Here is a 57,671-nt window from a genome sequence, read left to right on the forward strand (position 1 = left end):
GAAATCACCGAACGCCTCCTGGAACCACGACGGTTACGATCCAACCCCCGCGTCATCAAACGCAAAATGTCCAACTGGGCACTCAAACGAACCGACCACAACAACCCGCCCCGCCCGGACACCCCCGTCGTCACCCTCGTCGAACCCACTAAACCAGCTCCGACCCGCCGCAAAGACCCCTAAAACACCGGTATTGCGGCTAGCCGCTGTTGTCAGTGGCATCAGGGAGGATCTCGGGCATGACTGCTACTGCTGCCGACTACTCGTGGTTCGAGGAATGCTTCCCCGAGCTTGCGGAGGCGTACTGCTTCACCCTGGTGCACGGCCTGCCGCCTGCGGAGGTTCTTCGCCGCCTCCAGGGACGTGAAGAACCTGCGCGAACAGGGACGGAGGAGACAGTCGAGGCCGCCTTTGATCTCCTGGACTCCGACGACACCCGGCAGCTGATCGCCATGACGGTCATCGGGGACTGGACGCTGTTGATCGAGCCCAACGGCTACCTCGGCGTCACCGAAGAAAAAGCCTTGCCTGCATCCGTCGGCACCAGCTGGATCGCGCACTTCGTCAACATCAACGCCGTCGACTCGTTTCTCTGGGTCGAGAACGGGACCAAGCGTCTGGCCTTCGAACCCGGAGTCCCTGACCACCGATGGGGAGCGACCCCCGACGAACCCCTGGAGGCCATGCACCGCATCGGCTTTCAGTTCTGGGCAGAGACCTCCGACAGCGACGAGAACCTTTCCACAGCTGCCGCGTTCGCGTTGGCCGAGCACCTGACCGGTGTTCGCGTCACACCAGAACTCCTTCACGAAACGACCTTCACCTGCGGCAGCGCAAGGATCAGGTGACCCGACCGTGTCCTCCCGGCTCGACGACATACTCACCAGCGCTGCCTGGATCGCCACCGCCCTCGACAGCTCCGGCTACCAGGCGGACTTCACACCCGAAAGCCTGCGGAACGTCGAGCGCTTCATGACCGAGCACAGCGACCACGGGATCGCGGTGGCCGACGGTCTTCTCGCAACGGACCTGGGGCCGCGCCTGTTCGCCCTCGGTGCCTACCTCGGTGAAACAGTCCGGCACAGTCTCGGCGGAACCTGGGAGGCCGGTGACGAAGACCCGTACAGCGAGGTGAACGTCGCTTTCCGTCTGCCCGACGGCTCGTTCATCTGGCCCGTCCAGCGTGTGATCAAACGCTTCCAGAACGGCCTCGAAGACTGCATCGTCAGTTATGCAATCGGACTCGGCCTGCACCTACCAGCCCACATCCCGGCCGCGCCAGCTCGTCGACGATCGTGGTTTCGACGCGACTGACTGGCATATGCCCAAGAGACAGATGCCTGCACTTATCCGGAACAGAACCCGAATCAGCGGCCCGCGCGACTCTGGGCACCGCAGGTCAGGGTCTTTTGCCTTGCCCACACTTACCTGGAACAGGACATCAGGGCCCTTGCCTGCAGCGGTTCGTGACGCTGAAGAGGCCCCACCCGCCTCCAACACGTCCGGACTTTTGCCCGTCCACCTCTGACAGACGATCTACACCGCAGACTGCCGCCCACGACCAGCACGAACATCCTGAAACACCCGCACACCAGGATCCCCACCACCAACTTCAGGTTGGTGACCTCTCAGGGTCTCCTGACGCTCGAGGAGTCGACACCCAACGAGCTGTGCAGGAGGCCCTGCGGCTATGCGCGATCCACCCGGAGATCATTCAGCCGGGAAACCGATTCTCAACTGCCCTTGTTTCTGCCGACAAACGTCAGGGTCGACAGCGCAACAACTACTCAGGAAGCCGACCGGGCCGGAGTAAAGAGGAACTTCCCGTGGCGCCCGGTCTGCTGCGCATGCGCCAAGGCAGCACGCAACTGGCCCAGTGTGTAGGTGGGCTCCACGGCAGCGCCGATGACGCCCTGCTCGACGAGTTCGGCGTAGATTCTTTCGAGCCGCTCGCGCGGGGTGTCCCGGATCCAGTTTAGGTTGAAGAAGGCTCGCAACGAGATGCTCCGGTAGACGAGGTCTGCGAGCAGGCAGGGCGGGCGCCTGGCCCGTGACCGCAGCGAAGACGATGACGCTGCCGCCGTCCTCGACGGAACCCACCAACGCGGCGATCTGGCCGGGATCGCTGGTGCCTTCGAGCAACAGGCGCAACCGCGTGCCGGTGAGAGCCTCGGCGACCCGGTCGCTGTCGACAAACACGCGATCCGGATCCAGCTTCCGCACCTGCTCGGCGGACTCCTTCTTGCGGACGACGGCGAGCGTCCTGATACCGGTCCTCTTGGCCAGCGAGCCGAGACGGCGCCTCAGCCGTGCTTGCGCAGGCCGGCGAAGAGCAGGTCGAGCATGCGCCCCGCCTGCTCCCTTTGCTCCGGTTTGCCTGCGGCCATCGCGATGCCGCTCAGAGTCATGAGCACGTCGTCGACGTTGATGCCTGTCCGGGTGCAGCCCGCCTCGGTCGTCGCGCCGACCAGGATGTCGAGCGCGGCGTCGAGGCGGTCCCGGCTTTGGGCGTACGGTTCGCCGCCGGCGGAGACGACTGCGCTGATGGCGTCGCTCATGCCGATCTTGGTCGTCATGTAGTCGATGAAGCGGTCCATCCACGTGCGCAGCGCACGCTCCGGGGGGAGCGTGCGCGCCAGCTCGGATGCGGCGTCGCACACCGCGTCGAGCTCGCTGCGGTAGGCGGCCTCGATGAGCGCCTCCCGGGTCGGGAAGTGCCGGTAGATCGTGCCGACGCCCACTCCGGCGTCCTTTGCGATCTCGGTGTACGGCACCTCGGGGCCGCGCTCGACGAACAGCCGCGACGCGGAGGCGAGGAGCCGTTCCCGGTTGCGCCGCGCGTCCGCGCGGCGGCCGCGCACCGCCTGTTCACGGACCGCCTGTTCGCTCACCACGCCACCTCCTCCCACCGGCACTCGCCGCATCCGGAACATATTCCGAATGTATCGTAGCGCGGGCCGGGACGGGGGCCCCGGCCGGGCCTGCGCGTCCACCGTCAGAGCGGGATGCGGTACCCCGCGTCGAGCCGCGGTGCCGCGGCGTTGAAGTAGCCGTTCTCGACGATGTGGGCCGCGAACGCCGCGAACTCCTCGGGCCTGCCGAGTCGGCGGGGGTTGACGAAAAGCGTGACCTGCTCGGCGATGGCGTCGTCGGTCGTGTAGCCGTCGAAGATCGGCGTGTCGAAGCCTCCGGCGACGATGGTGTTGACGCGGATGCCGCGTCCGGCGAACTCGCGCGCCGCCGGCAGGGTCATGCCGACGAGGGCCGCCTTGGTGGCGGAGTACCAGGCCATGCCAGTGGTGCCGTCGTAGGCGGCGTCGGACGAGGTGTTGACGATGACGCCGCGCTCGCCGTCCGCGTCGGGTTCGTTGCGCAGCATCACGGCGGCGGACTGGCTCATGACGTTGAACGTGCCCACGAGGTTGGTGTCGACCACCCGTATGAACGCTGCGACGTCGGTGGGCTCGCCGTTGTCGGCGACGAGCCGGACCGTGTCGATGACGCCCGCGGTGTTGACGTTGATGTGGATGCCGCCGAACCGCTCGACGGCCGCCTCGATCGCGGCCGCCTCGCTGTCCGCGATGTCGGCGCCGACGCCGATGGCGTTCCCGAGGTCCGCGGCGATCTGTGCGGCCAGTTCGGCGCGGCGGCCGAGGACCATCACGTTGGCGCCGCGCGCCGCGAGGTCGCGGACGACACCGAGACCGAGCCCGGAGGTGCCGCCCGCGACCAGGGCGGTCTTGCCTTGGATGTCCATTGACTGACTATCGGTTGAGTGCGGGGTCAGGAGCGGATCAGGTCGAGCGAGACGTCCCACAGGCGGGCGGCGGCGTCCGGGTCGAGGGCGTGCGGGCGGACGCCGGAGTCGGTGTTCGGGTCGGTGGTGAGCTCGGCCTCGTTGCAGTCCTCGAAGTAGCGGCCGGTGACCCCTGCCACGAGGGGAGACACGGCCAGCAGCACGGACGTGGCCGCGCCCTGTTCGAGGGTCTTCCACGGGTAGTTGTCGAAGATCTCCAGAATCTCCGGGGTGGCGTTCTCCAGCTGATGGCGCTGGAGACCGCTGCGGATGCCGCCCGGCATCAGGGCGTTGGCGGTGATGCCGTCGTCCGCCCAGCGGGTGGAGATCTCGACGGCCAGCAGAACGTTGCCGGTCTTCGACTGTCCGTAGCCGAGCCACGGGTCGTAGGCGCGGCGCTCGAAGTGGATGTCGTCGAAGACGATCGGCGAGGTGCGGTGGCCGTTGGAGCTGACCGAGACGACGCGCGCGCCGCCGGCCTCGGCGAGGGCCCGGTGCAGGCCGGTCGTCAGGTGGAAGTGGCCCAGGTGGTTGGTGGCGAACTGGCGCTCCCAGCCCTCGGCGGTCCGGTGCAGCTCGGGCAGCGCCATGATCCCGGCGTTGTTCACCAGGATGTGGAGCGGGCCGCTCCATGCGTCGGTGAACGCGGTGACCGACCGGCGGTCGGTGAGTTCGAGCGGCGCAGCGGTGACCTTCGTGTTGCCGCTCTTGGCGGTGATCTCAGCGGCGACCTGCCAGCCCGTGTCGATGTTGCGCACGGCGAGCGTGACCTCGGCGCCGGCGCCGGCGAGGGCGCGCGCGGTCTCGACGCCGATACCCGAGGCGGCACCGGTGACGATGGCGCGCTTGCCGGTGAGGTCGACGCCGGCGATGACCTCGTTGCTGGTGGTCTCGAAGCTGTAGGGGGTGATGAAACGAGTGTGGCTGCTCATGGTGATCCCTCGAGTAAGCGGAATCGATTCCGATACTGTCGGCGCAAGGTAACCGGAAAAAATTCCGGTTGTCAAACCTTGACGTTCACTGCCCGCGGGGAGCGCGTCACCCTCGACACGGCCTGCGGGTTGACGCCTCCGATCTGCACCCCCGGCTCCGAGAAGGTGTCGGTGCGAAGAGGGTCGACGGTGGCGGCGGCCTGCGGCGGCAGCGGGGTGCGATGGGCCACGGAGTCGGCGATGGCCACCCGGCCGGAGGCCACCAGGGCGATGCGCGGGCCGACAGCGCCGTACGGTTCCAGGGACGCCGGGCCAGTCGGGGTGCGTGGCGGTGTATCCGCTCAACCGGCATAGGATCTCGTTGTCGTCGGCGAGCGCCTGTCCCTGTGTCTTCGGGAGAACGGGCTCGGAGACCATCACCAGCAGGATCTGGTGCTCGCCGGAGGTCCACGGGCTCGTCCTTTCCACGGCACCTGGTGCCACGGGATCGACGGAGATGCCCGCCGCCCGCCCGACGCACTGAGCCTCGGCCCTCTGACTGCCGCTGCGCCGCAGCTCGGTGCGGATGTGGGCCATCAGTTCGCGAGCCCACGGCTCGGTCGTGCAGTCGTCCGCGCCGAGTTCGGGGCCCAGCAGGACATCGTCCTCGGTGGAGCGGGCAGTGATCATCAGGACTGTGGTGTCACCTCGCGCCACAGCACCCGCAGCGTGTCCCGCTCCATCGCCTACGAGCAGCGCGACGGCCGATGGATCAGCGTCAGCAGCAAGATGAACACCTTCATGCCGCTGCGAAGGGGTATCGCCGACGACGACCGTCACGTCATCCCGCTCAGCACGGACGGCTCCGTACGGCTCCAGGCCCCCGCCGGGCAGCCCATCGACGCCGAGGCCCTGGCCGGAGTGCTTGAGCAGCCGCGCACCGAGGAGTGGACCGGGATGATGGTCCGCGCCATGGAGTCGCCGGAGTGGATGGAGTTGTTCGTCTCCTGCTCCCTGCCCAGCGGCCTGATCCGGATGCTGTTCCCGAAGAACGCCACGGGCACGCTGCTCACGGAGGCCCCTACCCGTCCTCAACCGCGGCCGTCGACGAGGGCGCTGTTACCCACCTCGGCCGCCGACTGTCGGAGGAGATGACCCCCGAGGGCGGCAAGTTGTGGGAGTTCGGCGTCATCGGGCACGGCCCCGGCAGTGACGAGCTTGCCGCGCGGGTCGCGTTCCTCGAGAACTTCAGAACTGGGCCGCCAGCCGAGGTGGGATGCAATCCGGGCCGATACCGAGCGGTCAGCCACTGCCGTAATCTGCCTGGCAGGCCAGGCAGAGTCCGCTCGCCCACGCCCGACGGATGATCTCGGAGCGCCGCACCCGGCCGGGAGGGTCGGAGCGGCGCTCCGTCGCGTCGGGGGTGCTACTTGGTGGCGTCGTTGATCACGGATCCTGATCCTCGTCACTTGGAGGGGCGGCCAGGTCGGTCGTGTTGTCTGATGGCGGGCGGCGTAGGCCGCGGAAGGGGCGAATGGTGGTGGAACCGTCCGCCCTGCGGATGGCTACGTTCCGGGGCCCGGCTGCCGGTGGTCGGCCGGGCCAGCGGAAGTCCAGCCAGTCGCCGGTGATCTCCGGGGCCCGGTGGGTACAGAACGCGGTGATCACGGTGACGGGTTCGCCGCGTTCGAGGTACACGCGGCCGGTCATGCCGGTCATCGGCGGGTGGTGGACGGGTCAGCCACGGATGTCCTCGCCTGCTGGTACGGGGTGGGTGTAACGGACGGGTTTGCCGAGGCTGCGGGCGTATTCGATCTCGCTGCGGGTGCTGTCGCCGATGTAGCCGCCGGGGTTGACGATGAGGACTTCGTCGGCGAGGTCGATCTTCTGGCGGTGCAGAGCGTCCAGCATCAGCTTGAGACGGTCGGCCTGGACGGGGTCCGCCCACAGCGCGTGGGGCCGCTTGAGGTTGCAGCCGGGCGCGAGGACGATGCGGCCGGCCGCTGTCTCGTACAGGTTGGCTTCGGCGAACTGCTCCCAGAACCTGGTCGACCCGCACAGCGCGACGATCGTCGGGCGGGCAGCGGAGTTGTGGGTGGTCTGGTGGTGCATGGGCATCCCTTTGTGAGCGGGTGACGGGGCAGCCGGAACCGAGGTCGGAGGCGCTGCCTGCTGATCCGATCGAGTGGGCGGCGGGCCTCGGCCTATCTCTGTGCAGGAGCCGGACGATTCCGGCCTGCTCGCCGCGCGTCGTTGGCACGGGCCTGCGAGCGGACGGCCCGCGTGCCGCGCTCCGGGGAGTAGGCGATCCCGGTCGGGGGCGCCGTCTCGGCTTCCACCAATGCACCGCCGACGACTGGGACCGCGCACGCGGAGGCTTCAGCGCTGAGTACGCCGCAGAGGTCAGGCGCCGTGAACGACCGGGTGCTGTCAGCCGACGATATCCAGTATTCGCAGAATACGTGCACGTGGAGCCCTGTCTCTCATGAGCGAGACGACACTCTATGACGACGACCGAGCTGTCTACTCCCGCCAAGGGCCGGCCCGTCTCATGCTCTCTGATCAGGCCAAGGACGTGGCTGACAGCGCCGTCGGGCTCGTGGGGACCCGGCACGATGCGGACACCGGAATCGCGGGTCGCGTCAGCCAGGCTCAGCAACTCATCGAACTTGCGGAGCAGACTCTGACCTCGGCCGTCATCTACGAAGTCGAACGCGGCAGCTCCTGGGAACAGGTCGCGGCCACCTCGGAGTCACCGCGGCCGAAGCCCGAGAACGGTACACCCCTGCTTTCCAGAAGTGGATCAACGCATTCGAGAAACCCTACCGACTGGACGAGACGGGCCGCAAGCGCATACCGCGGCTTCCCACCGCGGCATACGACCCCGCCTGGGCAAGCGACCGACTCGATACCTGGGCCTTGATCCATCACATCGGGATCGACGACAGACAGGCCGTCAGTGCCGGCCTTGTCATGGCCAGTGCCGCAGATGAGCACCCTGCGTCTGAGGAGAACTGAACAATGGCACTCACTGGACTCGATCCCGAGAGAGCAGCACGGCTCTCGGCTCTGACTGCCGAGCTCCGGCCTCTGTTGGCAACGGGCTCCGGTCTCTGTTGGCAACGGGCACGGAGATGCCGGCCATCCAGGAGATGCTGAGCGCTCGTGGAATCGGCGTGATGGAGTCCATCATCGTCACTCGCGAACTGCTGGGTGCCGAACCAGGGTCCCTCGGCCTGGCAAAGACGCTGGTCCTGGGCAGCCCAGCACGGCAGGTCGAGCGAAAGTAGCACCAAGGGTTGGTCGAGGGTCTTTTCGAGGCTCTCGATCAGACTGGCACCCAGACCTGACCGTCGTCCCGAAGCGGAGGGGCCGGCATGCCATAGGAATTCCCTATGGCACCTGCTGATATTTCGTCTTTGCCTCTCGTTCTTTTCCGGCCGTACCGTGAAACAGCTCGACGAGGTGCTCACCGCGATTTCTCCGAGGATTCGCGCTCTGCGCACTTCGATCCTTCTTCTGTCGAGCGGACTAACACGCGATCGAGAGGACCGGTGGCATGACCACAATCGAGAACGGATCGGGAACGCGAGAACTCGCGGGAAAGCGGGCCCTGGTCACGGGTGGTTCTCGCGGAATCGGAGCGGCCGTCGTGCGCCAACTCCTGGACGCGGGCGCCGAGGTGCTCACGACTGCCAGGTCGGCGACGAGCACGGTGCCGGAGGGGGCCACCTTCGTGGCGGCCGACGTACGGACACGGGCCGGAGCGGAGGTGCTCGCCGCGGCCGCGCAGGACGTGCTCGGCGGGGTGGACATCCTGGTCCACAACGTGGGTGGCGCGCGACCTCACGAAGGCGCCTTGGCCATCCCGGACGAGGAGTGGCAGGACGCGCTGGACCTGAACTACCTGGCGTCGGTGCGGCTGGACTCGCTGCTGGTACCGGGGATGCGGGAACGGGGTTCGGGGATGATCGTGCACGTCTCCTCGGCCGCGGTTCTCACCCCGGTAGGACCGTTCCTGCACTACGTGGCGGCGAAGGCGGCGCTGGAGACCTACAGCCGGGGACTGTCCCTGGAGCTGGCCCCGTTCGGAATCCGGGTCAACACCGTGACTCCCGGCAGAGTAGCCACCCCCGGCGGCGAAGCAACGCGGGAGCAGTGGGCGCGCCTGGACCCGGCGCCGGGCCAGACCGATGCCAACGCCACCGTGCCGTTGGGGCGCGATGGTCAGCCCGACGACATCGCCCACGCGGTGCTGTTCCTCGTGTCCGACCGGGCGAGCTGGCTGACCGGGAGCAATCTCGTCGTAGACGGCGGCGAATTCCCCAGGGGTTGACGGCGACGGCATTCCGGAACGCCGGTTTCGACCAAAAGCATTCATTGACTTGTGCCGGCGCACAGCACCGAGTTTTGAGAGAAAGAACGAAGGAATCATGACATGGGTAAGTACAGCGACAAGAATGTAGTGATCACGGGGGGCGGCAGCGGCATGGGGTTCGCGATGGCGAAGCTGCTGGTGGACGGCGGAGCCCGCGTGGTGATCACCGGTCGTTCTCAGGCAACGCTCGACGCCGCGCGCGAGCGGCTCGGCAAGAACGCGGTGGCCGTTCGAGGCGATGTGTCCTCACTGCCCGACCTGGATGCTCTGGCTGACCGTGTGAAGGGTGAACTCGGCACGATCGAGGCCCTGTTCGTCAACGCCGGCATCGCAACCCTCACGCCCTTCGAGTCGACGACCGAGGAGGTGTACGACGAGCTGTTCGCGATCAACGTCAAGGGCGCCTACTTCACGGTGCAGAAGCTCGCCCCGCTGCTGAGCACGGGCGCCGGCATCGTCCTCACCACGTCGGTCGCGAACGTCGTCGGCATGCTGGAGGCCAGTGTCTACGCGGCCGGCAAAGCGGCGCTGCGCTCGATGGCCCGCAGCCTCTCCCGCGAGCTGCTTCCGCGCGGAATTCGTGTCAACGCGGTAAGCCCCGGTCCCATCGACACGGGAATTCTGGACAGTATGATGACCGAAGAGGCAGCCGAGCAGTTTAAGGCGCAGCGGGTCTCGGACAATCCCATGCAGCGTTTCGGCACCCCCGACGAGATCGCCAGGGCGGCCGCGTTCCTCGCCTTCGATGCCACTTACACCACCGGCGCCGAGTTCGCCGTGGACGGAGGCGCCACTCAGCTCTGAGCGTGTCCCTCCGTTCCGCCACGTGCTCGCACGGCATTCCGGAACGCCAGTTTCGACAAAAAGAATTCAGCGGCGCCCGCTTCCTTCTCGGCCGTCAGGACACCGGTGAGAAGGAAGCGGAGTCGGACCAGGTCTCCTGACGCAGGAGTTCGAGCAGGGCCGTCTCCGCCGGGCCCGCGCCGTGCCGGACCACGGCGATGACGGGCTGGGACACGACCGGGAACACCGGGCGAACGAGGTGCTCGTGACCGTGGGGCACCGCGGAGGCCGGGACGAGCGTCACCCCCAGCCCGTGGGCGGCCCAGCGCACGGCCGTCGCCGTCTGTGACACGCGGGCGGCCGTGGTCGGGGCCAGATCGTTGTCCCGCAGCACGTTCAGCAGCACGCCGTCGAGCGCGCTGTCGCGGTCGAACCTCACCCACGGCTCCCCCTCCAGCTCGCGCAGCTCGACCCGGTCCGCGGCGAGATGCCGGTGCCCGGCGCCCAGCACCACGACGAACTCCTCGTCGCCGAGGTGGTGGGCGTCGTCGGGGCTCTGCTCGCACGCCGCCATCAGGGCGAGGTCCAGCACACCCCGGCGCCCCAGCCGCTCCAGCTCGGCGGAGCTCGGCTCCTCGAAGACGGTGACCTCCAGCCGCGGGAAGCGGCGACGCAGCGCGCCCAGTGCGCCCGGCAGCTGCCGCGTGCCAAAGCCCATCTGCACCGCGACCACCAGCTCGCCCACCAGCTCATCGGCACCGGCCCGCGCCGTCGCCCTCGCCCGCCGCGACGCGCTCACCGCGACCTCCGCCTCCCGCAGGAACGCGCGGCCGACCACGGTGGGCACCAGTCCGGTCGGCGTGCGGGCGAACAGTTCCACGCCGAGTTCCCGCTCCAGGCCGCGGATCTGCTGGGACACCGACGGTTGAGCGACATGCAGCAGCTCCGCCGCCGCCGTCACCGAGCCTTCCTCGGCAACGGCCAGGGCGTACTCGAACTGACGAAGGCTCATCGGCTCCCGTCCCCTCCCTGCGATGGACCGCGGTCCACCCTCGCTGTAATCGTTGTGATCGTAAGTAACTCAGTTCCGCCGGCGGAGATTCCCCCTCCCACGCCCTTGAGGCTGTGGGGAGTAGGCGACTGACGACAACGCGGCGAGGCACGGTGCCAGGGCTCGCGAGCCCGGCCGGTTCCACGGAGCGGCTTCGGTGGTCCGCGGCTCGGCGAGGGGCGGATCGAACAGGGGCCGTGTGCGGTATCGCCCCAGGTTTCGCGGGCGGACGGTCACACCGTACGGCTCCCGTCCCGGTCCTGGAAGACCCGCAGGGGAGACGGGGAAAGGCAGCGGAGGAGCCGTGGCGGAGCGCGGAGGAGCCGTAGCGGAGCCGCGGGAGAGCCATGGCGGAGTGCGAAGGAAGTATCGGGCGATCTCTTGACCGGCGCGCGCCGGAGGTCCACAGTACTCGTTAATGCGCATTACTAATACGCATTAACGATCCGGAGGAACACGGTGGAGGAACCCAGGAAGCGGGCCCGGCCAGGCCGGACCCCCGCACCCACGGGCCGTACGTCGCGACCACGCCAGGCCGAGGTCGCCAGGCTCGCCGGGGTCTCGCAGGCCACGGTGTCGCTGGTGCTCGGGGCCCGGAAGCAGGGGGCGACGATCTCCGAGGAGACCCGGCAGAAGGTGCTCGACGCCGTACGCAGCCTCGGCTACGTCCCCGACCCGGCGGCCAGTCGGCTCGCCGCCGCGCGAAACAACCTGCTCGGGGTCTTCAGCTTCACGTCCACCTTCCCGACCGACGTGCAGCACTCGTACTACCCGTTCCTCGTCGGTGTCGAGCAGGAAGCCGCGGCACGCGGCTACGACCTGGTGCTCTTCACCGGCTCCAGCAAGGGCGGCGCGGGGGCCGCCGGACCGCACGCCCTCAGCCGGGTACGGCTCGCCGACGGCTGCCTCTTCCTCGGCCGCAACGCGCCCGCCGACGAACTGCTGCGCCTGGTCGCCGACGGCTTCCCCGTGGTCCACCTCGGACGCAGGGACGAGCTGGAGGGACTGGCGTGGGTCGGCGCCGACTACGTCAGTGCCAGCAAGGAGGTCGTCGCGCACCTCGCCGGGCTCGGTCACCGGCGGATCGTGCTGGTACGGGAGGACGACGAGGCCGCCGCGTCCACCGACCGTGAGCACGGCTTCCTCAAAGGTCTGGAGGAGGCAGGGCTGCCCGGCGGCCCGGCCGCCGTCTTCCGTTCCGCCGACCCGGAGCACGACCTCACCGCCGAGCGGCTGCGCGGCTGGCTCGACGACGGCGTCACCGCGTTCGTCGCCGAGGAGACCGACACCGGGGACGCCTGGCGCGCGCTGCACGGCGCCGCGCACTTCGTGGGCATCGACTGTCCGCGCGACGCGTCGCTCGCGCTGCTCGGCAGCCCGCCGCCGGACCTGTCGGACGGACCGACGCCCACCGGATTCGACATCCCCCGCCCGCAGTTGGGCGCCGCCGCAGTGCGGATGCTCGCCGCGCTGGTGGCGGGGGAGCAGGCCATGGAACCGCTGGTGGCCTGTGCCTTCCGGCCCGGCACGACGGCGGGCACGCCACCCGCCCACCACTGACCCGTCCAACCGTCCAACACCGCCCCGCACCGCCCGACGCCGGCCGCCCACCCACCCGCACCGCCGGCCGCGGACCAAGCGCCAATCGCAGACCAAGCGCCAACCGCACCAAGCACACACAGCACTTCAAGGAGATCCGTGATATCCGCACCCGACATCCTCATCGTGGGCTCAGGGCTCGGCGGCGTCGCCGCCGCCCTCGCCGCCTGCCGGGCCGGACGCACCGTCGTCCTCACCGAGGAGACGGACTGGATCGGCGGCCAGCTCACCTCCCAGGCCGTCCCGCCGGACGAGCATCCGTGGGTCGAGCAGTTCGGCACCACCGCCTCGTACCGCACGCTGCGCGAGTCCATCAGGGACCACTACCGCCAGTGGTACCCGCTGCGCTCCGAGGCGCTGGCCCTCACCGATCTCAACCCGGGCGCGGGCCGCGTCAGCAAGCTCTGCCACGAGCCACGCGTCGCCCTCGCCGTCCTGGAGGCGATGCTCGCTCCGCACCGTTCCTCGGGGCGGCTCACTCTCCTGACCGAACACCGCCCGGTCGCGGCCGAGTCGGGCGACGACGACACCGTACGGTCCGTCACGCTCACCGACCTGCGGGACGGCAGCCGCCGTACGATCAGCGCCCGTTACGTCATCGACGCGACCGAGACCGGCGAACTGCTCGAACTCGCCGGGGTCGAGCACACGATCGGCGCCGAGGCGCGGAGCGAGTTCGACGAGCCGCACGCCCCCGAGGAGGCACAGCCCCTCAACCAGCAGGGGATCACAGTGTGTTTCGCGCTCTCCCACCACGAGGGCGAGGACCACACCATCGACCGGCCGGCCGACTACGACTTCTGGCGCACCTACCAGCCGGACTTCTGGCCCGGACCGCTGCTCGGTTTCCTCGCGCCCGACCCCCGCACCCTGGAGGCCGTACCGCGCACCTTCGTGCCCAACCCGGACCTCGACCCGCTCGACGTCACCGCCGACCAGTCGGCCGACGCGGGTGACAAGGAACTGTTCGGCTTCCGCCGGATCCTGGCCCGCAAGCTGCACCGGCCCGGCGCCTTCGACTCCGACATCACCCTCGTCAACTGGCCCCTCAACGATTACTGGTTGAAGCCACTGATCGGCGCCGGCGTGGAGACGTCGGCCGCCGCGCTCGCCGAGGCGCGCCAGCTGTCGCTCTCGGTCCTGTACTGGCTCCAGACCGAGGCGCCGCGCGCCGACGGCGGCACGGGATTCCCCGGACTCCGGCTGCGTCCCGATGTCACCGGCACGGCCGACGGGCTCGCCAAGGCGCCGTACGTACGCGAGTCACGCCGTATCAAGGCCGTCACCACCATCACCGAGCACGACGTCGCGATCGACATCGTCGGCCCCTACGGCGGCACCCGCTACCGGGACTCCGTCGGCGTCGGCAACTACCGCATCGACCTGCACCCCTCGACCGGCGGCGACAACTACATCGACATCGGATCTGTGCCCTTCGAGATCCCCCTCGGCGCCCTCGTACCGCGCCGCGTCCGCAATCTGCTGCCCGCCGGAAAGAACATCGGCACCACCCACATCACCAACGGCTGCTACCGGCTCCACCCGGTGGAATGGAACATCGGCGAGGTCGCGGGCGCGCTGGCGGCGCACTGCGTCGCCGAGGGCGTCGAACCGCGCCAGGTCCAGGCCGAGGACAAGCGGTTCGACCAATTCGCCCGGCTGCTCGACCGCGAAGGAGTTCAGCGCCACTGGCCCGACGTACGGGGCTACTGACACCGCTCGACAGAACAACAAGAACAACAGAACAACGGCGGCGGACAGCCGGGCAGGAGCAGCTCCACCTGCCCCGCCCGGCCTACCGCCCGCACCATGCCAACTGTGCACAAGGAGGTGCCCAAGCCATGAACACCCACCGCATCCGCGTCGGCATCGACGTGGGCGGAACCTTCACCGACGCCGTGGCCGTAGACGCCACGACCCTGCGACTCCTGGGGCAGGTGAAGGTCCCCACCAGCCACCATCACGAGGACGGCGTCGCCCACGGCATCGTGGAAGCTCTCGACCGTCTGCTGGAGCAGACCGGACACGCCCCGAAGGACGTGGCCTTCCTGGCCCACGGCACTACCCAGGCTACCAATGCCCTGCTGGAGGGCGACGTCGCCACCGTCGGTCTGATCGGTGTCGGCGCCGGTCCGAGCGCCGGGTTCACCCGCAGGCTCGCCGCTTTCCGGAAGCTCGAACTCACCCCCGGCAAGCGCCTTCCGCTCGCCTATGCCCATGTCGCCGACCCGGACGACGCGCCCGCCGTACGCGCCGCCGTCGACGCGGTCGTCCAGGAGGGCGCCCAAGTCGTCGTCGCCAGCCAGCCGTTCAGCGTCGACCGCCCCGAAGGCGAGGACACGGTCGTCGCGGTGGCCAAGGAGCGCGGTCTGCCGACGACCGCCGCGCACGAGATCACCTCGCTGTACGGGCTCCACAAACGGACCCGGACCGCCGTCGTGAACGCCGCGATCCTGCCGCGCATGCTCGCCACGGCCGACCTGGTCGACGCGTCCATCACCAAGGCGGGCGTGAGCGCGCCACTGATGGTGATGCGTTGCGACGGGGGAGTGATGTCGCTGGACGAGATGCGGCGCAGGCCGCTGCTCACCGTGCTGTCCGGACCGGCGGCGGGTGTCGCCGGGGCGCTCATGCAGGAGCGCATCAGCGAGGGCCTGTTCCTGGAGACCGGCGGCACGTCCACCGACATCAGCGTCGTACGGCGCGGCAAGGTCGCCGTCCGGCACGCCACCATCCTCGGCAAGACGTCATACCTGTCGGCGCTCGACGTCAGGACCGTCGGTGTCGGCGGCGGCTCGATGGTCCGTATCGGCGGCGGCAAGGTCACCGGCGCCGGACCACGCAGCGCGCACATCGCGGGGCTGCCGTACGCCTGCTTCGCGACCCTGGACGACCTGCGGGACGCGAAGGTCAGCACGATCCGGCCGATGGACGACGATCCGGCCGACTACGCGGTGCTCGACGCCGCCGGCGGACGTTTCGCGATCACCATGACCTGCGCGGCCAACGCGCTGGGCCGGGTCCCCGAAGGGGACTTCGCCCACTGCGACCCGGCCGTGGCCAAGGCCGCGATCGCGCCCCTGGCCGCCGCGCTCGGCACGGACGTCGCCACGGCGGCGGCCCGTGTCCTGGACGCCGGCACCGACCAGGTGAAGTCCGTGGTCGACGCGATGATCCGTGACTACCGCCTGGACAAGGACACCGCCGTGCTCGTCGGCGGTGGCGGAGGCGCGGCCTCCGTCACCCCGCACCTCGCGGCTGTCACCGGACAGGAGGGCAGGATCGCGCGCCACAACGAGGTCATCAGCCCCATCGGCGTCGCCCTCGCCCTCATCCGCGAGCAGGTCGAACGCATCATCCCCGGCGCCGGCCAGGAACAGATCCTCGCCGTACGGGCCGAGGCCGAGGCCGCCGTCGTCGCCCAGGGCGCGGCCGCGGACGGCGTCGAGGTGGAGGTCACCGTCGACCCGCAGACCAACACCGTGCGGGCCGTCGCGACCGGCGCCACCGAGCTGCGTACGCAGGACCGCGCCCACCCGGCGGACGAGGCCGACCGGCTGCGCGCCGCCGCCGCCAGCCTCAAGGCCGACCCGGCGTCGGTGCGCGTGCTCGCGGGCACCTCCGCGCACACCGTGTACGGCACCGACGTGCACCGCCGGTTCCGCCCGGACCGCCACCCGGTGCGCGTCGTGGACGCCGACGGGGTCGTACGGCTCCACGCGCCGGACGCCCGGGTCGAGACCACCACCGTCCGCCGCGCGCCCGAAGTCCTCGCCGGGCTGGTGCGGGAGGCCACGTCGTACGGCGACGGCGGCATCCGTGCCCCTGCGCTGCGGCTGCTCCTCGGCTCCCGGATCGCCGACCTCTCCGGCGTGCTCGACCCGCAGCCGCTGCTGGCACTCGCCCGCAGCGAACTGCGGGCACGCGCCGCCGACGAGCCGGTCATCGCCGTGCTGGAGGTGCGCTCATGACAGTCGCCCTGCTCGACCGCGCCGCGCTCGGGGCGATCGAGGCACTGGAAGCGACGGACGACATCGAGTTCGGCGTCCGGCTGCTCGCGAACACTCCCACGCACGAGAGCCGCGACCCTGCCCTGCTGCGTCAATGGGCGTGTGCCGCCGACGAGTTCGGCGCCGCACTCGCCCCCGTCGCCCGCACGGCCCACGTCGTGGAGAGCGGCGACGGCCTGGCGAAGGGCCTCCTCGCCCGCTACACCTCCCGGCCGGTCCCGACCGTCGAGCTGTACACCGACACCCTGGCCCTCGCCGAGGAGCTGATCGACCGGCTCGGCTGGCGCCACTGGTATCCGGCCGGGTCGGTACGGGCGGCGGCGATCGCCCACGAGGCCGTGCACGAACAGCTCCACCACGGACCGGCGAAGACGGCCCTGAAGCGCTCCCTCGGCCACATCGTGCTGCGCGCGGGACGCCACCGCCTGTACGGCCATGTCGCGGGCGCCGACGAGATCGCCGCCCACGCATACGCCCGCACGGTCTGCGGCCTCGGCCGCAGCCCGCTCCTGCTGACGGCCGCCCTGGCCACGGCCCTCGCGGCCGAACCGCCGCACGGGTCCCCGCAGGGATCCCCGCACGGAAGAAAGAAGTAGCCCCATGGGCGTCGTCATCCTTCTTGTCATGGCGGCCGGTGTCGCCGCGATGCTCACGCGCAGACTCCCCACCGCCTTCGCCCTCGTCATCCTGGCCGTCGTCATCGCTTTCCTCGCCGGCGCCCCGCTGACCGGCGAGAACAGCGTCCTGGACACGGTCGTCCAGGAGGGTGCACCAGCCCTCGCCGCCACGATGATCGCGATCCTGCTGGGCTCCTGGCTCGGCAGGCTCCTCGACGAGACCGGCATCGCGGGAACCCTCGTGCGCAAGATCGTCGAGTTCGGCGGCGACCGACCGGTCGTGGTCGCCCTTGGCGTCCTCGCCGTCTCCACCCTCGTCGGTACGGTCACGGGCTCGGCGCCCGCCGCGATGCTGGCCGGCATCATCGGCATCCCCGCCATGATCGCCGTGGGTATCCCCAAGGTCACCGCGGCCGGCACGATCCTGATGGGCATCGCCGCCGGTATGCCCTTCGAGCTGCCCATCTGGCAGTTCTTCTCCACCGCGCTCGAACTGCCCGTGGACACCGTGCGCGGCTTCATGATGAAGCTGTTCCCGTTCGCGCTGGCCGCCGCCGTCCTCTTCGTCCTCATCGAGACGCGACGACGCGGGGTCGAACACGCGTGGTCCCTCAAGTCCGCCTCCGCGAAGCCCACTGCGCGCCGTAAGCAACTCGGCGACGCCCCGTGGTACGCGCTGCTCACCCCGCTCGTACCGCTGATCCTCGCCCTCGGGTTCGATGTCGCGATCCTGCCGTCGATGCTGGCCGGCGTCCTGTACGCGCTGGTCACCACCACCCGGCCGGGCGAGATGAACAAGCGGCTGCTGCGCACCCTGTACGGCGCCTTCGAGATCGCGGCGGCGCCGATCGTGCTCTTCATCGCGATCGGTATCCTGCTCGCCGCGGTGAAGCTGCCCGGCGCCGTGGAGGCGCTGGAGCCGCTGATCAAGGCGGTCAGCCCGCAGAACCCGGTGCTGTTCGTCGTGGTCTTCACCCTGCTCGTGCCGCTCTGCCTCTACCGGGGTCCGCTGAACGTCTACGGCCTCGGCGCGGGCATCGCCGGTGTCCTCATCGCCGCCGGCATCTATCCGGCCGTCGCGGTGCTGGGCCTCGCCACCTCGTACAACCAGGTCTTCGGTGTGGCGGACCCGACCAGTACCCAGACCGTGTGGAGCGCGCAGTACGCGGGAGTCACACCGCAGCAGGTGATGCTGCGGACCCTGCCGTACGTCTGGGCCGTCGCCCTCGGCGGATTCTGCGTCACCGCCGCCAGCTATCTGTGATTTCTCACTACCGGGACGGAGCACGACATGACACAGCGCGACAGCGACCCCCAGCAGCACGACGCACGTGAGCCGCGGAACCCCGGCCGGCGCATATTCCTGCGCGCCGCGGCCGCGACCGCCGCGGTGGCGTCCGGTGTGACGGCCACCGGCGTGACGGCGGGCAGCGCGACCGCCGCCCCTGCCCCGGCGGGGGCACCCGCCGTCGCCGCGGCGCCCGGTGGGTTCCCCGACTACCGTTACCTCAAAACGCTTCTGACGCCCTCTCAGCTCAAGTACAACCCCACCGGGGAGATCATCTTCCCGTGTATCCGGGGCGTCTACGACAAGTTGGCGAACCCGCTGGGCCGTTACTACCTCTACTACGGCCCGCATGACGCGCCCGGCGGTATCTGCCTTGCCTACGGCGACTCGCTGGAGGGGCCGTTCACCGAGTACACCGCGAACCCGATCGTCTCCAACAACTGGCAGCCGCACTACAAGGTCAGCCATGTCGCCTCGCCGCACGTCCTGTGGAACGAGGACGTCAGGGAGCTGTGGCTCTACTTCCACGGCGAGAACGGCACGACCCGCCTCGCCCGTTCCAAGGACGGCATCACCTTCACGTACGACAAGGTGGTGCTCACCAAGGAGATGATGCCCACGGGCAGCAGTGAGACCTCGTACGCGCGCGTCTTCCGGCACGACCTGCCCTCGCGCGGCGCGCGCTACGTGATGCTCTTCATGCTCAACAACCAGTCCAACCACCGTGACATCGCCTGGGGTTGGTCGAAGGACGGCCGTGACTGGACGTTCGACCAGCAGCCGCTCGTCCGTCACTCGGACGTCGGTGCGAACAACATCGGCGGCCCGCACCTGCTGAGCCGGAACGGCAGCACGTACGTCGTCTACAACACCAGCAAGGAGAATGGCGGCAATCTGCTGATCACCGAGGTCGGCAACGACTTCAGCCGCCGTAATCATCTCGGCCTCTTCTACGACTCGGCCAACAGCGCGCCGGACAACGGGCGCAGTGCCTCGCCGAGCTTCGGAACCGACCGAGGGGTGCCGTACATGATCTACGAGGCGGGCGAGCGACTCCAGGGTTCGATCGCGGTGGCCCGCGGCTGACCCAACGTCGCCGGACGGTCGTCTCCGGCGTGGGCCCCGCCGGTAGTCGATGAGGGGCGACACGACGGCGCTGGTCAGGTGCCCTGTCCGGCCGATCTTCGAAGATCGGCCGGACAGGACCTGGCCGTGATGTGTTACACCGGCTCCGCCCCCCGGCGGACCGAGCACCGACGGTATGAGCCGCCGCGAACACGACACGAGCAGCGTGCGGATTACCCCGCCTGCTCCTTGGCGAGTTTCTTCGAGTCCGCGATGCGCTTGGGGTCTTCGATGTTCCGGGTCCCAGCGCCCTTGCTCGGGGTGATCTGCCATTCCCTGAGCGCCGCCGTGAACTGCTTGAGCCCCTTTGAATCAGGCGGGACGTCAAGGAAGTTCTGACGCCCCGTTCCGCGCGAATGAGGCGATGCGGAGGGCCACGCGGCCGACGGTGACTCCATGAAGTGAGGGGGGATCGTCGCAGGTCGCGGCCTGTGGCGGCGACAACGGTGGCGTTCGGAGCGGAAGTGCGCTGCGGACGCGACCGTGCAGCGAGGCTCTTCCCAGCCCTCGACAGCCAATTGGAAATAAACCTAACTAGCCCTTGACGGCTAACTGGAAGCAAACCTAACTTTCAATCACCACCCCCCGTGGAGCGCACCACGTCCATGGACCCCCCACCCCGGATTGTCATGTCCGCCTCATGAAGGGTCTGCCATGCCCTCATCGCTCCTCAAGAGACTGCGTCCCACCGCGGTCCTCGCCCTGGCCGGAGCTCTGTTCCTGGGCCTCGGTGTCACCGCCCAGGCCGGTGCCTCCGCTCCGGCCGTCGGCCAGGACCGCATCCCGCAGGCCGCCCGCGCGGCCGACACCCCGGTCAGCGTCAACGGCAAGGTCCGCGTCTGCGGCACCAAGCTCTGCAACGCCTCCGGTGTCCCGATCCAACTGCGTGGGATGAGCACCCACGGTACCCAGTGGTACGCCCAGTGCGTGACCGACGGCTCGCTGGACGCCCTCGCCAACGACTGGAACGGCGACATCCTCCGCGTTTCCACCTATGTGCAGGAGGGCGGCTACGAGACCGACCCGGCCAGGTTCACCGACCTCGCGAGCCGCATCGTCGACCAGGCCACCGCACGTGGCCTGTATGTGATCGTCGACTGGCACCAGCTCACCCCGGGCGACCCCAATGCCAACACCGCCCGGGCCCGCACCTTCTTCACCGAGATGGCTCGTCGCCATAAGGACAAGGTCAACGTCCTGTGGGAGATTGCCAACGAGCCGAACGGCGTCTCCTGGCCGCGGATCAAGAGCTACGCCGAGACCATCATCCCGGTGGTCCGGGCCCAGGACCCCGACGGCGTCGTCCTCGTCGGCACTCGCGCCTGGTCCTCACTCGGCGTCTCCGACGGCGCCAACGAGACCGAGGTTGTCAACAACCCGGTGAACGCCGGCAACATCATGTACACGTTCCACTTCTACGCCGCGTCCCACACATCGGAGTACCTGAACACGCTCTCCCGGGCCGCGGACCGCATCCCCATGTTCGTCACGGAGTTCGGCACCCAGAACTTCGCGGGTGAGGGCGCCAACGACTTCGCCCAGTCGCAGCAGTACATCGACCTGATGGCCCAGAAGAAGATCAGCTGGACCAACTGGAACTACTCGGACGACAACCGGTCCGGCGCCGTCTTCAAGACGGGTACCTGCGCACGCGGCCAGTGGACCGGCACCTCGGTCCTCAAGGAGGCCGGTGTCTGGATCCGCGACCGGATCCGCAGCGGCGGCTTCTAGGGCGTGTCTTCAAAGTCCCGCCTGGACCGCGCCCGCCCGGGGCCATCCCGGACGGTGGACCAAGAGGCCCTCTCCCAGACCGGGGAGAGGGCCTCGCCCGTATGCGCCATAACCAGGTGTGTCAGCCGAAAGCCGTTGCGTTGTGCCAACCGGCGTTGATCTGTGGGGACATCGCCGATCGGTCACCGTGATCGTCATGCTCCGGGTCGAACGGCGACGCCTTGACCATGTCGGTGAACTCATCGACGACAACCTCGAAGCTCAGGGCATCATCGACCACCTGCGCACCCTCACCAGTGCCGGACACCTCGTCGAACGCCCGAAGCTCAGGCAGCCTGAACCACCCGTTGACCCATAGGATGTGACTTGCTTGCGCTAAGCTGCCGTGTTGTGCTGGAGACGCGTCTCGACACTGCTCGGATCCGGGCGGCTCGCCAGGTGATCGACCCGGTTTTCCTCGACACACCGCTGTACCGCTGCGAGGCGCTGGAGCCCGACCTCGGGTGCTCGGTGAGCATCAAGCTCGAAACGGCGAACCCGGTGCGCAGCTTCAAGGCCCGCGGCACCGAGGTGGCCGCGAGCCTGCTCGCCGACAGTGGCTCGCGAGACGTGGTGTGCGCCAGCGCGGGCAACCTTGGCCAAGCCCTCGCTTGGTCCGGTCGCGGCCGGGGGCTGGAGGTGACCGTCGTGGCATCCCGCTCCGCGCCTGCGACCAAGCTTGACCGCATCCGCGCGTTGGGCGCCAGGTTGGAGCTGGTGGACGGCGACCACGAGATGGCTCGCGAGCGGGCGGCGGCCATCGCGCGGTACGACGGCATCCGGCTGCTCGAAGACAGCCTGGACATCGAGACCTGCGAGGGCGCGGCGACCATCGGCCTGGAACTGGTCGGCACCGTGCCGTCGTTCGACGCCGTCCTGATTGCTCTCGGCGGCGGGGCGCTGGCCACCGGTGTGGGTCATGTGGTGAAGGCCATGGCGCCCGAAGTCGATGTGATCTGCATCCAGCCGCTGGGCGCGCCGGCGCTGACACACTCGTGGCGCCAACGGCGCGTCGTCACCACCGACTCGACCAACACCATCGCTGACGGCGTCGCCGGCCGGCGTCCCATCCCGGCCGTCCTGGACGATCTCCTCCTGGTCGCCGACGACGCCGTTCTGGTCCAGGAGGCGTCGATCATCGCCGGTATGCGGATGCTCCTCGACCACGTCGGCCTCGTCGTCGAACCGTCGGCCGCGCTCGGCATCGCGGCGATCCTCGAAGATCGTGACCGCTTCGCCGGCCGACACGTAGTCACCATCGTGTGCGGCAGCAACGTCGACGTAGACGCCTATCACCGCTGGATCGGTGCGGCTCCCCTCCACAGGTCTTGACAGTTGCTCCCGAAGGGCTCACCTGCGGTCGTCAGCGGCTCACGCCGAGCCAAGAGAGCCGGCCCGGTCAGAGAGGCGTTCGCGACTTGATCTCCATCTCTATGGACGGCTTGAGCTTCCGGGTCTGTTGTATCGATGCGGGACTACCTCGCGGAGCTGTCCGAAGGTTCTGTGGACGAGTTTCCTGTCAAGGGCGTGGATCACCGCACCGATGGGCGCTGGTGTGTGGCCCAGTGTTCGGCGGCGGTGATGCCGAGCAGCACAACGTCGTGGTATCTGCCGGCGAAGAATTCATGCTGGCGAAGCCGTCCCTCCTCGACGAAGCCCAGCCTGCGGTAGAGGGCGAGGGAGGCGTCGTTGAAGGCGTAGACCTCCACCTCGCACTTGTTGTAGCGCTGTTCGGCGAACATATAGGTGAGGACGAGTTCGGTTGCCTCGGCTGCGTATCCCTTGTGGCGGTGATCGCGGATGATCTCGATACCGGTCTTGAATCGTCCCGCACGGCTGTCGGTCTCTCCGACTGTCACCGAGCCCGCGAATGCGTGGCCGGCCAGCACCTCGACTACCAGGCGGAATGCCTCACCCCCCGGCGGACGCCCAGCCCGCTCAGCAGTCCAGGAACGGAAACTCTCAGCAGAGCGCGGAGGGTCGACCAAGTCGGCGTTGCGGACATCGAGGGTGTTCTGGGCCATGTCACGAAAGCCCTCCCAGTCTTCGGGCTCGACACCTCGCAGGCGTACCTTCTCACCGGTCCACATGTCACTCATAGTGCCTACCACTTCAGTATCGGTTGCAGGCACTGACGGCCATGCACTTCAAATCTGCACACTAGGACCTGTCTTCAAAGTCCCGCCGGGCAGGCGGGACTTTGAAGACAGGTCCTAGCGGGGCGTCCAGCCAGGGTGGTAGGTGACGTGCAGGCGGGCCCAGGAGTTGTTGGCGTACCCCTTGGGGTTCCAGACGGTCGCCGCGGATTCCGGCTGTACGGCACCGATGGAGTCCCACGCGCGGGCGATGAGCTCCGTCTCGCCCGCGGGCGGGGTGAGTGTGGCGCGCCAGTGCTGCCACGTCCATGGATTTTCCGGTGCGTCCAGCTCGGCCTGGATCCAGGTGCTGCCGCCGTCGGGGGATACGTCCACTCGTGCCACGGTGCGGTCATCCCCGGCGAAGGCGTAGCCGGTGACTTCGGTCGGCCCGCAAGGGAGCTGGGCGTCTTTGTCGGGTTGCAGGATGGCGCAGTTGAGATCGATCGGGCCAAGGGTGATGCCGTCGCCCGGTTCGGCCTTCTGAGGGTCGGCTTCAGGAGGCAGGATGCTGTAGGCGGTTTGGAAGTAGTTGTCGGTCGGTTCGGCCTGGGCGGTGATGCGCTGAAGCCATTTGACGCTGCGGGCGCCGATCCAGCCCGGGACGACCACGCGCAGTGGTGCCCCGTGCGCGGTGGGCAGGGCTTGATCGTTCATCGCCCAGGCCAGGAGCACCTCGCTGGAGGTGGCCTTCACCGTCGGGATGGAGGCGCCGAAAGGCTGTGGTGTGTCGGGCTCCTCTGACACGTCGCTGCCGGTAAAGGCGATGTGGGCCGCTTCCGCCTGCAGTCCGGCCTCGGCCAGCACATCTGCCAGGCTCACCCCGCTCCAGCGTGCCGTGGAGGTGGTTCCGGGGCCCCAGGGGACCTGGCCGGGTATGTCGCGGAAGTCCATGAGATCGGCGCGGCGGTTACCCGCGCACTGCAGTGTGGCTACCACCTTCCGCTCGGGGAAGCGGCTCCGTAGTTCGTCCATTGACAGCTCCAGCGGGCGATCGACCAGGCCGTCCACCCGCAGCCGCCAGCTCGCCACGTCCATCCGGGGGATCGGCCCGTGATTGCGGCCGTAGAAGGTGTCCAGGGGGGTGATCTGACCCAGGAGCGCGCCCGGGGGTGGTTCGGCGTTGTACGGCTTCGCCTCATGCACCACCATATTGTCTTGCTTGCCCCATATGCCCATATATCTACTATGCTCGAATCTCCGTCACGCGGCACCCTTACCGTCCCGCTTCAGGTTCCGACTTCTACGCTTCAGGTTGCGACTTCTACGGTGGGACGGCTCTTTCATACGTCTCCAGGGCATGGGGCCGAGGTTGCCTTCGAGGACGGTCTGGATGATCCGGGGCCGGTCCCAGAGGGCCAGGAGTTCGTTGGCGATGGCCACGATGGGCAGGGGGTCCCGGTCGCCGTGCACCTTGATGGCAGCGGCCGACAGGCTGCGCGGGACGGCTCCCGCGTCGAGGACGACGCGCCATTCCTCCGGGCCGAGCTCCAAGAACTCCAGTGCGGTGGGCTCGGCGATCTCCAGGGGATCGGCGAGCGTGCCGGGGTAGGCGACAAGGGTCCGCAGGCGGGGCAGCTCGGTGACCGGGGAGAGGCTGAGTGGCGCACCCTGCCATACGCCGATGGACAGGACCTCCAGGCCGGGGTGTGCGGCGGCCTCGATGCCCGGCAGGCTTCGGAAATTGACGTGGGCCACGGCCGGCGGCTGGTCTCCGCCCCAGCCGCCACGTCGCCCGCCGCGCCGCTGGTTCATCACCAGTCGGTGAGCGAGTCGGCGACCAGGGAGGCGCCGATGTTCTCCTCGTGGCTGAGGATGATGATCTGCCCGGTGTGTCCGTGCGGGCCGGGTGTCAGATCGACCGCCAGCCGGTCGCCACCGCCGTTGTCCCCAAAGGCGATCCAGCCGGGTGAGCCGACCAGGCCCTGCACCGCCGCGTCAGGCGGGGTGACGACCGCTTCCATCGCCGCGAACTCCCAACGACAGTGGCGGGACGACGCGTCGGCGATGTACAGGTCGTCCAACGCGAAGAGCTCGCAGCCGACCGCCATGCTTTGACGTTCCGCTGCCTCGTAGTCGTCGCCCCAGTCCTCCCACCGTGATCGTGTCACCCGGTAGAGCACCTTGAGCTCCTCGGGCAGGGTGACGCCGAGGCGCGCTTCCGCGGCGGCGATCTCCGCCTCCGTCGCGCCGACGGCGGCGGGCAACCGCTCACGGAGCGTCCGCTCCAGCAATGCCGAATCCGCCGAAGGCGCCGGCACCGCCCCGGTCACCGGATCGGGGTCTGCCGTGGGGACTTCGCCCAGCGCTTCGCGCCTCACCTTTCGGTGGCGTGATTCACCTCGCTCGCGCGGTTCGGAGGGCAGGCGTCGTGGTGCTGTTCGTCAGTGAGGACAGGAGGCGGAGCGCTCGGGTGGCCAGGCCGCGCCACTGGGCGGGCTCACATCCGGGCGACCACGGTGCTTGTGCTGTACGGAGCCCAGGCCACCGGGGCGTACATGAGCATCACTCGGCCTTCCTGAACACCTCCGACATCCCGTCTCCCGTGTCATGGGCCAGTAGCCCCGGCGCGTCCGGCGCGATCAGGCCGACGCGCGTGGCCAGTTCCCGGCCGTGTACGTCGACGGCCGCCTCGATGAGGCCCGCGAGCGCGTCCAGCCCGGTCCGGGCGCGGGAACGGGCCACGGCCGCGCAGCCGACGGCGACCAGCGCGGCCGGCCACCACCAGCAGGCGAGCAGGGCGTAGCCCACGGCCCAGGCGGCGAGGCGGGCCGCGGCGCCGAAGGAGTCGCGGGCCGACTGGATCTGTCGTACGGCGGGTTCGGGGAGGATCAGCCACAGTCGCGGCCACAGGGCGGCGAGGTCCACGCCGTAGGCGGCCTCGACGCGGTCCGCCGTCGCCTGCATGCGGTCGCCGTACCAGGTGGGGCGTGTCGGTGCGCGCGGCGCGATGCGGTCGCGAGCCTCGGTGAGGGCTTGGATCCGTGCCCATGTGCTTCTCGGGATCGTCACCGCGCCATTCGCTCCGACACCGGTCGGGCCGGCGTGCGCGACGGCGTCCTCGACCTTCGCGTCCCTTTCCCTCCACCGTCGCTCCCGCCGCGCGGTGAGGGCACGAGAGAGCGGGTCCCGGCCGAACCGCAGCCAGTACTGCTCGATCGCAGTGCCGAGGAACTGCGCGGCGAGCGAGGCCGCGGCGGCGGTGAGCAGCACGAGTGCCACCAGAAGCGCGGCGGTGCCTGTCCGGTCCAGGGCGGGGCGGGCGGCGAGGTCGTCCAGAGTGCCGCGCAGCCGGTCGACGTCGTGCCAGTGGCGGTGGCCCAGGGTGGCGCCGACGGCTGTGACGGCGAGGAAGAGGGCGCCGGGCAGCACCAGCAGATTCAGCCAGCGTTCGGTGAGTTTGCCGCCCAGGGTGGCGAGGAGGGGATTCATGAGGTCAGCAGGCCGGAGGCGGTCACTGCCCGGGGTCCAGCCGGCCCTTGCGCATGCGTGCGCCGTTGACCCCGCAGTGGGGTGCGGGCAGCAGGTCGCGGGCCCGTTCGAGCCGGGTGCAGCGGGCCGGTCCCGGGCACACGGCCACCTTGATGTGTGTCGCGACGCCGGGAGTGGTGGCGCCTCGGGATTCGTTGAGCAGCCCGCCCGCGTCCCCGGCCACGCGCAACGCGTGGTCCAGGTCGTCGTAGCAGGCCGCCAGCACGGCGGCGTCCGCGCCCGACCGCAGCAGGTCCCGCGCGCGCTCGGCGGCCTCTTGGACCCCGGGCTGCCGCATGTCGTGCGACGAGCCGAGCAGGGAGCACAACGCCGCGGTCCGGTGCGCGAGTTCGGGACGATCAGGCGATACGGTCATGCTCCAAGTGTGCCGGAGAGCGGGCACTGTGTTGAGAGCGAGTCGCCGCGCTGCCGGAGCCGACAACAGGGGGAGTGGCAAGGTGAGGGACGACCGGGACCGGCTGGTACAGGCGATCCGTGCGCGCCTCGCACGGGCCGGGACCGCGGACGGGGGTGTGCACGGGGACGTGGTGTTCGGCCCCGAGGCGGATGCCGAAGTCCGAGTACTGCTCCGGACCGCCGACATCAGGACCGACCTGGAGGCCCGGCATGTGGCGGGCTGGCTCTGCATCGCTCGCGCGGCGGCTGCGCCCGGCACGCAGGGCAGCATCCACGGAAGCATGGCCGGAACCCTGCTCTTCCCCGTGTGGGTGGCCGATCCCGGGCTCGTGCCACCGCAGTTGGCGGCCGGCTATGAGTCCACCGACCCCGCGGACCGCCCCGACCCGGCGAACGCCGACGGTCCCGCCGAGTGGTCGGCCAACTGTGCCGCGGCCGTGGTCGCGGCGGAGGGCCGACAGCACCATCCGCCGCGCGACGCCCCCGAAGACGAACTTCGGCTGTACGAGCTGGCCGTGCGGGTGAGTGCCTCGCTACCCACGCGTGAGCTCCTGCTCGGAACGGCGGTAGGCATGGGCAGCCTCGCTGTCCTCGCGACGCCGGAGCACGACCCCACGTACGCGACCCGGATCGCCGATCTGACCCATGCGCTGTCCCTCGCCGGGCAGCACGGGCCGATGGTCGACGAAGGTCCTGACGCGGCGCTGCATCTCACGCACCGCACCCTCAAACGCGTTCCGGCCGACTCCCCCGACCGGCTGCTCACGCTGAGCAACCTGGGCATTCAATTCCTGGATCGATACCGGCAGTCGTACGACCCTGACGACCTGTACGAAGCGGTCGGGATCGCGCGCGACGTACTGGCCCAACTGCCCGCGCGCAGCCCGCATCTGGCCCATTGCCTCAGCGCCCTGGGCGGTGTGCTGCTGCCGCTGCGGCAGCGGGAGGGCGGCACGCCGGAGGAGTGCGACGAGGTGGTGGACCTGTTCCGCCGGGCCGCTCCCGACGATCCGAAGGGGCCGGCGGCGGCAGGTCTCAACCTGGGGCTCGGGCTCATCCTGCGGTACCAGCGCACCGGCCGGCCGCACGATCTGTACGAGGCGGTCGGCGTGCTGACGGGGGCTCTGGGCGCGTCCCGGGACCCGGAGCAGCGCACCGGCGTCCGCGGCGCCCTGGGCAACGCGCTGCGCGCCCGCTACGCGCTGACCGGTGATCCGGCCGATCTGGACGCGGCGATCACAGAGCTGTCCGCCGTGGTCGCCGCTTCCGCGGAGCTGACGTCCCGCACCGCGGCGCGGCTGATCGCCCCCGCGATGGCTTTGCACGCCCGCCATGCCCTTGATCTGGTGGGTAACAGTGCGGATCTGGCCGAGGCCCTGCGGCTGTTGCGGCGGGCCGAGCCCCTCCTGCCGCCGGGCCACCCGGAGCGGCCCGTGACGCTCGGCGATCTCGGGCTGGTACTGAGCACCAGCCACCAACGCACCGGAAACCCCGAGGAGTTGAACGAAGCGATCCTGGTCCTTCGAGAGGCGGTGGCGCTCACCTCCGAAGGGAACGAGATTCTCGGCGTGCGGCTGCTCAATCTCGGCATGGCTCTGGGCCTGCGCCACCAGCTGAACGAGGACGGCGAGGACCTGCGAGAGGCCCGGGAGTGCCGGCGCCGGGCCAGGGAACTACCCGGTCTCGGCCGCGCGCACCGCGCGGCGCTGCTCGGCTCGACGGCCATCAGTCGGATGACCGGATTCGAGCGTGCCGCCGACCCGGTCGCCCAACTCGACGAGGCGATCGGCCTCTTCAGGGAGGCACTCGCCCTCACCCCGGCGGACGACCTCCTGTCGCCGCGTCGACGCCACAATCTGGCCGTGGCCCTGATGTCCCGCTGCCTGGCGGCACAACGGCTCGCTGACGCCCGGGAGGCGCGTGAGCTGGCCGACGCGGTGATCGCCGCGCTGCCCGCGGACTCGCCCGAGCTGCCCGGAGCCCTGGTGGTGGCCGCCGGGGCCCGCCTGTCGAGCGTGGGCGCCGTGTTGTCGTCGGCGGTCCGGAACGAAGCGATCGCACTGTTCCGCCGGGCGGTCGAGGTCACCCCGCCCGGCCACGCGAAGCGCACACCGCGCCTGACGGCTCTCGGCAACGTCCTGCAAAACCGGGGGCTGCGCCGCCGGCGCCGTCGATCCGATCTGGTCCAGGCGGCCGAGGTGTTCCGGGAAGCGGCCCTGGAACGGCAGTGCGCTCCCTCCCAGCGCCTGGACGCCGCACGGGCCTGGGGCGCTGTCCGGGCGGAGCTCGGTGACTGGGCCGGCGCTCTGGACGGCTATGCGCTGGCGGTCGACCTGCTGCACTCCGTGGCACCCCGCCATCTCGTCCGCGACGACCAGGAGTTCCTGCTGAGCCGGACCGTCGGGCTGGGTGCCGAAGCGGCGGCCTGCGCGGTGCGCTGCGGCAGGCACGGGCTCGCGGTCGGACTGCTCGAACAGGCCAGGGGCGTGCTGCTCTCCCACGCCTTCGACGCCGACAGTGATCTGACCCGGCTCCGGGAGACGGCCCCGGAGCTCGCCGACCGCTTCGAAGAACTCCGGGATGCCCTGGACACGGCTACCGACAGCCGGGATCAGGCCTTCCTCGAAGAAGGGCCCCAGGGCGACGCGCACGGCTCTGACGCCCGCGCCGATCTGCGGCAGCGACTGGCCGCCGAGTGGCGGGAGCTGACCGGGCGGATCCGCATCGAGCATCCGGAACTCGGGCTGCTGCGGCCGGTGCGGGAGTGGGACGAGCGGGAACTGCGCGCGGCGGCCGCCGCGGGCCCGGTGGTACTGGTCAACGTCTCCTCGTACGGGAGCGACGCCCTGGTCGTCACCGAGCGCGCCATCGACGCCGTACCCCTCCCCGGACTGGACCCACGGACAACAGCGGCTCGCCGACAGGCCCTTCAAGACGCGCTGTTACGTATCGAGACGCCCGGAACCTCCCGCACCGAGTCCCTGCGCGCACAGCGAGTCGTCCGCGACACGCTCGTCTGGCTGTGGCGGGCGGCCACCGGACCGGTCCTCGGCCACCTGGACATCCCGGCCGCCAGCGCCGGACCGTTGCCCCGTATGTGGTGGTCGCCGGGCGGCGTCCTGGGCACCCTGCCGCTGCACGCCGCGACCCCCGAGGACGGCGTGCCCGGTGCGTTGGGCCGGGTCGTCTCCTCGTACACGCCGACTCTGCGGGCGCTGCACCACGCCAGGCAACGCGCCGCCCGCCCGGCGGGCACCGGTGCGCTCATCGTCGCCGTCGGCGAGGCCGCCGGTCTCGCACCGCTGCCCGCCGCGCGCCGTGAGGCCGAACACCTTGCGCGGCTGCTGCCCGGCTCCGAGGTGCTGACCGGCGCGTCCGCCACCCACGCCGCGGTGATCTCCGCTCTGCCCCGGCACGCGTACGCACACTTCGCCTGCCACGCCCTCGGGGACCTGGAGCGCCCGTCCGGCAGCCGGCTCGTCCTGCACGATCACGCCGAACGTCCACTGACCGTCCGCGACCTCGCCCGGCTGCGGCTGCCGTCGGTCCGGCTCGCCTACCTCTCCGCCTGCGCCACCCTGCGGACCAGCCCCGAACTCGCCGACGAGTCGGTCCACATCGTCAGCGCCCTCCAGATCGCGGGTTTCCCCCATGTCGTCGGATCGCTGTGGCACGTCGACGACACGATCGGAGCCGGTGTCGACCAGAGCGTGTACGAGGCCCTGAGCACGGGCGACGGCGCGCTGGATGTCGGCCGGACAGCCGAGGCCCTGCACTCCACGGTGTGCGCGCTGCGCGACACGTATCCCCAGACTCCGAGCCTGTGGGCCTGCCAGGTGCACGCGGGTCCCTAGTGCTAGCTAGGAGCTGGTCTTTCCTTTTCCCGAGCGGCGTCGCTCTCGGGATCTGTACGTTGACGGCTATGACGCCGTTCGTTTTCCGGCATGGTCAGGGGCCGTGGCCCGGGGGACTCACCCTGCCGCACGCCTACGCCGTCGCCGACCTCAGCCGCGCACCCCTGCGGATCGAGGCCGTCGAGTTGTTCGATGTCACCGCCAACGCGGAGGAGAAGACCATCACCTGGGAACCCATCGCCCCGCCGATCCCGCTCGGCGCTGACCTGTAATGCCGACCGAGCAGCCCTGACAGAGAGAGGGAAGTCGCATGGAGAACGACAATGCCGCCAAACTGGCGGTGCTCATCGATGCCGACAACGCCCAGCCCTCGATCATCGAGAACCTGTTGGCGGAAGTGGCGAAGTACGGGACAGCACATGTCAAGCGTGCCTACGGCGACTGGACCGGGACCTCGCTCAAGGGGTGGAAGGACCAGTTGCTCAAGCAGTCGATCCAGCCCATTCAGCAGTTCGCCTACACCACCGGGAAGAACGCAACCGACGCGGCCTTGGTGATCGACGCCATGGATCTGCTGTACACGGACCGCTTCGACGGCTTCTGTATCGTCTCCAGCGACAGCGACTTCACCCGCCTGGCCGCCAGGATCCGCGAGTCCGGCCTGACCGTCTACGGGTTCGGAGAACACAAAACGCCGAAACCCTTCGTCGCGGCGTGCGACAAGTTCATCTACACCGAGAACCTCACCTACACCGTGCGCACTCCGCGGCCTTCCGGCGCGATGTCGCACCAGACCTCGCAGATCGCGCAGGCTGCCGTGCGCAAGCTGGGGAACGCCGGGCTGGTGGACTTGCTGCGCAGCGTCGTGGACGCGGCCTCGGACGACGATGGCTGGGCCCACCTCGGGGCGGTCGGCAACATCGTCAGAAAGCGGCAGCCTGACTTCGATCCACGCAGTTACCGGTTCCCGAAGCTCATGCCCCTCATGGAAGCGACCGGTCTGTTCGATGTGGACAAACGCGACCCCGGTGACGGCAACCCGGCGGTCATATATGTGCGAATCCACCCTGATGACGAAGACCCGGCTTCACCTGCGCCGACGAGCGAGCAAGTCGGTACCCCGCCCAGCACGTAGCCGCGTCCGTCCCCCGGGCCGGGGAGTTGCCGCTCGCCTGGCCCGACGCCGCCCGCCTTTACCCCGCCTCCGCACCGGACGGCGAAGCCTCCACGCCCGGGAATGTGAATATTCACCTTTTCGTCAATTCGGTCATGGCGCCGCTCGGCTGTTTCCTCGGAAGAAGTCCATGATGGCCCCGTTCACCACGTCGGGGTGTTCGAGATACCCGAAGTGACCACAGTCGGCGATCTGCCGGTATTCACAGTCCGGGATGGCGTCGGCAACTTCCCTGCCCAGGTGGGGTGGAGCGACGATGTCGTCCTGGAAGGAGATGACGAGGGTCGGGGTGCTGATCGACCGGTATGCGGCGAGACGGTTCGGAAACGTGTCGAGCGTGAGTTGGGCGCGGATCCCTGGGGGCCTCTGCGGCGACATCTCCAGGAGGTCGATCCAGTCCCGCACCAGCTCCTCGTTGTTGAGACTGGCGGGAGACAGGTTCTGCGTTGCCCTGACCACCGCGTCGTACAGCGGCGGGATCGATATGTTCTGGTCGTGAAGTTCCAGGTCCGCTCTGGACATCGCCGCCCGGAGGGCATCCGTTCTGCCCCTTGTTGCGATGAGGACGGCCTGTTCCACCAGATCCGGCCGGACGACGAGCATTTCCTGAGTGATGAAGGCGCCCAGTGAGGCGCCCACGACGCGACACGGAGCGAGATTCAGCTTCTCGATCAGCGCGACGGTGTCATTGACCATGTCGTCCAGAGTGAAGTTCTCGGTCGGGTCAAAGGACGGCGCAATGCCACGGTTGTCGAAAGTGATCGTACGGTAGCCGGCCTCCGTCAGGGCCGGCACTTGATGGAGATCCCAGACACGGCCAGGGCTCCCCGTCCCCATGACCAGTAATACGGGATCCCCCTGTCCTGATTCCTCATAAGCGGGGAGATTCCCCTCGCTGGAGATCGGCGGCATCAATACCCCTATAGGAATCGACGACTTGTCGGGCATACCCCTACAGAGGCATGCCCGGTACCGCTCGGTGGTAGTGGCAACGCTACCCGGGCATGGGGGAGATGAGAACCCCAGGGTTGTTGTTCCGGTCCGCGTTGTCGAAGATCTTGATGGCTGGTTCTCGTGTTTACAAGGCGCTATATCTCGCTGTAGCGAAGGTCGGCCTGTCGTTACGGTTCCCGGCCTGAATGTGTGCCGGCCGCTGTTTGCGCCCTCACCGCGGCTCGCGTTGCCGTGCTTCTCGAATCGACTCCAACTAGCCATACGTTCCCCCGAGTTGATGTGGGCATTCCTGGTGTGACGATGTTCACGAATGGCTGTCATGGCTGGTGAGGCGCGTGTAACTTGCTCTTTACCGTTGGGATTCGACTGTGTCCCCAGAAGGGGTGGTTGCTATCTGCTTCTGCAGGTCGCGAAGCGCGGAGCGGGATACTTTTCCTCCTCCTGGCGGAGATTGCGTGACCGGGGGGCGTTCTCTCTGGATCCTCTGAAGATTTCGCTGTAATCTCCCGCTTGACCGATCTTTGTAATTTTCTATGCTCACCCTGCCGGTGCCCTGCGCGGTTGTCTGTATTCGCTTGGCAGGCAGGTTGTCCGGCTGAACGGTCGATTCTCGGAATTTTTCCTATGTCGGTCCGCGGTGTCCGCGGACGTCCTCGCGACCGTGCGTACTCCTTCGCTGCTCACACCGGCACGTATCCGACACCTGGCCTACCAGGAAGGCGATCTGCTCGTGTCTTTGCCCTCTCCGTACGCGGTTGTTCGCCGGCCGTTGTCCGCTGGACAGTCCGGTATGTGGTTCGCGCAGCAGTTGGTTCCGGAGAATCCGATATTCACCTGGGGTGAGTACCTGGAGATTCACGGTCCGATCGACACCGTGACCTTCGAACAGGCTCTCCGGCACGTCATCTCCGAGGCCGAAACCATGCGCGCTCGAGTCGTCACGGAACAGGGGACGGTCGGGCAGACAATCGAACCGCTGCTCGACTGGTCCCTCGACGTCGTGGACGTGAGCGAAGAGGCCGACCCGGTACAAGCCGCCGAAGCGGTGATGCGTGCCGACCTCGCCCGGCCGATGGACCTGCTTCATGGCCCCGCCTTCACCGAGATCCTCTTCCGCGCGGCCCCCGACCGCTTCCTGTGGTACCAGCGCATCCATCATGTGGTGATCGACGGCTACGGCCTGTCCCTTGTGGTACGCCGCGTCGCTCAGGTCTACACGGCTATCGTTCGCGGACTCCCCGTCGACGACGGCGCCTTCCCTTCCCTGCGGGCCCTCCTCGACGAAGACGCGGTCTACCGGGAGTCGGCCGCATACGGCGCGGACCGGGAGTACTGGCTCGGCCGGCTGGAGGATCTGCCCGAGGTGGCGGCTCTCGCTGAGGGCGCCCCGATCACGGCGTCCCGTTTCCACCGGCGCAGCACACGGCTGCGGCCCGACGCCGTGGACCGGCTGACCGCGTCGGCCCGGGAGATCAGCGCGAGCATGCCCCGGCTGGTGATCGCGGCTGCCGCGGCCTACGTCCACCGCATGACCGGAGCCACGGATGTCGTGCTGGGTCTACCGGTCACCGGTCGTACCAGTGACTCCGCCCGCGCGATACCCGGCATGTCCTCCAACGTCATGCCCTTCCGGTTGCGGATGCGCCCGCAGATGACGGTCGCAGGCCTGGTGCGGCACGTCTCCGAAGAGTTACGCGGACTGATGGCGCATCAGCGTTACCGCTACGAGGACTTACGCCGCGACCTCAAACAGGTCGGCGACGACCGGCGGATGTTCGGCCCCGTGGTCAACTTCATGCGGTTCGACTACGACCTGTCCTTCGCCGGATTCCCGAGCATCGCGCACAACCTCTCCACCGGACCGGTCCCGGACCTCTCGATCCTGGTGCACGACCGGATGGACGGCCGCGGACTGGGCATCGACTTCGACGGCAACCCGGATCTGTACTCCGGCGACGAGGTCGCCACCCACCAGCGCCGGTTCCTCGCGCTGCTGGACGGGATGGCGGGCGACACCACACAGCCCGTCGGTCGGCTGCAGGTGATCCTCCCCGAAGAGCGCGAGCAGCTCCTGGTCGTCGACAACGCCACGGACCGTCCGGTCGAGGGGCACGCCGCCACCATCGTGCGGCGCTTCACCGAACTGGTCGCCGACCGGCCGGACGCGCCCGCCCTGCGCTCCCGTACGGAACACCTCACCTATCGCCGGCTGGACGAACGGGCCAACCGCCTGGCACATCTGCTGAGGGCACAGGGCGTGGGCACGGAGACCGCGGTCGCCGTGCTGATGGAGCGCTCGGCCGACCTGGTCGTGGCCACTCTCGCGGTCCTCAAGGCCGGTGGCGTGTACGTGCCCATCCACCCCAGCTACCCGGTTGCCCGGCGCCGGCACATCATGCGGGAGACCGGCGCACCTGTGCTGCTCACCGACACCGTCATGAGCACCGACCGGTTCCCCCACGACGCCGCCGTGATCGTCGTCGACTCCGATCGACGCCTGGACGGTATGCCGGCGAGTGACCCGGGCGTCACCGTGCACCCGGATCAGCTGGCCTGCACGATGTACACCTCCGGTTCGACAGGCGTGCCGAAGGGCGTCGCCATCACCCACCGCGACGTCACCGACCTGGCCCACGACCGCTGGTGGGACGACGGGTGCACCGTGCGTGTGCTGCTGCACTCCCCGCACGCCTGGGACGCGTACACCCTGGAAGCGTGGGTGCCCCTGCTGACCGGGGGCGAGGTCGTCCTGGCGCCGCCCGGCGACCTGGACCTGCGCGACCTCGGCTCCCTCATCGTCGATGAACGCATCACCGCGCTGTGGCTGACCGCAGGCCTGTTCCACCTTCTGGTCGAGCAGAGCCCGGAGTGCCTGCGCGGAGTCGCACAGGTGTGGACCGGCGGAGATGTCGTGTCCGCCAAGGCGGTGCGCACCGCGCTGGATCACCATCCCGGGCTGACCGTGGTCAACGGCTATGGCCCGACCGAGACCACCGTCTTCGCCACGCGCAACCCGATCCGGGTGACGCACGAGGCGTCCGGCGCCGTGCCCATCGGCCGTCCGCTCGACAACATGCGGATCTACGTCCTCGACGGCACGCTGTCGCCTGTTCCGCCCGGCGTGAGCGGCGAGCTGTACGTCGCGGGCGCCGGGCTGGCCCGTGGGTACGCTCACCGGCCGGCCCTGACCGCCGAGCGGTTCGTCGCCGCTCCCTTCGGTACACCCGGGTCGCGGATGTACCGGACCGGCGACCTCGTCCGCCGATGCCCCGACGGCTCCCTGGAGTTCGTCGGCCGCTCGGACGACCAGGTCAAGCTCCGGGGCTTCCGCGTGGAACTCGCGGAGATCGAGGAGGCGCTGACACGCTGCGACGGCATCGCCCAAGTGACGGTCTTGCTCAGGGAGTTCGGCCCCGGCGACGATCGCCTCGTCGCCTACGTGGTCCCCACCGCCGAGATCCGGACCCACACCGACGCGTCGCTGAATCCGGACGGCCTGCGGGACCGCCTCGGAGCCACCCTGCCGCCGTACATGGTCCCCTCCGCGTTCGTCGTGCTCGACAGCCTGCCCCTCACCGACCACGGCAAGCTCGACCGGGCCCGGCTGCCCCTCCCGGAGTTCCACACGGCCCCTTCCTTACGCGCGCCGCGCACGCCGCAGGAGGAGGTTCTGTGCGGTCTGTTCGCCGAAGCGCTGGGCCTGTCGGCACTGGGTGTGGACGACAGTTTCTTCGACCTCGGCGGCCATTCTCTCCTCGCTATCCGGCTGATCAACCGGATCCGCTCCGTTCTCGGCCTCGACCTCAGCCTCAGGGCCCTCTTCGAAGCCCCCACCGTCGCACAACTCGCCGAGACGACGGCGCGATCGGGCGCCGGGGCGAAACCGGAACTCGCCGCCCGGCAGCGGCCCCACCCGGTGCCCCTTTCCTCAGCGCAACACCGGCTGTGGTTTCTCAACCAGGTCCAGGAAGCGGCCCCCGCCTACAACGTGCCCCTGGTCTTCCGGATCTCAGGTCCCCTGGACCGTGAGCATCTGCGTCGGGCACTCGGCGATCTCGTCGCCCGTCACGAGATCCTGCGTACGGTCTACCCGCTGCTCGACGGGGCTCCTCACCAGCGGATCCTGGACCCTGACGAGGCGGACATCGAGCCCGCCGTCCACGAGGTCGACGAGGCCGGGCCGGCGGCCCGACTGGCCGAAGCCGGCCGGCGGGGATTCGACCTCACCACCGACCTGCCCCTGCGGGCCTCGGTCTACCGGACCCGGCCCGACGAACACGTCCTGCTGCTCCTGCTGCATCACATAGCCGCCGATGGCTGGTCGCTGGAGCCGATCGCCCGCGATCTCTCCGCCGCCTACACCGCGCGGTACGAGGGCCGGGCCCCGTACTGGTCGAGGCTGCCTGTCCAGTACGCCGACTACACGCTCTGGCAGCGCGACTTGTTCGTCGACAGCGCGGACCAGGACCACCCGCTGCGCGCGCAACTCGACTTGTGGCATGCCAGGCTGGCGGATCTGCCGCACGAGCTCACACTGCCGTCCGACCGTGCGCGACCTGCCGCACCGAGCTACGGAGTGGGCACCGCCGCCCTGGAACTGCCCGCCGAACTGCACACGGCGGCGGCGGCTCTGGCCCGCCGCACCAACACCACCGTCTTCATGGTGCTGCAGGCCGCGCTGGCCGCGCTGCTGACCCGGATGGGCGCGGGCACCGACGTGCCGATCGGCACACCGATCGCGGGACGAGACGACGAGCGGCTCCAGGATCTCGTCGGGTTCTTCGTCAACACGCTGGTGCTGCGCACGGACACCGCCGGACCGCCGGCCTTCGACGAGCTCCTTGCTCGCGTCCGTGCCTGCACCCTTGAGGCCTACGCGCACCGGGACGTCCCCTTCGACCGGCTGGTCGAGACCGTCAACCCGCCGCGCGCACTGGGCAGGCACCCGCTTTTCCAGGTCATGCTCGCCCTCCAGGGCAGCGACGATGTGCGGCTGTCCTTGCCGGGCGCCACGGCCCGGTTGGAACCCGTGGAGGCGGTCGCGGCGAAATTCGACCTCCTGGTCAACCTCGGCGAGCGGTACGACGCCACAGGCGCGCCCGCCGGGATCGCCGGCGGCCTGGAGTACAGCACCGACCTCTTCGATCAGGCCACGGCCCGAGCCCTCGCCGACCGATTCGTGGGGCTCCTCACCGAGGCGGTCGCGGACCCCGGCCGGCGCATCACGGACATCGACCTCCTCACCGTGACGGAGCGGCGGGAACTCCTGGCGGACCCCGACACCTCAACCGAGTCGATCCCCGCTCTGCTGCACGAGTTGTTCGAGATCCAGGCCGAGCGGACCCCGGACGCGATCGCGGTGAGCCACCGCGGTCACGGGATGACATACCGCGAACTCGACGAGCGAGCCGGCCGGCTCGCGCGCTCGCTGGTCGAGCGGGGCGCCGGGCCGGAGCGCGTGGTGGCGCTGTTGCTGCCGAGGTCGGCCGACTTCGTCGTCGCCGCCCTCGCCGTGCTGAAGTCCGGGGCCGCCTACTTGCCGTTGGACCCGGACTATCCGGCCCGGCGACTGGATCTGACGCTGCGCGACGCCGCACCTCGGTGCGCCGTGACCACCTCCGAGGTCACCTACCGGCCGCCCTCCGGCATGGAAACGATCGTTCTGGACGACGACGCGACCATCGCCGAACCCACCCGGCAGCCCGGCATCCAGCCGGTCGCCGTCGCGGCGGAGCGCCCGGCCGCCCCGCTCCCGGAAAACGCCGCCTACATCATTTACACCTCGGGGTCGACGGGCGCCCCGAAGGGTGTCGTGATCCCGCACCACAATGTCGTACGGCTGTTCACGACGACCGAGGACTGGTTCCGGTTCGGTCCGGACGACGTCTGGACGCTCTGCCACAGCTACGCGTTCGACTTCTCCGTATGGGAGATGTGGGGCCCGCTGCTGCACGGCGGACGACTGGTCGTCGTGGACCGGCAGACAGCGCGCTCCCCCGAGGAACTGCTCGCCCTGCTGGTCGATGAGCGGGTCACTGTACTCAACCAGACCCCGTCGGCCTTTTATCAGCTCATGCAGGCCGACCGGGACACCCCGGAGCTCGGCAGCCGGCTCGCACTGCGCCGGGTGATCTTCGGCGGGGAGGCGCTGGAGCCGCGACGGCTGGCCGATTGGTACGACCGGCACGCCGAGGGCACGCCGGTGCTGGTGAACATGTACGGGATCACCGAAACCACCGTGCACGTCAGTCACCTGCCTCTGCGCCGACACACCACCGTGGGCCACGGCAGCCCGATCGGGCGGGCGCTGCCCGACCTGCGGCTGCGGTTGCTCGACGAGCGCCTGCGCCTGTTGCCCGCAGGCGTGGAGGGCGACATCTACGTCAGCGGGCCGGGCTTGGCACGCGGCTATCTCGGCCGGCCCGCCCTGACGGCCGAGCGCTTCGTGTCCGACCCCTACGGGCCGCCGGGGGCGCGTATGTACCGCACCGGCGACCGCGCGCGCCGCCGCGCGGACGGCGGGTTCGACTTCGCCGGCCGGGCCGACCAGCAGGTCCAGGTGCGCGGCTTCCGGATCGAGCCCGGGGAGATCGAGGCCGTGCTGATACGGCATGAGGGGATAGCCCAGGCCACCGTCGTCGTCCATGAGTTCGGTCCGGGAGACGAGCGTCTCGTCGCCTATGTCGTGCCGGCCGACCGTGCCGCGGACCCCGCCGGCTGGCGGCGGCACGCCGCGGATCTGCTGCCCGAGCACATGGTGCCTGCCGTCTGTCTGCCCGTGGACGCCATGCCGATGACCGCCAACGGCAAACTCGACCGTGCGGCGCTTCCCCGGCCCGAACGGCCCGCCGGCCCGACCGGGCGGGCGCCGCGCGATCAAGCGGAGGAGGTCCTGGCCGGGCTGTTCGCCGATGTGCTCGGCCTGCCTGTGCCGGGCATCGACGCCAGCTTCTTCGAACTGGGCGGACACTCCCTGCTGGTGACCGGGCTGGTGGGACGGATCCGCTCGGCCCTGGGTGTGGAAGTGCCCCTGCGGGCCGTGTTCGAGGCCCCGACGGTGGCCGCTCTCGCCGGGCGGCTGCCCCGGGCGCCCCGGGCACGGCGCCCGCAACTGCGGGCGGTCGCACGGCCGGCCGAGATGCCGCTGTCGTACGCACAGCGTCGACTGTGGTTCCTGCGGCATCTGGAAGGCCCGAGCGCCACCTACAACGTCTCGTGGGCCGTGCGGCTCAGCGGCTCCCTGGACCTGCCCGCGCTGCGGGCGGCCGTGCACGACGTGGTCGCCCGGCACGAATCGCTGCGCACTGTCCTCCCGGCGCGCGACGGAGTGCCCCGCCAGCACGTCCTGGACCCGGTGGACGTGCGACTCGCCGTACCGGTCACCGATACCGTCGAGCCGGACCTGCCGGAGGCTCTGCGCAGGGCGGCCGCCCACGAGTTCGACCTGGTCGGCGACGTACCTCTGCGGGCCGAGGTCTTCCGTCTCCGCGCCGACGCACACGTGCTGCACCTGGTGGTGCACCACGTGGCCGCCGACGGCTGGTCCCTCTCCCCTCTGGCGCGCGACCTGGCGACGGCCTACCGGGCCCGGATCCGGGGCACTGCCCCTGCGTGGCGGCCGCTGCCCGTCCAGTACGCCGACTACACGCTGTGGCAGTGTGAACTCCTCGGCGGTGAGCGCACCGAGCCCGACGGGACGAGTGTGACGGATCGGGAACTGGCCTTCTGGCGGGCCGCCCTGGCTGATCTGCCGGAACAGCTCGACCTCCCCACCGACCGCCCCCGGCCCGCGTTCTCCACCCACCGGGGCGGGCTGGTCGACTTCGAGCTGCCCGGCCCCGTGCACGCGGCCCTGGAGGAGCTGGCCCGCGCCAAGGGGGCCAGCCTCTTCATGGTGCTGCAGGCCGGCCTCGCCGCGCTGCTGACCCGGCTCGGGGCCGGCACGGATCTGCCGCTCGGCACGCCCGTCGCCGGGCGGAGCGACGCCGCACTCGACGACGCCGTGGGCTTCTTCGTCAACACCCTGGTGCTGCGCACCGACACGGCGGGGAATCCCACGTTCTCCGAACTCCTGGGCCGGGTCGCCGAGACCGACCTCACCGCCTTCTCCCACCAGGAGCTGCCGTTCGAGCTGCTGGTCGAGGCGCTCAACCCCGAGCGCTCCCTGTCCAAACAGCCGCTGTTCCAGGTGCTGCTGGCCCTGCAGAACACGCCCGAGGCCGACTTCACCGCGCCGGGGGTCACCGTCGCCCGGGAACACGTACCGCTGGACGTCGCCAAGTTCGACCTGTCCTTCGGCTTCACGGAGCGCCGGGACACCGACGGCGCGCCGGCGGGTCTCAACGGCATCGTCGAATACAGCGCCGATCTCTTCGACCACCCCACCGTCCGGCGCGTCGCCGAACGTCTGGTGAGGCTGCTGCACGCGGTGGCCCTCGCCCCGGACCGCCGGATCGGCGACGTGGAGATCCTCGACGCGGCGGAGCGCGAGGAGATCCTGCACACCTGGAACGCCCGCACCCGTCCGGTGTCGCGGGCTTGCCTGGGCGACCTGTTCGAACAGCAGGTACGGCGCACGCCCCGGGCACCCGCTGTCCACTACGAGGGCACGCGGCTGTCGTACGCGGAACTGAACGAGCGCGCCAACCGCCTCGCGCACTCCCTGATCGGCCGGGGTATCGGGCCGGAGGACCTGGTGGCCCTGGCGCTGCCGCGCTCCCTCGACCTGGTGGTGGCCGTGCTCGGCGTGCTCAAGTCCGGTGCCGGATACCTGCCGCTCGACCCGGAATACCCGGCCGACCGGATCACCGCCATGCTGGAGGACGCCCGCCCGGCTTGTGTGCTCGCCGCCGCGTCGGTGGTCGGCACACTGCCCGGTCTCACCCCCGGCACGCTGATGGTGCTGGACTCGGACGACATCGCGGGCGTGCTTGCCCAGGCGCGTACCGGAGACCCGGTCGACACCGACCGGACGACCCCGCTGCGGCCCGAGAACTGCGCCTACGTCATTTTCACCTCCGGATCGACGGGGCGGCCCAAGGGCGTGCTGGTGCCGCACAGCGGGGTGCCCAACCTCGCTCTCGGCCTCGACGAGCAGGTGGGGGTCGGACCGGGCAGCCGCTTCCTGCAGTTCGCCTCGATGAGCTTCGACGCCGCGGTGCCCGAGCTGTTCATGCCGCTGCTGGCCGGGGCCTGCGTGGTGCTTTCGCCCGCGGACCGGCTGTTGCCGGGACAGCCGCTGGCCGACCTCGTGGCACAGACCGGCGTCACTCACGCGATCCTTCCCCCTTCGGCCCTGGCGGTCCTGCCCGAGGACGCTTTCGGCGAGGGCGCCACGGTCTTCACCGTGGGCGAGGCCTGCCCACCGGAGGTCGTTCGACGCTGGTCCGGCCGGGTACGGCTGATCAACGCCTACGGACCCACCGAGGCCACGGTCTGCGGCACGGCGAGCGAGCCGCTGGCCGCGGCGGCGGGCGAAACGCCGCCGATCGGCCGCCCGCTGGCGAACGTACGGGCGTACGTCCTCGACGCGTTCCTGAGGCCGGTGCCCCCGGGGACGACCGGAGAGCTCTACCTCGCGGGCCCCGGTGTGGTCCGCGGCTATCTCGGCCGCCCCGGTCTCACCGCGGGGCGCTTCGTCCCCGACCCGTACGGCGAGCCGGGCAGTCGTATGTACCGCACCGGCGACCTGGCCCGCCGGCGGGCGGACGGGCAACTGGTCTTCGCCGGACGGGCGGACGACCAGGTCAAGATCCGGGGCTTCCGCATCGAGCTGGACGAGGTGAGCGGGGCACTGTCCCACCTCGCGGAGGTGGCACGGGCGGTCGCCGTGGTCAGGGAGGACCGGCCCGGCGACCGTCGTCTGGTGGCGTACGTGGAACCGCGCGCCGACTGTTCGCCCGCCCCCTCGGCGCTGCGCGACGCGTTGGCCAGGACGCTCCCGTCCTACATGGTGCCGAGCGCCGTCGTCGTCCTCGACCGGCTGCCGCTGTCCGCCGGCGGCAAGATCGACCGCGGTGCGCTGCCCGCCCCCGACTACACGGCCGACCTGTCCTCGGCGCCCGCCAGAACGCCGGTCGAGAAAGTGTTCCGCGACCTGTTCGTCGAGGTCCTGGGCTTGCCCGAGGTCGGGGTGCACGACGGGTTCTTCGACCTGGGCGGCGACAGCATCCTGTCGATGCAGCTGGTCGGCCGGGCCCGCCGGGCCGGCCTGGAGATCTCCCCGCGTGATGTCTTCCAGAAGCCGACTGTGGCCGAACTCGCCACCGCCGCGCGTACGGTGAGTGCCGCCCCGGAGAGCCGGCCCGACATCGGAACGGGCGACGTGCCGCTGATGCCCATCGTCCGGTGGCTGCGGGAGCTGGGCGGCCCGGTCGACGGCTTCCATCAGTCGGCCGTGGTGTCCCTGCCCGGCGGCGCGGACCCGGACCGGGTGACCCGCACCCTGCAGGCCCTCCTGGACCACCACGACGCGCTGCGCCTGCGACTGCGGCGGGACGGGGGCCAGTGGTCGCTGCACGTCCCGCCCGCGGGGGCGGTGTTCGCGCACGACTGCCTGCGCCGAATCGGCATCGGTGGCACCGATGCCGCCGACGTCACCGCCCTGACGGAGGCCGAGACGCGTGCCGCCCAGGAGCGACTGAGCCCCGACGCCGGAGTCATGGTCCAGGCCGTCTGGTTCGACGCGGGCCCCGACCGCTCCGGCAGACTGCTGCTGATGGTCCACCACCTCGCGGTGGACGGCGTCTCCTGGCGGATCCTGCTGCCCGACCTGGAAACCGCCTGGACCGCCCTCGGGCAGGGCCGGGAGCCGGAGCTGCCCCCCACCGGCACCACCCTGCGGCGCTGGGCACAGCTGCTGCACGAGGAGGCCGGGCGCTCTGAACGGATGGCCGAGGCGCCGCTGTGGGCCGATATTCTCGCGACACCCGACCCGGAGCTGGCCGCCCGCCCGCTCGACCCACGGCTCGACACCCACGCCACCAGCAGCCGGTTCACCGTCGAGCTGGCGGCCGACCGCACCACGGCGCTGCTGACCACTCTGCCCGCCGCCTTCGGCGCCGGCGTCAGCGACGTACTGCTCACGGCCTTCGCGCTGGCGGTCGTCGAATGGCGCCGCAGGACAGGACGCAGCGCCAACAGCGCGGTCCTGCTCGACCTGGAGGGCCACGGCCGGGAACCGGTCCTCGAAGGGGTCGACCTGTCCCGCACCGTGGGCTGGCTGACCAGCGCCCATCCCGTGCGGATCGATCCGGGCACGGTGGCCTGGAGCGAGGTCACCTCCGGCGCGGCGGCGCTCGGCCGCGCGCTCAAGACGGTCAAGGAACAGCTGCGGCTGCTGCCCGACCGTGGCATCGGCTATGGGCTGCTGCGTCATCTCAACCCCCGCACCGCGGCCGAGCTCGGTGTGCTGGAGACCCGCCCGCAGATCGGCTTCAACTATCTGGGGCGGTTCGTAGGGCAACCCGACGCCGACTGGGCCCCGCTCGCCGACGGCGGGGGACTCGGTGGCGGCTCGGACGCGGCGGCCCCGGCCCCCCATGTGATCGGGGTCGACGCCCTCGCCCGGGACGACGGTGACGGGACACGGCTGCTGTGCACCTGGTCGTGGCCTACCGCCCTGCTGCCGGAGGCGGAGGTGCGCGAACTGGCCGCGTGCTGGTTCGCCGCTCTCGACGGCCTCCTGTGCCACCACGAAAGGCCCGACTCCGGCGGGCTGACCGCGTCCGACCTGTCGCTCGTCGCGCTCGACCAGGACAGCATCGACCAGCTCGAAGCCGCATGGAGGAGCAGCAAGTGAAGCGTTCGGGGCTTGCCGACATCCTGCCTCTGACACCGCTGCAGGAGGGCATGTACTTCCACGCGGCGTACGACGAGAAGGCACCGGATGTCTACAACACGCAGCTGGTGTTGGAACTGGACGGACCGCTCGACGCCGCCGCGCTGCGCAACGCTGTCCACACGCTGCTGCGCCGGCACGCCAATCTGCGGGCGATGTTCCTGCACGAGGGACTGGACCAGCCTATGCAGGTCATCCCGCACGAGGCGGAACCGCCCTGGCACGAGGGGGATCTGTCCGGTCTGCCCGAGGAACAGCGGCACAAGGAGTACGAGAGCCGGCTGAGCGAGGACCGCGCGCGCCGTTTCGACCTGGGCCGGGCGCCCCTGCTGCGCTGCACCCTGGTGAAGCTGACGCCGGGGCGGCACCGGCTGATCATCACCAACCACCACATCCTGCTCGACGGCTGGTCACTGCCGCTGCTCGTGCAGGAGCTCTTCCGGCTGTACGCGAGCGGTGGCGACGACACGGCGCTGCCCCGCCCCGTGCCCTACAAGACGTACCTTGCCTGGATCGCCGCCCAGGAGCGGGAGACCGCGCTGAGCGCGTGGGGCAGGGAGTTGGCCGGGGTGGAGGGTGCCACCCTCCTCGTCCGTGACGGCCGCGGCAGGAGCCCCTCGCTGCCCCGTGCCTTCGGGTTCCGGTTGTCCGCGGAGACGACCGGGGCCCTGGAGGCGCAGGCGCGTCGCCACGGCCTGACCCTCAACACCCTGGTGCAGTGCGCCTGGGGACTGCTGCTGGGCCGTCTGGTCGGCAGCGACGACATCGTGTTCGGAACGACGGTCTCCGGGCGGCCGTCGCAGATCGACGGTGTCGAGTCCATGATCGGCTTCTTCATCAACACCATCCCGGTGCGGGTGAGGGCCACACCGGGGGACTCGCTGCTGCACGTCTGCCGGCGGCTCCAGGACACCCAGGCCGAGCTGCGGGAGCTGCACCACGTGGGTCTGGCCGACATCCAGCGAATCACCGGCGTGGGCGATCTCTTCGACACCCTGATGGTCTTCGAGAACTACCCCTTCGACGAGTCGGCCCTCCCCGAGGCGCGCGGGGTACGGGTGGCCCGTGCCGAGAGCCACGACGCCACCCACTACCCACTGACCCTCGCCGCGCTGCCCGGCCGGAGTCTGGGCTTCCGGGTGGACTACCGCCCGGACCTCCTCGACGAGCCACGGGTACGGCAGATCACGGACCGGCTGGAGCGGGTCCTCGTCGCCCTGGCCGAGGACCCGCGGGCGCCGGTCGGCCGGCTCGACATCCTGGACGCACCGGAGAAGGCGCACCTGACGGAGCTGGGTCGTGGGGCGACCGCCCGGGTCCCACAGCCCTCGGACCCGAGGTACGACCTGGCCGGGCTGTTCGAGGCACAGGCCGCCCGCACCCCCGACGCCGTCGCCGTCGTGTCCGGGACCAGTACGGTCACCTACGCCGAGCTGAACGTGCGGGCCAACCGGCTGGCCCACCGCTTGATCGCGGCGGGCGTGCGGCGCGAGTCCCCGGTGGCGCTGTTGCTGGAGCGTTCCGTCGAAGCGGTCGTCGCTGTCCTGGCGGTGGTGAAGGCGGGCGGCACTTATGTACCGGTCCACGACTCGTTCCCCGCCGACCGCATCGCCTGGGTCCTCGACACCACCGGAGCCACGGTCTTCGTCACCGACCGGGCGAACAAGGACCGGGTTCCCCGGCACACCGTGGACGTGGTGCTCGCCGACGACACCGGCGGACCGGGGGAGCGCGACGACGACCCGCGGCTCGCCACCGATCCACGGCAGCTGGCGTACGTGATGTTCACCTCCGGATCGACGGGCGTGCCCAAGGGCGTGGCGGTCACCCAGCGGGATGTGCGCGCGCTGGCCTTCGACGCGCGGTGGAGCGGCGGCGCGCACCGGCGGGTGCTGACACACTCCCCGCAGGCATTCGACGCCTCCACGTACGAGATGTGGGCGCCGTTGCTGGGCGGCGGCGGGATGGTGCTCGGCCCGGCGGGCGGGATCGACGCCCAGGCGCTGCGACAGGTGGTCGCCGAGCACGGCGTGACGGCCGTGTTCCTGACGACGGCGCTGTTCAACGTGATGGCCGAGGAGAACCCCGCCTCCTTCCGCGGCCTGCGCGAGGTCCTTACCGGCGGCGAGGCCGCATCCCCCGCGGCGATGCGCCGGGTGCTGTCCCACTGCCCGGGACTGGCCCTCGGTCATGTCTACGGCCCCACGGAGACGACGACGTTCGTGACGCACCAGCCGATGCGCGACGCGGGCGACGTCACCGGCGTACCGCCGATCGGCGGGCCGCTGGACGGCACCCGGGCGCTGGTGCTGGACGCCGGACTCGGGCTCGTCCCGCCGGGCGTGGTGGGCGAACTCCACATCGCGGGCGCCGGCTTGGCCCGCGGATACTGGGGCCGCGGGGCTCTGACGGCCGAGCGCTTCGTGGCCTGTCCGTACGGCGTCCCCGGCGAGCGGATGTACCGCACCGGGGACCTGGTCCGGTGGAACGCCGACGGCGCGCTGGAGTACTGCGGCCGGGGCGACGGCCAGGTCAAGGTCCGGGGGTTCCGCATCGAACCGGGCGAGGTCGAGGCGGCGCTGTCCCGGCACCGCTCGGTCGCACGGGCCGCGGTCGTGGTGCGGGAGGACCAGCCGGGCGGCAAGCGCCTGGTGGCGTATGCGGTCCCCGCGCCGGGACACGGCCTGGACCCGGCCGAACTACGGAGGTTCGCCGCCGGGACACTGCCGGAGTTCATGGTGCCGGCCGCCGTCGTGGAGCTGGCGGCGCTGCCCCTGACGGGCAACGGGAAGGTGGACCGTGCGGCCCTGCCCGCCCCGGACTGTGTGGAAACCGGACCGGCGAACGTACCGCGCACCACCCGCGAGGCCGTCCTGCACCGGCTGTTCGCGGAGGTCCTGGGCGTGTCGCGGGTCGGGGTGGACGACTCCTTCTTCGACCTCGGCGGCGACAGCATCATGTCCATCCAACTGGTCGGCCGTGCACGCAGGGCCGGACTGGTCCTCACCCCGCGGGAGGTCTTCGAACTCAAGACCGTCGAGAGACTCGCGGCCGCGGCCCACGACATCGATGACGCGGCACCCCGCGGCGCGGACGACGTCGCCTGGGGCGAGGTCCCTCAGACCCCGGTCGTCGCATGGCTGCGCGAACGTGGCGGACCGGTCGAGGGGTTCCACCAGTCGATGCTGATCCAGATCCCCGCGGGCCTGGAGGACCGGACCCTTGTCGCCGCACTCCAGCACCTGCTCGACGGACACGACGCCCTGCGCATGCGACTGCGCCGTGCGGAGCGGGAATGGGCGCTGGAGATCCCGCCCAAGGGCTCGGTCAGGGCCGAGGCCTGCTTCCGGCGGGTGGACCTCGCCGACGAGAAGGACACCGTCGCCCGGCACGCCGCCGAGGCCCGGACCCGGCTTGCGCCACAGGACGGCATCATGATGCAGGCCCTCCGGTTGGACGCGGGTCCCGCCCGGCCGTCCCGACTCCTTGTCCTGCTGCACCACTTGGCGGTGGACGGCGTCTCCTGGCGGATCCTGCTGCCCGACCTGGCCCGAGCGGCGCAGGCGGTGGCCGACGGGCGCCGTCCCGAGCCGGTGCGGCAGGGCACGTCCTTCCGCCGCTGGGCCCAACTGCTGTGCGAACAGGCCCAGGATCCGGTGCGAACGGCCGAACTGCCGGTGTGGCAGCGTGTCCTGGCGCGGTCCGAACCGCCTTTGACCGACCTCCCGCCCGACCCGGCGCGGGACACCGCACGCACGGTGTGCCGGATCACCCGTGAACTGCCGCCGCGGATCACCGAGCACCTGCTGACGACGGTCCCGGCCGCCGTGCACGGCGGCACCGAGGACGTACTGCTCACCGGGCTCGCCCTCGCGGTGGCCGAGTGGCGGCGCGACCTGGGGCGGGGCGAGGGCACCGCCGTCCTGGTGGACGTGGAGGGCCACGGCCGCGAGGAGCTCGGCACCGGCGCGGACCTGTCCGGCACCGTGGGCTGGTTCACCTCGGTACACCCCGTGCGCCTGGACGCGAGGGTGACAGACTGGCGCACCGGCCCCTCCCTTCTCCAAGCGCTCAAGCGGGTCAAGGAGCAGGTGCGGGCGCTGCCCGACCACGGCATCGGATACGGGCTGCTGCGCTACCTCAACCCCCGCACCGGGCCCGATCTGGCCGGCCTGGCGGCCCCACAGATCGGCTTCAACTACCTTGGCCGTTTCGAGACTTGGGCCACCGCCGACTGGAGCCCGGTCGGGCAGGACACCCCGCTGAGCGGCGGCTCGGACGACGCCATGCCGGTGGCGCACCCGCTGGAGGTCGCCGCGCTGACGCGCGCCGACTCCGACGGGCCACGCCTGCTGATCAGCCTGATGTGGCCGCAGGCGCTCCTGGCGGAGAGCGCGGTGGACGACCTGGCCAACGCGCTGGTGGCCGCGCTGAGCGCGCTGGCGCGGTCCGTCGGCGACCTGCACACGTACGGGCACACGCCCTCCGACCTGCCCCTGGTGTCACTGAGCCAGGCCGATATCGACGAGCTGGAAGCGGACTGGGGGAACTAGAAGTGGCGGAATCGACGATGCGGCAGTCCCGGCTGAAGGACGTGCTCCCGCTCGCGCCCATGCAGGAGGGTCTGCTGTTCCACGCCCTCTACGACGACGAGGCGGTGGACCTGTACGCGGTCCAGTTCAGCTTACGTCTCAACGGGCCGGTGGATGCCCAGGCGTTACGCGCGGCGGTCGAGGCAGTGCTGCGCCGGCACCCGAACCTCAGCGCCGGGTTCCGGCTGACCCAGCAGGGCCGGGCCGTGCAGGTCGTGCCCCGGCACCTCGAACTGCCCTGGGAAGAGGCCGACCTCACCGGCGTCCCGGCACCTGACCGCGAAGCCGCGCTGACGCGGATGCTGTCCGCCGACCGGGAGCTGCGATTCGACCTGGCCAGGCCGCCCCTGGTGCGCTGCACACTGGCGCGCACCGGAGAAACACGCCGCACCCTGATTCTGACGATGCATCACATCCTGGTCGACGGATGGTCGATGCCCTTGTTGATCGCCGACCTCTTCGCGCTGTACGAGAACGGCGGCGACGAGCGCGCCCTGCCGCCCGCCCCGCCCTACCGCGACTTCCTGACCTGGCTCGCCGCGCAGGACCGTGAGACCGCCGAGGCGGCCTGGCGCGAGACCCTGGCCGGACTGCCCGGACCGACGCTGTTCGCACCGCGTGCTTCGGGCGCCCGGTCGGTCACACCCGGCCGCGTGATTGCCGAGGTCCCGGTCGCCCTCGGATCCGCGCTGACGGCGCTGGCCCGCCGCAGCGACCTGACCGTCAACACCCTCTTCCAAGGCGCCTGGGGCCTGCTGCTCGGGCGTCTGACGGGCCGGCAGGACGTCGTCTTCGGAGCCACCGCGGCCGGCCGGCCGCCCGAGGTGGCCGGCGTCGAGAACATGGTCGGGCTCTTCGTCAACACCCTGCCGGTGCGCGTCCGCTACGGCGCGGCCGAGAGCGCCCTGGCCGCGCTCACCCGCCTCCAGCAACGGCAGAGCGTGCTGCTGGACCACCAGCACGTGGCGCTGGCCGACATCCAGCGCCAGACCGGTCTGGGAGAACTCTTCGATACCCTGGTGGCCTTCGAGAGCTACCCGAGTGACCCCGACGCCTTCCGGACGGCGGTGGGCGACGTGGAGATCGAGTCGATCGAGACCCACGACGCCACCCACTACCCGCTCGCCCTCATCGTGGTGCCGGGCGAGCGCATGCGACTGCGCCTCGACTACCAGCAGCACTGCCTGGACCGGCGCTCCGCCGAGCAGCTCGTCGAGCGGCTGATCAGGCTGCTGCAGGCGATCGCGGACGATCCTTACCAGCCCGTGGGGCGGATCAGCCTGCTGTCCCGGCAGGAGCGCGACGCGCTCGTGGCCGAACAGAACCGCCTCCCGCGCACCCCCGCCCTCCATGAGCTGGTCGAGGCCGAGGCAGCCCACACCCCCGACGCGACCGCCCTGCGCGGCGACGACGGACAGGAGCTGACCCTTGGGCAACTCAACGCGCGCGCCAATCAGTTGGCCCGGGTCCTCATCGGGCGCGGGATCGGGGCCGAGGACATGGTGGCGCTGGCCCTGATGCCGTCCGCCGCGTTCACGACCGCGGTCCTGGCCGTCCTCAAGACGGGCGCGGCCTACACGGTCCTGGACACCGGCCGCTCGCCGGAGCGGGCCGCCGAGCTGATCGCGGCGGCCCGGCCCGCACTCGCCCTTGTCGAGTCGGCCGGCTCCCCGGCCGGCCCGCTGGGCCAGGTCATCGTCATCGACGCCCCGGACACCCTGGCGGAGTCGCGCGCGCAGCCGGAGGGCGACCTCCGCCCCGGGGAACGCGTCCGGCCGGTGCTGCCCTCACACGCCGCCTGTCTCAGCCGCCGCTCCGGCACCGACGAGGACGTCGTGGTGCCGCACGGCGCCCTGGCCGATCTGGTGCTGCCCGGCCCCGGCGGGGACCACGCTCCAGGCGGCGTCCTGCCCGGCCCCGGGGCACTGGCGTCCGTGGCGGACATCCTGCACACCGCCGGCCCGGCCTTCGCCCGCCTCCGGACCCTGGTGCTGGACCACGCCCTGGAACCGGTGCCCATCGGCGCGGTGGGCGAGGTGTACCTCGTCGGCGGTCTTCCGCGGGCGTACCCCGGCCACGCCGACCGCACCGCCGAGGGCCTCGTCGCGAATCCGTACGGCCCCGTCGGCTCCCGGATGCTGCGCACCGGCTCCCTGGCGCGCCGCACCTCCTCGGGAACCCTCGTCCTCGTAGAGCGGTCCGACACACCGCGGGGCGCCGATCGGCTGCCGGACGTCCCGCACACCGCCCCACGCAGGCGCCCCGCACGCACACCGCAGGAGGAGCTGTTGTGCGGGCTGTTCGCCGAGGTCCTCGGCCGTCCCGCCATCGGTATCGACGACGACTTCTTCGAACTCGGCGGGCACTCCCTCATGGCGACCCGCCTCATCAGCCGGGTCCGCTCCACCCTCGGAGTCGAGGTCGACGTGCGTGCCCTGTTCGAGGCCCCCACGGTGGCGGCCCTCGGTCAGGTGCTGACCCGCACCGACGTGGCCCGGAGCGCGCCGAGCGCCGTCGACCGCCCCGACCGCGTACCGCTGTCGTACGCGCAGCGCCGACTGTGGTTCCTCGGACACTTCGAAGGCGTCGGCGCCGCCCTCAACATCCCGCTCGCCCTGCGCGTGACCGGCACCCTCGACACCACTGCCCTGCGGGACGCTCTGGGCGATGTCATGGCCCGGCACGAGAGCTTGCGCACGGTGTTCCCGCAGGATGCCGACGGCCCCTACCAGGCCGTCCTGAGCAGCGAGGACGCATGGCCCGAGCTACCGGTGACCGACGTCCGGGAGGCCGAACTCGCCCCGGCGCTGGCCGCCGCCTCGCAACACGTCTTCGACCTCGCCACCGAACCGCCGCTGAGGGCCTCTGTGCTCCGGGCCGGACCACACGAGAGCGTGATCCTGCTGCTGATGCACCACATCGCCGGCGACGGCTGGTCGCTCGGGCCGCTCGCGCGCGATCTCGCCGACGCGTACACCGCGCGCCGCGAGGGCCACAAGCCGCACTGGCAGCCCCTCCCGGTGCAGTACGCCGACTACACGCTGTGGCAGCGCGAGACGCTCGGGGAGGAAACGGATCGGCAGAGCCCGCACGCACGGCAACTCGCCTACTGGACCGAGGCCCTGGCCGGCCTCCCGGCCAGGATCGACCTCCCCGCGGACCGGCCGCGCCCCGAGGTCCCGAGCTTCGGCGCCGACGCCGTACCACTGAACATCGACCCCGATCTGCACCAGCGGCTGGCGGACCTGTCCAAGGCCAACCGGGCGAGCCTGTTCATGGTCGTCCAGGCGGGTCTGGCCGCACTGCTGACCCGGATGGGAGCGGGCACCGACATCCCGCTCGGCAGCCCCATCGCGGGCCGCACCGACGACGCGCTCGACGACCTCGTCGGACTCTTCGTCAACACACTCGTCCTGCGCAACGACACCTCCGGCGACCCCGGCTTCCGCGAACTGCTGCGCCGGGTACGCGCCACCGACCTGGCCGCCTACGCTCACCAGGACCTGCCCTTCGAACGCCTGGTGGAGGCCCTCAACCCGGTGCGCAGCACCTCGCACCAGCCGCTCTTCCAGGTCATGCTGGCCCTCCAGAACACCACGGAACCCGACTTCCGGCTGCCCGAGGCCCAGGCGCGTCCGGAGCCCGTGGACATGCCCGTCTCCCAGTTCGAACTGTCCGTCATCCTCAACGAGCGGCGTGACGACCACGGGCGGCCCGCCGGTCTCCAGGGCTGGATCCAGTACAGCAGCGATCTTTTCGAGCGGGAGACCGTCGAATCCCTGGCCGCACGGCTCGTCCGGCTCCTGACCGCCGCCGCGAACGAACCGGACCTCTCCATCACCCGGATCGACATCCTCGGCCCGGCCGAGCGGCGCCGGCTCCTGACGGAGTGGAACCACACCGGCACGGCAGCCACGCCCGCATCCCTGCACGCCCTCTTCGAACGGCAGGCCGCCCGCAGACCGGCCGCTCCGGCGCTGGTGTCCGCGGACGACGCGCTCTCCTACGCCGAGGTCAACGCCGCGGCCAACCGGATGGGCCGGGCGCTGCGCGCCCGCGGAATCGGCCCCGAACACATCGTCGCGCTGGCACTGCCCCGCTCCACCGATCTGGTGCTGGCCGCGCTCGCAGTCCTCAAGACCGGCGCGGCCTATCTGCCCGTGGACCCCGCGTACCCGGACGACCGTGTCGCCTTGATGCTGGCCGACTCGGCTCCCGCCTGCCTCATCACGGACAGCACCCGGGACACCGGCCGGCCTGCCGCTGTCCTCGCCCATCCGCAGCTCCTGGACCTGCCCGAACTGCGCCGGGAAGCGGCGGCGTACCCCGGCGCCGATCTCGCCGACCACGAACGCACCGCCCCCACCGACGTACGCCATCCCGCCTACGTCATCTACACCTCGGGCTCCACGGGCCGCCCCAAGGGCGTCCTCGTCACCCACCTGGGCATCGCCGACTTCGCCGCCGCCGAGGTGGAGGCGTTCGCAGTCGGGCCGGACAGTCGCGTGCTCCAGATGGCCTCGCCCAGCTTCGACGCCTCCGTACTGGAGATGTGCGTGACGTTCGCCGCCGGGGCGGCCCTGGTCGTGGCCCCGGCGGGCCCCCAGGGGGGCCGGGAACTGGCGGATCTCCTTCAGGAGCAGGCCGTCACCCATGCCTTCATCTCGCCCGCCGCGCTCGCCGGCATGCCGGAGTGTGCGCTGCCCCGGCTGGCCACCCTGGTGGTCGGCGGCGAGGCCTGCCCACCCGCCCTCGTGGCCCGCTGGTCCCAGGGCCGCCGGATGATCAACGCGTACGGACCCACCGAGTCGACCGTGGCCGCCACCCTGAGCGCCCCCCTGTCCGGTGACGGCACCGTGCCGATCGGCCGGCCCCTGCCCGGCACCCGCGTGTACGTACTCGACGACGCCCTGCGCCTGCTGCCTCCGGGCGTGGTCGGCGAGCTGTACATCGCGGGAGCCGGTCTGGCCCGCGGCTATCTGCACAGGACCGCCCTGACCGCCGTGCGCTTCGTGGCCGACCCCCATGGGCCCCGCGGCGCACGCATGTACCGCACCGGCGACAGGGCACGCTGGACACCCGACGGGCACCTCGAATTCGCGGGCCGGGCCGACGGCCAGCTGAAGCTGAGGGGCATCCGCATCGAGCCCGGCGAGATCGAGGCCGTCCTCGCGCAGGACCCGCGAGTGGCCCAGGCCGTCGTGGTCGCTCGCGAGGACGCGCCCGGCGACCGGCGGCTCGCCGCCTACATCGTCCCGAGGACACCGGCCGAGCGGCCCGACCCGGCCGAGCTGCGCGCTCGCGCGGCCCGCACCCTGCCCGCCTTCATGGTGCCGTCCGCCTACGCCGTGCTCGACGCCCTGCCCCTGACCGGCAGCGGCAAGCCGGACCGCGAGGCCCTGCCCGTCCCCGAGCCCGTGGACGCCCTTCCCGGCCGCGGCGCGCGCACGCCGCAGGAGCAGATCCTGTGCGGCCTGTTCAGCGAGGTCCTCGGCCGGGCCCAGGTCGGCGTGGACGACGACTTCTTCGCCCTCGGAGGACACTCCCTGCTGGCCACCCGGCTGACGGCCAGGATCCGGGCCGTCCTCGGCGTGGACCTGCCCGTGCGCGCCCTGTTCGACGCGCCCACGGTCGCCGGACTGGTCCACCACCTCGACGGGGCGGACGAGGCCTCACCCGCCCTTGGCTCCGTGGCACGCCCCGCCACCCTGCCCTTGTCCTTCGCGCAGCGCCGGATGTGGCTGCTGCACCGTATCGAGGGACCGAGCCCGACCTACAACATCCCCCTGGTGTTGCGCCTGTCCGGCACACTCGACCGGGCGGCCCTGCACCAGGCGCTGGGCGACCTGATGGAACGGCACGAGAGCCTGCGGACCATCTTCCCCGAACAGGCCGGCGTCCCCTGCCAGCGGATCCTGGACGCGGCCGAGGCCCACCAGGAGCCGAGCCCGGTGGACACCGTCGAGGAGAACCTGCCGGAACTGCTCGCCGAGGCGGTGCGCCACCGGTTCGACCTCACCGCCGAACCACCCGTCCGCACCTGGCTGTACGCCCTCGGCGGCGAACAGCACGTCCTGGTCCTCCTCATACACCACATCGCCGGCGACGGCTCCTCCCTCGCGCCACTGGCCCGTGACCTGGCCGAGGCCTACCGCGCCCGCGCCGCCGGGGAAGTCCCGGGATGGGGCGCTCTTTTGGTGCAGTACGCCGACTACACGCTCTGGCAGAACGAGCTCCTCGGCGACGAGGCCGACCCGGACAGCCGGGCTCACCGGCAGCTGGAGTTCTGGCGGCACACCCTCGCGGACCTGCCGGAGAGCCTCCACCTGCCCGCCGACCGGTCCCGCCCGGCAGCGGCGAGTTACCTCGGCGACGCCCTCGACCTGCATATCGATCCCGGCCTGCACACCGAACTGACCCGGCTGGCCCAGGAGAACGGCACCAGCCTGTTCATGGTCCTCCAGGCTTCCCTCGCCGTGCTGCTGACCCGGCTCGGCGCGGGCACCGACATTCCGATCGGCAGCCCCATCGCGGGCCGCACCGACGAAGCGCTGGACGACCTGGTCGGGTTCTTCGTGAACACCCTGGTCCTGCGCACCGACACCTCCGGCAACCCGAGTTTCCGGGAACTGCTCGGCCGGGTACGCGAAACGGACCTCGCCGCCTACGGCCACCAGGACCTTCCCTTCGAGCGGCTGGTCGAGGCGCTCAACCCCACCCGCTCCCTCTCCCACCAGCCGCTGATCCAGGTCGTCCTGGCGCTGCAGAACATGACGGAGCCGGCCTTCACCCTTCCGGGGCTGCACGCCCGAATGGAGCCGATGGGCACGAAGAGCGCGAAGTTCGACCTGTCGTTCTATTTCCGGGAGCGGCGCGCCGCCGACGGCACTTCCGAGGGCATCCACGGGTTCGTCGAGTACGCGACCGAGCTCTTCGACCGCGCGAGCGTCGAAGGACTGGCCGGGCGGCTGCGACGGGTGCTGACGGCCGTGGTGGCCGACCCGGACCTGCCTGTCGGACGACTCGACCTGCTGGCGCCCGGTGAACGCCAGGACCTGCTCGCGCTGGGCGGCGGCGCGGCCACGCCACTCCCCGACACCGGCCTCGCCGCCTTGTTCGAAGCCCAGGTTGAGCGCACCCCCGCGGCGGTGGCCGTGGTCGCCGACGGCGAAACCACCCGTACGACACTGTCGTACTCCGAACTCGACGAGCGGGCGGACAGGCTGGCGCACCGGCTGGTCGCGGCGGGTGTGCGGGCCGAGTCCTGTGTGGCCCTGCTCGTGGACCGGTCGCCGGACCTGGTGGTGGCTGTCGTGGCCGTGGCCAAGGTCGGCGGGGTATACGTACCGCTGCACGCGGACTGGCCGACCGAGCGCCGCAAGGCCGCGGTGGCCGAGACCGGTGCGCGTGTGGTGCTGGCCGACCGGCCGGGGCGCGCCACGGGCTGCGGCGCCGAGGTCACGGAGATGGTGATCGGCGCGGGCAGCGGCGACGAACCTCGCAGCACCCTGCGCAGGCCCGTCCATCCGGACTCTCTCGCCTACGTGATGTACACCTCCGGCTCGACCGGGGCGCCCAAGGGTGTGGCGGTCACCCAGCGGGACGTGGTGAGCCTGGTGCTTGACAGCGGCTGGGACGGTGTCACCGCGCCGCGCACCCTGGTGTACGCACCGCACTCGTTCGACGCCTCGACGGCGGAGCTGTGGGTGCCGCTGCTCTCCGGCGGCCGGCTGGTGGTGGCGCCCGAAGGCGAACTGGACGTCGACGCGCTGTCCGAGCTCATCACCGCCGAGTCCGTGGAGCGGCTGTGGCTGACCGCGGGCCTGTTCCACCTGATGGCGGAGCAGCGTCCGGACGCCTTCTCCGGCGTACCGGAGGTCTGGGCCGGCGGTGACGTGCTCTCGGCG

The 57,671-nt window shown here is 70.4% G+C and carries 34 protein-coding genes and 2 pseudogenes (1 of these 36 running past the window's edge); 20 read left to right on the plus strand and 16 right to left on the minus strand.

Going from position 1 to position 57,671, the window contains the following annotated elements:
- Nucleotides 1–239 precede the first annotated feature (239 nt).
- A complete protein-coding gene (locus ACIRQP_RS32840; RefSeq protein WP_403896654.1) occupies nt 240–848 on the plus strand; it encodes a DUF6461 domain-containing protein in 609 nt (202 codons plus the stop codon).
- Between the two features lie 7 nt (nt 849–855).
- Entirely contained in the window at nt 856–1,314 is a 459-nt protein-coding gene (locus tag ACIRQP_RS32845; RefSeq protein WP_403896657.1) for a hypothetical protein, read from the plus strand.
- A gap of 473 nt (nt 1,315–1,787) precedes the next feature.
- Here ACIRQP_RS32845 and ACIRQP_RS32850 read toward each other — a convergent pair whose 3' ends face one another.
- The 5 genes from ACIRQP_RS32850 to ACIRQP_RS32870 form a co-directional block, all read right to left on the minus strand.
- Entirely contained in the window at nt 1,788–1,997 is a 210-nt protein-coding gene (locus ACIRQP_RS32850) for a hypothetical protein (RefSeq protein WP_403896660.1), read from the minus strand.
- Between the two features lie 306 nt (nt 1,998–2,303).
- Entirely contained in the window at nt 2,304–2,894 is a 591-nt protein-coding gene (locus ACIRQP_RS32855) for a TetR/AcrR family transcriptional regulator (RefSeq protein WP_403896662.1), read from the minus strand.
- Between the two features lie 101 nt (nt 2,895–2,995).
- On the minus strand, nt 2,996–3,757 hold the full coding sequence (locus ACIRQP_RS32860) for an SDR family NAD(P)-dependent oxidoreductase (protein WP_403896665.1): 762 nt from the start codon (nt 3,755–3,757) through the stop codon (nt 2,996–2,998).
- Between the two features lie 26 nt (nt 3,758–3,783).
- Nucleotides 3,784–4,728: an SDR family NAD(P)-dependent oxidoreductase gene (locus ACIRQP_RS32865; protein ID WP_403896668.1), complete on the minus strand. Its 945-nt coding sequence runs from the start codon at nt 4,726–4,728 to the stop codon at nt 3,784–3,786.
- Between the two features lie 71 nt (nt 4,729–4,799).
- On the minus strand, nt 4,800–4,991 hold the full coding sequence (locus tag ACIRQP_RS32870; protein ID WP_403896670.1) for a hypothetical protein: 192 nt from the start codon (nt 4,989–4,991) through the stop codon (nt 4,800–4,802).
- Nucleotides 4,992–5,433: 442 nt separating this feature from the next.
- On the opposite strand from ACIRQP_RS32870, the pseudogene ACIRQP_RS32875 reads away from it, so the two are divergent.
- A pseudogene (locus ACIRQP_RS32875) lies at nt 5,434–5,942 on the plus strand (methyltransferase, FxLD system); the annotation flags it as partial.
- Between the two features lie 211 nt (nt 5,943–6,153).
- On the opposite strand, the gene ACIRQP_RS32880 reads toward ACIRQP_RS32875, so the two are convergent.
- Together ACIRQP_RS32880 and ACIRQP_RS32885 are read right to left on the minus strand one after the other, a co-directional pair.
- Nucleotides 6,154–6,426, minus strand: a complete 273-nt coding sequence (locus tag ACIRQP_RS32880) for a hypothetical protein (protein ID WP_403896672.1) — start codon at nt 6,424–6,426, stop codon at nt 6,154–6,156.
- Between the two features lie 18 nt (nt 6,427–6,444).
- Nucleotides 6,445–6,819, minus strand: a complete 375-nt coding sequence (locus ACIRQP_RS32885; RefSeq protein WP_403896675.1) for a hypothetical protein — start codon at nt 6,817–6,819, stop codon at nt 6,445–6,447.
- A 1,040-nt stretch (nt 6,820–7,859) separates the two neighbouring features.
- Between ACIRQP_RS32885 and ACIRQP_RS32890 the strand changes: the two genes are divergently transcribed.
- The 3 genes from ACIRQP_RS32890 (at nt 7,860) to ACIRQP_RS32900 (ending at nt 9,889) form a co-directional block, all read left to right on the plus strand.
- On the plus strand, nt 7,860–7,997 hold the full coding sequence (locus tag ACIRQP_RS32890; protein WP_403896677.1) for a hypothetical protein: 138 nt from the start codon (nt 7,860–7,862) through the stop codon (nt 7,995–7,997).
- Nucleotides 7,998–8,266: 269 nt separating this feature from the next.
- Nucleotides 8,267–9,043, plus strand: coding sequence for an SDR family oxidoreductase (locus ACIRQP_RS32895; protein ID WP_403896679.1), 777 nt, complete (start codon nt 8,267–8,269; stop codon nt 9,041–9,043).
- Nucleotides 9,044–9,145: 102 nt separating this feature from the next.
- Nucleotides 9,146–9,889 (plus strand): SDR family oxidoreductase, encoded by a 744-nt coding sequence (locus ACIRQP_RS32900; protein WP_403896682.1) that lies wholly within the window; start codon nt 9,146–9,148, stop codon nt 9,887–9,889.
- Nucleotides 9,890–9,983: 94 nt separating this feature from the next.
- Here ACIRQP_RS32900 and ACIRQP_RS32905 read toward each other — a convergent pair whose 3' ends face one another.
- A complete protein-coding gene (locus ACIRQP_RS32905; protein WP_403896685.1) occupies nt 9,984–10,880 on the minus strand; it encodes a LysR family transcriptional regulator in 897 nt (298 codons plus the stop codon).
- Nucleotides 10,881–11,378: 498 nt separating this feature from the next.
- Between ACIRQP_RS32905 and ACIRQP_RS32910 the strand changes: the two genes are divergently transcribed.
- The 6 genes from ACIRQP_RS32910 (at nt 11,379) to ACIRQP_RS32935 (ending at nt 19,519) form a co-directional block, all read left to right on the plus strand.
- Entirely contained in the window at nt 11,379–12,479 is a 1,101-nt protein-coding gene (locus ACIRQP_RS32910; RefSeq protein ID WP_403896688.1) for a LacI family DNA-binding transcriptional regulator, read from the plus strand.
- 138 nt (nt 12,480–12,617) lie between these two features.
- On the plus strand, nt 12,618–14,231 hold the full coding sequence (locus ACIRQP_RS32915; RefSeq protein WP_403896691.1) for an FAD-dependent oxidoreductase: 1,614 nt from the start codon (nt 12,618–12,620) through the stop codon (nt 14,229–14,231).
- Between the two features lie 128 nt (nt 14,232–14,359).
- A complete protein-coding gene (locus tag ACIRQP_RS32920) occupies nt 14,360–16,489 on the plus strand; it encodes a hydantoinase/oxoprolinase family protein (RefSeq protein WP_403896693.1) in 2,130 nt (709 codons plus the stop codon).
- Nucleotides 16,486–17,124 (plus strand): hypothetical protein, encoded by a 639-nt coding sequence (locus tag ACIRQP_RS32925; RefSeq protein WP_403896696.1) that lies wholly within the window; start codon nt 16,486–16,488, stop codon nt 17,122–17,124. Before ACIRQP_RS32920 ends, ACIRQP_RS32925 begins: the two co-directional genes overlap by 4 nt.
- A gap of 4 nt (nt 17,125–17,128) precedes the next feature.
- Nucleotides 17,129–18,409 (plus strand): TRAP transporter large permease subunit, encoded by a 1,281-nt coding sequence (locus ACIRQP_RS32930; RefSeq protein WP_403896699.1) that lies wholly within the window; start codon nt 17,129–17,131, stop codon nt 18,407–18,409.
- Between the two features lie 27 nt (nt 18,410–18,436).
- Nucleotides 18,437–19,519 (plus strand): hypothetical protein, encoded by a 1,083-nt coding sequence (locus tag ACIRQP_RS32935; protein ID WP_403896702.1) that lies wholly within the window; start codon nt 18,437–18,439, stop codon nt 19,517–19,519.
- Nucleotides 19,520–19,731: 212 nt separating this feature from the next.
- Here the strand turns inward: ACIRQP_RS32935 and ACIRQP_RS32940 are convergent, their stop codons facing one another.
- Entirely contained in the window at nt 19,732–19,956 is a 225-nt protein-coding gene (locus ACIRQP_RS32940; RefSeq protein ID WP_403896705.1) for a hypothetical protein, read from the minus strand.
- Nucleotides 19,957–20,212: 256 nt separating this feature from the next.
- On the opposite strand from ACIRQP_RS32940, the gene ACIRQP_RS32945 reads away from it, so the two are divergent.
- Entirely contained in the window at nt 20,213–21,289 is a 1,077-nt protein-coding gene (locus ACIRQP_RS32945) for a glycoside hydrolase family 5 protein (protein ID WP_403896707.1), read from the plus strand.
- Between the two features lie 121 nt (nt 21,290–21,410).
- Here the strand turns inward: ACIRQP_RS32945 and ACIRQP_RS32950 are convergent, their stop codons facing one another.
- Nucleotides 21,411–21,569 carry a hypothetical protein gene (locus ACIRQP_RS32950; protein WP_403896710.1) on the minus strand — a complete coding sequence of 53 codons (159 nt, stop codon included), beginning with the start codon at nt 21,567–21,569 and terminating at the stop codon, nt 21,411–21,413.
- Nucleotides 21,570–21,679: 110 nt separating this feature from the next.
- Between ACIRQP_RS32950 and ACIRQP_RS32955 the strand changes: the two genes are divergently transcribed.
- Entirely contained in the window at nt 21,680–22,660 is a 981-nt protein-coding gene (locus ACIRQP_RS32955) for a threonine/serine dehydratase (protein ID WP_403896713.1), read from the plus strand.
- A gap of 200 nt (nt 22,661–22,860) precedes the next feature.
- Here ACIRQP_RS32955 and ACIRQP_RS32960 read toward each other — a convergent pair whose 3' ends face one another.
- The 5 genes and pseudogenes from ACIRQP_RS32960 to ACIRQP_RS32980 all read right to left on the minus strand — a co-directional run bounded on the left by ACIRQP_RS32960 (nt 22,861) and on the right by ACIRQP_RS32980 (nt 27,310).
- Nucleotides 22,861–23,427 carry a GNAT family N-acetyltransferase gene (locus tag ACIRQP_RS32960; protein ID WP_403896716.1) on the minus strand — a complete coding sequence of 189 codons (567 nt, stop codon included), beginning with the start codon at nt 23,425–23,427 and terminating at the stop codon, nt 22,861–22,863.
- 114 nt (nt 23,428–23,541) lie between these two features.
- Entirely contained in the window at nt 23,542–24,615 is a 1,074-nt protein-coding gene (locus ACIRQP_RS32965) for a sulfite oxidase (protein ID WP_403896719.1), read from the minus strand.
- 51 nt (nt 24,616–24,666) lie between these two features.
- A pseudogene (locus ACIRQP_RS32970) lies at nt 24,667–25,745 on the minus strand (SMI1/KNR4 family protein); the annotation flags it as partial.
- Between the two features lie 223 nt (nt 25,746–25,968).
- Nucleotides 25,969–26,895, minus strand: coding sequence for a hypothetical protein (locus ACIRQP_RS32975; RefSeq protein ID WP_403896722.1), 927 nt, complete (start codon nt 26,893–26,895; stop codon nt 25,969–25,971).
- 22 nt (nt 26,896–26,917) lie between these two features.
- Nucleotides 26,918–27,310, minus strand: a complete 393-nt coding sequence (locus ACIRQP_RS32980) for a hypothetical protein (RefSeq protein ID WP_403896725.1) — start codon at nt 27,308–27,310, stop codon at nt 26,918–26,920.
- An 82-nt stretch (nt 27,311–27,392) separates the two neighbouring features.
- On the opposite strand from ACIRQP_RS32980, the gene ACIRQP_RS32985 reads away from it, so the two are divergent.
- The 3 genes from ACIRQP_RS32985 to ACIRQP_RS32995 all read left to right on the plus strand — a co-directional run bounded on the left by ACIRQP_RS32985 (nt 27,393) and on the right by ACIRQP_RS32995 (nt 32,340).
- On the plus strand, nt 27,393–31,205 hold the full coding sequence (locus tag ACIRQP_RS32985) for a CHAT domain-containing protein (protein WP_403896727.1): 3,813 nt from the start codon (nt 27,393–27,395) through the stop codon (nt 31,203–31,205).
- A 68-nt stretch (nt 31,206–31,273) separates the two neighbouring features.
- Nucleotides 31,274–31,477, plus strand: a complete 204-nt coding sequence (locus tag ACIRQP_RS32990; RefSeq protein ID WP_403896729.1) for a hypothetical protein — start codon at nt 31,274–31,276, stop codon at nt 31,475–31,477.
- Between the two features lie 38 nt (nt 31,478–31,515).
- Nucleotides 31,516–32,340, plus strand: a complete 825-nt coding sequence (locus ACIRQP_RS32995; protein WP_403896732.1) for an NYN domain-containing protein — start codon at nt 31,516–31,518, stop codon at nt 32,338–32,340.
- 132 nt (nt 32,341–32,472) lie between these two features.
- Here ACIRQP_RS32995 and ACIRQP_RS33000 read toward each other — a convergent pair whose 3' ends face one another.
- A complete protein-coding gene (locus tag ACIRQP_RS33000) occupies nt 32,473–33,291 on the minus strand; it encodes an alpha/beta fold hydrolase (RefSeq protein ID WP_403896823.1) in 819 nt (272 codons plus the stop codon).
- Between the two features lie 703 nt (nt 33,292–33,994).
- Here ACIRQP_RS33000 and ACIRQP_RS33005 point away from each other — a divergent pair.
- The 3 genes in view from ACIRQP_RS33005 to ACIRQP_RS33015 are tightly spaced (at most 2 nt apart) and all read left to right on the plus strand, a layout consistent with a single transcriptional unit that may run on beyond the window.
- Entirely contained in the window at nt 33,995–45,133 is an 11,139-nt protein-coding gene (locus tag ACIRQP_RS33005; protein WP_403896735.1) for an amino acid adenylation domain-containing protein, read from the plus strand.
- Entirely contained in the window at nt 45,130–49,725 is a 4,596-nt protein-coding gene (locus ACIRQP_RS33010; protein WP_403896738.1) for an amino acid adenylation domain-containing protein, read from the plus strand. Before ACIRQP_RS33005 ends, ACIRQP_RS33010 begins: the two co-directional genes overlap by 4 nt.
- A gap of 2 nt (nt 49,726–49,727) precedes the next feature.
- Nucleotides 49,728–57,671, plus strand: partial view of an amino acid adenylation domain-containing protein gene (locus ACIRQP_RS33015; protein WP_403896740.1) — the 5' portion only. It continues 2,973 nt past the right edge of the window; only the first 7,944 of its 10,917 coding nucleotides appear in the window; the start codon lies at nt 49,728–49,730; its stop codon lies off the right edge, out of view.

Source organism: Streptomyces sp. NPDC102274, assembly GCF_044766385.1.
Taxonomy (GTDB): domain Bacteria; phylum Actinomycetota; class Actinomycetes; order Streptomycetales; family Streptomycetaceae; genus Streptomyces.

Excerpts from the sequence above, each read along its gene's own strand:
- ACIRQP_RS32980 (WP_403896725.1), bottom strand. The coding sequence starts at position 27,310 with ATGACCGTATCGCCTGATCGTCCCGAACTCGCGCACCGGACCGCGGCG.
- ACIRQP_RS32965 (WP_403896719.1), bottom strand. The coding sequence starts at position 24,615 with ATGGTGGTGCATGAGGCGAAGCCGTACAACGCCGAACCACCCCCGGGC.
- ACIRQP_RS32865 (WP_403896668.1), bottom strand. The coding sequence starts at position 4,728 with ATGAGCAGCCACACTCGTTTCATCACCCCCTACAGCTTCGAGACCACC.
- ACIRQP_RS32960 (WP_403896716.1), bottom strand. The coding sequence starts at position 23,427 with ATGAGTGACATGTGGACCGGTGAGAAGGTACGCCTGCGAGGTGTCGAG.
- ACIRQP_RS32945 (WP_403896707.1), top strand. The coding sequence starts at position 20,213 with ATGCCCTCATCGCTCCTCAAGAGACTGCGTCCCACCGCGGTCCTCGCC.
- ACIRQP_RS32905 (WP_403896685.1), bottom strand. The coding sequence starts at position 10,880 with ATGAGCCTTCGTCAGTTCGAGTACGCCCTGGCCGTTGCCGAGGAAGGC.
- ACIRQP_RS32890 (WP_403896677.1), top strand. The coding sequence starts at position 7,860 with ATGCTGAGCGCTCGTGGAATCGGCGTGATGGAGTCCATCATCGTCACT.
- ACIRQP_RS32935 (WP_403896702.1), top strand. The coding sequence starts at position 18,437 with ATGACACAGCGCGACAGCGACCCCCAGCAGCACGACGCACGTGAGCCG.
- ACIRQP_RS32925 (WP_403896696.1), top strand. The coding sequence starts at position 16,486 with ATGACAGTCGCCCTGCTCGACCGCGCCGCGCTCGGGGCGATCGAGGCA.
- ACIRQP_RS32930 (WP_403896699.1), top strand. The coding sequence starts at position 17,129 with ATGGGCGTCGTCATCCTTCTTGTCATGGCGGCCGGTGTCGCCGCGATG.
- ACIRQP_RS32920 (WP_403896693.1), top strand. The coding sequence starts at position 14,360 with ATGAACACCCACCGCATCCGCGTCGGCATCGACGTGGGCGGAACCTTC.
- ACIRQP_RS32860 (WP_403896665.1), bottom strand. The coding sequence starts at position 3,757 with ATGGACATCCAAGGCAAGACCGCCCTGGTCGCGGGCGGCACCTCCGGG.
- ACIRQP_RS32975 (WP_403896722.1), bottom strand. The coding sequence starts at position 26,895 with ATGAATCCCCTCCTCGCCACCCTGGGCGGCAAACTCACCGAACGCTGG.
- ACIRQP_RS32885 (WP_403896675.1), bottom strand. The coding sequence starts at position 6,819 with ATGCACCACCAGACCACCCACAACTCCGCTGCCCGCCCGACGATCGTC.
- ACIRQP_RS33000 (WP_403896823.1), bottom strand. The coding sequence starts at position 33,291 with ATGCCGCCGATCTCCAGCGAGGGGAATCTCCCCGCTTATGAGGAATCA.
- ACIRQP_RS32895 (WP_403896679.1), top strand. The coding sequence starts at position 8,267 with ATGACCACAATCGAGAACGGATCGGGAACGCGAGAACTCGCGGGAAAG.
- ACIRQP_RS32940 (WP_403896705.1), bottom strand. The coding sequence starts at position 19,956 with ATGGAGTCACCGTCGGCCGCGTGGCCCTCCGCATCGCCTCATTCGCGC.
- ACIRQP_RS32880 (WP_403896672.1), bottom strand. The coding sequence starts at position 6,426 with ATGACCGGCATGACCGGCCGCGTGTACCTCGAACGCGGCGAACCCGTC.
- ACIRQP_RS32995 (WP_403896732.1), top strand. The coding sequence starts at position 31,516 with ATGGAGAACGACAATGCCGCCAAACTGGCGGTGCTCATCGATGCCGAC.
- ACIRQP_RS32990 (WP_403896729.1), top strand. The coding sequence starts at position 31,274 with ATGACGCCGTTCGTTTTCCGGCATGGTCAGGGGCCGTGGCCCGGGGGA.
- ACIRQP_RS32840 (WP_403896654.1), top strand. The coding sequence starts at position 240 with ATGACTGCTACTGCTGCCGACTACTCGTGGTTCGAGGAATGCTTCCCC.
- ACIRQP_RS32900 (WP_403896682.1), top strand. The coding sequence starts at position 9,146 with ATGGGTAAGTACAGCGACAAGAATGTAGTGATCACGGGGGGCGGCAGC.